We start from the raw sequence: 57,671 nt of genomic DNA, 5'->3' as shown, positions 1-57,671 counted from the left end.
GGTGGTGACAAAATTGGATGGTTCTGCCCGTGGAGGCATTGTGGTGGCGCTGGCTGATCAGTTTGGGCTGCCCGTGCATGCCGTGGGTGTGGGTGAACAGGCAGAAGATCTGCGACCTTTCTCCGCAGTGGATTATGCACGCGGTTTAGTGGGTGTGGCTGACACAGTCTGATTTTTTGTGGAGAATTATGGTGGAAAAGACAGATTTTGATGCTTCTATCCATCATGGTTTCTTGACAGGATATGACAGCCCCGTTAGCAAGCGCCTGCACCCCTCTGAAGGGGCGAAGAATGAGTAAGAACGGTGACGATTCCTTTGATGCTCGGCTAAAGGCGGCAGAACGCCGCTCTGGCCTGGAGGAAAAGGGAGATTCAGCCGAGAAAGAAGATGCTGTAGAGCAATCTCTTCCTGGGCTGGCGCTCAGAGCTGGGGCAGAAATGCTTTCAGCACTGATAGTAGGCGTTGCTATTGGGTGGGAGCTAGATCACTGGCTCAAAACCCGGGCAGTTTTTCTCGTTATCTTCGCGCTGATGGGCGGAGGTGCTGGCGTGCTGAATGTTTGGCGGCTGGTCAAGTCGATAGACGGCAAGTAAGAAGCTGTAATCCGATACGATTCGGATGCGGTAAAGGGTTTTAGGAGAGCGGTTGTGGCGGGCGGTTCCAGCATCAACGTACTTGAACAGTTTGAGCTTCATCCCGTTCTTGGTGGGCTGGGCGAAGCATTGCGTTTCAGCCAATCCCCCTTGTACATGATTGTGGCAGTGTGTCTGGTTCTGGCGTTCCTGTATTTTGGTATGCGCCCAGCGGCAGTTGTTCCCGGTCGTTTGCAGGCAGCGGCAGAAGTTTGTTACGAATTTATTCATAACATGGCGGTTGATACGATTGGGCCAGAAGGCACGGCGTTCTTTCCGTTCATCTTTACGCTGTTCTTCTTTATTCTGGCCGGTAACTATATTGGTCTGCTGCCGTTTTCCTTTACGTTCACCAGCCATATTGCCGTAACCTTTGCGCTCGCCATGATGGTGTTTGTGCTTACGGTTATTGTCTCCCTTAAGGTGCAGGGGCTGCGTTTCTTTGCGCACTTCATGCCGGAAGGCGCTAGCCCGTTTCTGGCTCCGCTGCTGATCCCGATTGAAATTCTTTCTTTTCTTTCGCGTCCTGTCAGCCTCTCCATCCGACTGTTCGCCAACATGGTTGCCGGGCATGTCATGTTCGATATTTTCGCAAGCTTTGTTATCATGCTCGCCGGTTTTGGTGTGGTGGGTGACGTGTTTGCGGTTGGGCCGATTGCCATTAACGTGGCACTGATGGCTCTTGAGTTGCTTGTTGGTGTGTTGCAGGCCTATGTGTTTGCCATTCTGACGTGCATCTACCTGCGGGAGGCCGTGGCTCACTGAGGAGCTGCTTTGCCCGTTTCGTTTGAACTGTACTTGAAACAAGGAAGTGACTGATATGGACATCGCTGCAGCCCGGGAAATCGGTGCAGGTATCGCCGTGATCGCCCTTGCCGGCGTTGGTATCGGCCTCGGCAACATCTTCTCCACGCTGGTAAGCAGCATTGCGCGCAACCCGGCTTCCCGCCCGCATGTGTTCGGTCTGGGTATGCTCGGCTTTGCTCTGACAGAAGCTATCGCTCTGTTCGCGCTGCTGATCGCGTTCCTGATCCTGTTCGTCTGAGAAAGCTTTCAGGAAAGAGGAGAACATTCCTGTGGGTGTGATTAAGAAGATGCTTCGTGCCGGCCTGTTCGCAACGGTTTCCGGTGTGTCTCTTCTGGCCGTTTCCGCGCCTGGTGCATATGCCACGGGAATGCCTCAGCTAGATTTTGCCAACCCCCTTGTAACCGGTCAGGTTATGTGGGGTGCGGTAATTTTCTTCGTCTTTTATATGGTGCTCAGCAAAGCCATGCTGCCCGGCGTTGCCCGGGTGCTGGAAGACCGTAGCAAGCGTATTTCTGGGGATCTGGAAATTGCACGCGCGGCTAAGCAGGACGCCGATAAAGCTGTTGCTGAACTTCAGCAGGCCCGTAAAGATGCCATGGCAGAAGCCCAGGCGCATCTTGATCAGGTTCTGGCAGAAGAACATAAAGCTGCCGAACAGCAGATGCAGGAAATTAATGCGCGGGTGACAGCAGAAATTGCTGATGCCGAAAAACGCGTGGCTGAGGAAAAAACGCGTGCATTGAGCGCGCTTAAAGAAATTGCAGGTGATACCACGCAGGCTCTGGTTCAGCGTCTGACGGGTATTGTGCCTGATGCTCAGCTTGTTGCCCAGAAGGTTGAAAGCGCTTCGGCGCACAGCACTATCTGACCAGCTCCGGGGGAATTTTCGTCATGTCTGGCATTTTTCACGAAGCGGGTTTCTGGGTCGCTGTTTCGTTCGTTCTGTTCTTCGTGCTGGTTGGTAAAAAGATTTGGGGGCCAATTGCCACCATTCTGGATAGCCGCGCCAACCGTATCCGTGAAGAACTGGATGAAGCTGCCCGCTTGAGAAGAGAAGCTGAGCAGATGCTAGAAGATGCCACGCGTGATCGTGAGCAGGCACTGGCAGAAGCTAAGTCTTATGTAGAGCAGGCACATCAGCAGGCTGCTGAAATGGCCCAGAAAGCACGTGCAGAGGCAGAAGCCGCTGTGCAGCGCCATGAGCAAATGGCGCGTGATCGTATTGCCGCTGTAGAACGCGCTGCTGTTAAAGAAGTGCGCCAGTTGGCAATTGATGTGGCCGTACAGGCTGCCAACGGTGTTATTCCTCAGACGCTTGATGAGCAAAAAGCCGCAGGGCTTGTTGATCAGGCGCTGGCTGGTTTGCCTGCCGCTCTTGCGCGCAAGGCAGCCTGAAACATTATCAGCTGAATGGTGAATACGTGACAGGTCTGGTTTCAGCCTCACCGTCACAGCATAACGATGCTCAGTGTGAACTGAGCATCGTTATTGCTGTTTTGGATGAACAGGATAATCTGCCACAGGTTTGCCGAGAACTGGCCGAGGCCATGCAGCAATTGCCTGCGGCCGAAGTTGTTTTTGTAGATGATGGTAGCCAAGATCAGACCGTAGAAGTTTTGCAGCGCTTGCGGGATGAATGTTTGCCAAGCTTACGCATTCTTTCCCATGATCGACGTTGCGGTAAGTCTGCTGCATTGCGCACAGGTATTACAGCGGCTCGTGGTACATGGATTGCCACTATTGATGGCGATGGTCAGGATGACCCGCGTGAACTGGGCTCTTTAGTTTCTCTTGCTCAAGCGCAGGCATCCAAGGGCAGAGCACCGCTTGTGGTAGGGGTGCGCACACGCCGTAAAGATGGTTGGTCCCGCCGTTTTGCAACGCGTTTTGCTAACGGGCTGCGGCAGAAACTTTTAAATGATCAGTGCCCGGATACAGGCGCACCTATCAAAATTTTCCAACGAGCAGATTTCCTCCGTTTGCCGCAGTTTGAAGGTTTGCACCGTTTTCTTCCAGCGTTGTTTGGCTCTTACAGTGTACCGTTGGTGTGCCACCCTGTTACGCATCGGCCGCGTTTGCACGGGCAGTCTAAATATACCAACTTCAATCGTGCGGTGGTAGGCGTGCGTGATCTGCTGGGCGTGATGTGGTTGCGGAATCGTACACATCTTCCAAAATCGATTCGTGAATGCTGAATCAGAAAAACGGTCACCAGCCACTTTCTCTTAAAGCCCTGCTGCTTTTAGGCCTTGCTGCTTTTTTGCTGTTTCTGCCAGGGCGAGCTGTTACGCCACCATTTGATCGGGATGAACCCCGATACATGGAAGCCACGGCGCAAATGCTAGAATCGCACAATTTTGTAGATGTGCGCTTTCAGGACAAACCACGTTATTTGCAACCCGCTGGTATTTACTGGCTGGAGGCCGCGGCTGTTTCTCTTACAGGAATGCAGCATCAGCGGGTTGTTTGGCCGTACCGTATCCCCTCACTTCTGGCTATGTCTGGCGCTGTTGTTCTTACGGCGCTTATTGGCTCCATGCTGTTTGGGGCTTCGGCCGGCTTGGGTGCGGGCTTGTTGTTTATGGCTTCTGTGCTGGTTGCAGCAGAAAGCCGTATGGCCACAATCGATTCCTGCCTGCTGCTTACAGTTTTGCTCGCGCAGTTGGCGCTAACAGGCGCTTTGCGAGATCGCCAGCAAGGTGTGGCCACACCAATAAAACGTGCTTTGCTGTATTGGGGCGCCATTGGCTGCGGCCTCATGTTGAAAGGGCCGGTTATTCTTATCCCATCTCTTGCAACACCGTTGGTGTTGGGAATGCTGGATCGAGATTTTGGTCTGTGGCGCAGAATGCGTCCGGCATGGGGCTGGCTTTTGTCCGCTGCTATTTTGGTGCCGTGGTGCGTTGCTATTGGGGTTGTGAGCCACGGTGAGTTTTTTCGGAATGCTGTTGGCACTAATTTCTTAGGAAAGGTTGCGTCTGGGCAGCAAGCACATGGGCTGCCGCCGGGCTACCACCTGTTGGTTTTTTTGCTGGCGTTTTGGCCTGGCTCATTTTTTGCAGCCTGTGTCGCACCTCTAGTCTGGCGCGCGCGCAAGCAAGAAACGGTGCGCTATCTGCTGTGCTGGATTGTTCCACATTGGGTGGTGTTTGAAGCGATTGCTACCAAGCTCCCGCATTACGTGCTGCCTACTTATCCCGCTATAGCCATTCTTATAGCTACCTTTTTGGTTCAGGGCGGGGATGTATGGCGTCATTGGCCTGCCCGTGTTTGGGGTAAGGTGCTGCTAAGCATTTATGCTGTTGCGTGGGCTCTGGTGGGCATTGCCTTGGCCGTTGCGGGCCCAACTTTAGTGTGGGTATTGGAGCACAAAATATCCGCAGCAGCTATTGTTCTGGCCTTGGGTGTGTTGCCGTTGGTTGGTCTTGCAACGTGGTATATTTCACGCGCACGCTTGCAACAGGCTGCTTTAGCCAGTGTGGCTGCGGCCGTACTGCTCTATGTGGGTTTATTTACGGTTGTGGTGCCGCAGTTGCAGAGCATCTGGTTGGCCCCGCGTCTGACAGCATTGGTGCAAGCACATCAACCGTGTGCAGAGTCGCATGTGGTGTCAGTATCATTTTCTGAGCCAAGTCTGGTCTTTCTGCTGGGCGGCAAGGTGTTGCTAATAGGTGCAGAAAATGCGGCAGCAGCCATAAAGGCAGATGCAAAGTGCACTGTGGCGCTTGTTGATCAGCGAGATACCCCCGCATTTATGGCAGCTTTGGGTCACAAAGCAGCAGATGCCGTTAGCCTTGGCACAGTCGGTGGGCTGAATTACTCGAACGGCCATCATTTGCTTATAAGTTTGTACAAGCTGAATACGCCGCCAAAGCAGTAAAACTGTTTGAATGGACGGATATAAAACGCATTTCTACAGCGGAATGTAAAAATGCGTTCAGTATTTTGGGAAGTGCAAAAGGAAATGCCCGCTGGCGGATTCGAACCACCGGCCCCATCATTACGAATGACGTGCTCTACCAACTGAGCTAAGCGGGCACATTTTGTTTGCGGGGCGGTGACTATCATGATCCCTGTGCCTACGCAAGGGAAAACTGCAATTCACCCAGAGGTTTGGACGACAACAAAACGTTATTTCTGGCTTTAAGCAGGGGTGCCATTCTGTTTTGAGTGTGACGGAACAGTTTTTTCGTTTTAAGAACTATCCGTATGAACATGTCGCAGTTATTTGGCTTGGTGCGGGAGGCCCTTAATCCCGGGCAGAATGTTCCGGTTGATCAAAAACGGCATGTTCGGCTTGTGAAGGGAATTGTGGAATGCCCTTGCTGTGGTCATTACCAGCACCTGTCAGAACTTAAACCCGGAACACAGGCCCGTTGCTGCCGATGTGGGCAATTGCTGGATCGGCGCAATCGCACTTCTCCCATAGCAACACCCTTAGCTTTTTGTATCAGCTCGGCGTCTCTCTATCTGGCCATGCTACTTTCCACATTGATGATGCTGGATCTGTATGGGCGAGAGAGAACCGTAGATATTCTTACCGGCCCGATAGAATTGCTGCATGAAGGCTGGGGCGAAATTGGCGTGTTGGTGGCCATAGCCACCATTATTGTGCCTGGGCTTGTAATCAGCATGATGATGCTGGTGCTGGTTGGCGCGCTTCAGCCCAAGTTGCCATTCTGGGTGCCGCACCTTCTTAAATGGTATGAACGCTTGCGCCCGTGGTCGATGGTGGAGGTGTATATTCTGGGCGTTTTTGTGGCCTACACCAAGCTGTCAGACATGGCTTATGTGCAGGTAGGGGCTGCGGTCTTTCTGGTCGCCTCACTTATGGTTACCATGTCTGCCACAGATGCCACGTTGGATACGGAGCTCATTTGGCGGCGCCGGCAAACAGATACCAGCTTGCGGCGTATGGATAACCAGCGTGTACGCCTATCCTGCGAGGAAATAGGCCCAAGTGACCAAATGCCACCAGCCAGCCATATGGTATCCTGCCTATCTTGCTCTGCCGTGCTGCTGTTTGATGAAAAGCTGGATCAAACAGCCCCGTTAGGGTTCTGTCCTCGCTGCGGCCATGTGCTGCGCCAACGCAAGCCAGATAGCATTGCCCGCACTGTGGCACTGCTTGTTTCCGCTGTGGTGTTCTATCTGCCCGCCAATATCTACCCAGTTATGACCGTTATTCGGCTGGGTGCAGGTACGGGGCACACCATTGTTGAAGGGGCCATAGAGCTGTGGGAAAGCAACATGATACCGCTTTCCCTGCTGGTGCTGTTTGCCAGTGTGCTGGTGCCCGTTCTTAAAATTATCGGGCTGATGTTTATGGTGATCAGTACCAAATACCATTCTGCACGAAATCTGGCTGCCAGATCCAGACTTTACAGGCTGGTAGATGTTATCGGGCGCTGGTCTATGATTGACGTATTCATGGTTTCCATTCTGGTGGCCATGGTGCGCTTTAGCAGTATGGCCAGCATTAGCGCCAATGGCGGTGTGGTATGTTTTGCCGCTGTTGTGGTGCTGACAATTTTTGCAGTGCATGCATTTGACCCTCGGCTGATGTGGGATGCAGCGGGCAAAAACGGTGATTCGGCCCCAGCCGATGCCGGGCAAAATTGTCCGGCAAAAATTGAGGCCGCTGCACATTGGGACAACATGGAGCCGGACAGGGCGTGAACGGACACAGTCATAATCATTTCTCTCCTCCAGAAGGGGAAAGTGCTCAGGATGCTCTGGTAAGGCGCATTCGGTTTTCCATTATCTGGATTATTCCCATTGTTTCCGTGCTGATTGCGGGCTTTTTGGTCTGGCGCAGTTTTATGGACAATGGACCAGAAATTACCGTTGTATTTGATACAGCCGATGGCCTGACCAGCGGCCAGACACAGGTCAAAAATAAATCTGTGGTTCTGGGCACGGTGGAAGGTGTTTCGCTGACTGATGACCTGCGGCATGTCAAAGTGCGTATCCGTATGAACAAGGGTACGAATGATATGCTCACGGATAGCGGCCGTTTCTGGGTTGTGCGTCCACGTATCAATGGTGCCAGCATTACTGGTTTGGAAACCCTGATGTCTGGCGCGTATATTGCGTTTGACCCGGGGCTGAACAAGGATGGTCACCCCGCAGGCAAACGCACCACAACCTTTGAGGGGCTGGAAGCTCCTCCAGGTGTGCGTTCAGATCAACCCGGCCGTATTTATACGCTGGTAGCAGGCAATATTGGGTCTATCGGGCAAGGGGCACCTGTTTTCTTCCGTGATGTGGATGTGGGGGAAGTGCTGGGTTACACCATGCCACCTGGTGGGCGCGGTCCTGTGCTGATCCAGATTTTTGTGCGCGAACCTTACGATCATTATCTGAACACCAATTCCCGTTTCTGGAACGTTTCTGGTGTTAAGGTTGGGTTTGGTGCAGGTGGTCTTAAGGTGCAGCTGCAATCCTTGCAGGCGTTGTTTTCTGGTGGCGTGGCTTTTGGTCTGCCGCCTGTTGCAGAAAGTCGTTTACATCCAGCATCAGAAGCTCCGGCCAACACAGTTTTCAAGCTGTATGACACCCATGAAGATGCAGATAACGCAGGCTACCGTGAGCGCGTGCCACTTGCCACTTATGTGATGTCTTCTGTCAAAGGTTTGGATGTTGGCAGCCAGGTGACGATGTTCGGGATCCAGGTGGGGAATGTGACCAGCGTGAAGCTGGATCTAAGCTCCAACCCGGGGCACCCGCGTGTGCGTATTGGTATGGAAGTTCAGCCTGAACGCGTGCTGTCTCCGGCTGAACTGCGGAATAATAATCTGACAGATATGTTCCGCACTCTGGTGGCGAATGGCCTGCGTGCCTCAACAGACAGTGTCAGCTTCCTGACGGGTGAGGGGATGATTTCCCTGAACTTCATCAAGAACCCCGCACCGGCCACAACCAGTATGGAAGGTCCTACGCTGGTTATTCCAAGCCAAGCCGGTGGTATGGGCGGAATTATGGATTCGCTGTCCACGATTACGTCTCGTCTGGCGGCTATGCCGTTTGAACAGATTGGCACAAACGCCAATAATCTGCTGGCCCATGCGGATCAGACGTTGGTTAGCCCGGAAGTTAAGCAATCTCTGGTTGGGTTGCGCAATTCCATGCAGAACCTGCAGGCCCTTACGCATGATCTACGCAATGGTATGGCACCATTGAGCAAGCGTCTGCCAGAAATGGCACAGCAACTTGATCAAACCCTGCAGAATGCCAACCGCCTGCTGGCCAGTTATGGCGGTAACAGTGATTTCCATCGGAATCTGCAATCCATGGTGGTGCAGTTGGGGCAGACAGCGCGCTCCCTGCGGTTCCTGTCAGATTTCCTGACCAACCATCCTTCTGCGCTGCTTTCAGGACGATAAGATCATGACGCAAACTGTTTCTTGCAAGCCCATGAACACCCGTCTTGACCGGCGTATGTTGCTCCGCCTGAGCGGGGTGGCCGGACTGGGTGTTATGGCTTTTACGCTCACGGCCTGTTCTGGCGGGAGCCCATCACTTTACACATTGGCGGTTACGCCCGGCCAACCGCAGCCAGGTGGGCCACGCTTTGTAGAAGTGCGCCTGCCTACGGTGGCATCTGGATTGGATAGAGACCGGATTGTTACGGCAGATAGCGGCTATAAGCTTACAGTCTCTTCTGCTGATGCATGGAGCGATTCCCTGCCAGCCCAGATCAGCCGCGTTATGGCGGGTGATCTGGCACAGCGCCTGCCGGGCACAGGCGTGTTTGTAGAGAATGATACCGTGGCGACTGAGCCGGAAGCCTATGTGGATATGTCCATTAGTCGCTTCTCAACCGGTCCGTCTGGCAATGTGGAGCTGGATGCCACGCTTTCCATCCAGCCCGCATCAGCTGGTGCTCCTGGCAAGGATGAGCAGTATTATATGCAGAACTTTACACTGCAGGGCACACAGGCCAGTGCCACCATGCCAATGGTGCAGGTGTTAAGCCAGTTGCTGGGCCAGTTGGCGGATGTTGCTGCCCAGCAGCTACGTCAGCTTCCTTCTGGTCAATCCACCGGGCGGCACACCATTGTGCGCAAGAAAGCACAGCACGGATGATATCGCTCTAAACTGTGGTGCGTGAAGGTTACAAAAAAAGCGGCCAATTTGGCCGCTTTTTTATTTGGTCATAAGCTGGCCTCAGGCGGTGCCTGGGCCAAACTCAGCATCATGGTCGATCAGGGGAATAGGGTAGTCCCCCGTAAAGCAGGCATCGCAATAGCGGGCATCGCTTGCCTGACGGTCTTTGTAACCCATGGCGCGATACAAACCGTCCAGCGAAATAAAGGCAAGGCTATCCACGCCAATCAGTTCTGCCATGGCTTTCAGATCGTTCTGGGCTGCCAGCAATTTGCTGCGTTCTGGCGTATCAATGCCATAGAAGCAGGAATGCCGAGTGGGTGGGGAAGAAATGCGCATATGCACTTCTGTTGCCCCTGCAGCCCGTACCATATCCACAATCTTGCGGGATGTGGTGCCGCGCACAATGGAATCATCCACCAAAATAACGCGCTTACCGCTCAGAATTGGGCGATTGGGGGAGTGTTTCATCTTCACACCCAAATGCCGGATCTGATCTGTGGGTTCGATAAAGGTGCGTCCCACGTAATGGTTGCGGATAATGCCAAGTTCGAACGGAATACCGCTGGCTTCAGCGTAACCGATAGCTGAAGGCACGCCGGAATCAGGCACCGGCACCACCACATCGGCTTCTACGTGGCTTTCACGCGCCAGTTCGTGGCCAATCTGCTTACGCACTTCGTAAACAGGCAGCCCTTCCAGAACAGAGTCAGGGCGTGCGAAATAGATGTATTCAAACACGCAAAAACGCGGGTGTGTATCACCAAACGGGCGCAGGGAGCGGATACCGTTTTCATCAATCACAACCAGTTCGCCCGGTTCCACATCACGCACAAATTCTGCGCCGATAATGTCCAGACCACAGGTTTCGGATGCCAGAACCCAAGAGGGTTCTTTACCATCTTCGGAAGGCAGCTTGCCAAGCACCAGCGGGCGCACACCCATGGGGTCACGCACACCGATGAGGGCATCTTCAGACAGCACAACCAATGAATACGCGCCGGTTACCCGTTTTAGCGCATCAATCAGCCGGTCTTCCACTGTTGCGTAAAGAGAAATGGCAATCAGATGGATGAAAACTTCCGAATCCGTGGTGGACTGGAACAGGCAACCGCGGCGGATAAGTTCGCTCCGCAGGGTGTCGGCATTTGTCAGGTTGCCGTTATGGGCCACAGCCAAGCCGCCAAACGCAAATTCAGCAAACAGCGGCTGTACGTTACGGAGCAGCGTAGCGCCTGTTGTGGCGTAACGGTTATGGCCAATGGCGCGTGTGCCTTTAAGCGTAGCCATAACGCGGGAATCTGCAAACACATCACTGACAAGGCCTAGGCCTCGGTGAGAGTGAAAGCGACGTTCCTGCGGGTCAAAACAGACAATACCGGCGGCTTCTTGCCCGCGGTGTTGTAGGGCGTGCAAACCCAGAGTGGTAAGGGGAGCAGCATCCTTAGCGTTCCAGATACCAAAGACAGCACATTCTTCGTGTGGATGATCATCATCCAGTGTCAGTGGATCAGGCAAGGAAGCAGACGGCGTGGGATGGGCGAGCATAAGCGTGCAGGGCCTCCGCAGAAGGTCAGAAACTGGCCGTATGGGATCACAAGGTGGCGTCATGACCTGTAGAAGGATTCCGCGCAACCCCTTTTGCGCTTAAATCCGGTAGATATGGCTGGATATGGGATGCGCCGAGCCGGATGTAAGGGGTAAGCCGGCTATCTTCTGTCAGGGCGGCCATGTCTTGGGGTTGTAGTAACCATTGTGCGGCCATGAACAGCACGACCACCAAAAATATCCCCCGCACAATTCCAAAAAGCAGGCCCAGTAACCGATCCAGCGCATCCAGGGGTGTAGCTTTAACGATTCGGACAATGGCAGCAGAAAGCACATAACCCGCGCACAATACCCCAAGCAGTAGCAGAGCAAAGGAGCCTATCTGTGCGCCGGTTGGGGAAGTGATGAAGCGCTGCACAAAAGGCAGAAAAGCTGCATGAAAACGCAGCGCCAGCACAATGGCAATGCCCCAGCTTACAAAGCCGAGCGCATGCCGGGTGAACCCTCGCCAAGCACCATGCAGGGCAGACAGGCCAATAATCAGCAGGGAAAGGGCATCTATGGCAGCCATGAGGCAGGCTTTATGCCAATGAATGAGCGACCTGTCATGCGCTTCTGTATTTTATGGCAGCTTGCTGGTGGTAACGCGCCAAGGGCGCATAACCTTGCCATTTCTTTTTTTCCGATGCGGCGGTTGATTCAACTTCATCAACAGCTCTGCCACTTCCAGCCTACGCAGCAGTTCTGTCCATACTTCGGCCGGATCAACATCCTGGCTTTCCCACAATTTGTGCAGGGTTTGCAGAAACAACGCGCTTTCATGCACAATATCCTGCTCCCGGTTATCTATAAACGCGGCAGTGCAGTTTGTGGCATGGAGCCCGACCTGCCGGCAGAGCCGCTTGAGCGCGGCGCTGGCTGGAGGAGAGGCAGGTGGGGGTGAAGTAACCATAAGGTGAATGATGCGCTGCATCTTCACCCTTGGTCAATGGTATTAGATTGTGAAGTATTTTGCGTGCTTGTTGAGAATAACAAGTGCGGAGGTAGACTGTTCTGGATGGAGTTGATCTCCATCTGTTAAGGAAACCCCAATACGCTCGGCGTCTAGCAGGGCTAGAATGGGGTGTTGATCTTCCAGTCGTGGGCAGGCCGGATACCCGAAGGAATAGCGAGAGCCGCGATATCCCTGCTGAAGCAGTTTTTCCATATCCCGCGCATCTTCCCCAGCAAAGCCGAGTTCTGCCCGGATACGCTTATGGGTGTATTCGGCCATGGCTTCGGCCATTTCAACAGAAAGACCGTGCAGATACAGATAATCCTGGTACCGGTTTTCTTCAAACCAATCACGGGCGATGTCGGATGCTTTCTGGCCGACAGTGACAACCTGCAGGCCGATAACATCACGTTCTGGCTCTGAGATATCGCGCACAAAGTCAGCAATACATTCACCATCGGCCTTTGGCTGGCGTGGGAGCGTAAAGCGGCAGGCTTCGGTTGTGCCGTCTTCTTCAAACAGCACCAGATCATTGCCATCCCCGGCAGCTTTCCAGTAGCCGTAAATAGCCTGCGGTTTGAGAATGTTTTCTTTGGCCGTCAGATCCAGCATCCGGCGCAGGATTGGGCGGAGTTCCTGCCGTGCCCATACCAGGAAATCATCCAGGGAGCGGCCTTGTTTACGGAAGCCCCACTGGAACTGATACAGCGCGCGTTCGTTCAGGAACGGCAGAACGGCTTCTGGCGTAGCTTCCAGAGCGCGAGAACCCCAGAATGGCGGAACCATGGGCGGTTCATCTGCTGTCAGGCGTTCACGCCGTGCGCGGGCCGCAGCAACATCAACGGGGCCAAAGCCGCGTGTTTCTGCTGTTTCTGGCGTGCGGGCGTTGGTGCGCGTGGCTTTGCCTTCGCGCCGTTTCTGGATGGCGGCCAGATAATCATCAAACTTATTCTGGCTGATCTGATCCATAAGTGTCAGACCATCAAAGGCATCACGCGCATAGGCTACACGGCCTGTAGGCGCATAGGCGGCAACGCAATCTTCTTCCACATAGTTACGGGTAAGAGCCGCACCGCCTAGCAAGACAGGTGTATCCAGCCCAGCGCGGGAAATTTCTTCCAGATTTTCGCGCATGATAACAGTGGATTTCACCAACAGGCCAGACATGCCAATGGCATCGGCCTTTTCCTTGCGTGCAGATTCAATCATGTCCTGCACAGGCACTTTGATGCCCAAATTGACAACGCGGTACCCATTGTTAGTGAGGATGATATCCACAAGGTTTTTGCCGATATCGTGCACATCCCCTTTAACCGTAGCCAGCACGATTGTGCCGCGCTGCTGGCCATCTATCCGCTCCATATGCGGTTCCAGATAGGCAACAGCGGCTTTCATGGTTTCGGCAGATTGCAGCACGAAAGGCAGTTGCATTTTGCCTGCACCAAACAGTTCTCCAACCACCTTCATGCCATCCAGCAGAACGGTGTTGATGATGTCCAGCGGGGCCATGTTTTGCATAGCTTCGTCAAGGTCTGCTTCCAGCCCTTTCCGATCCCCATCAACAATACGGTCTTTCAGGCGTTCTTCTGCTGTTTCTGCTCGTTTCCGCTGTACCGCATCTGCCGCCTTACGATCTGCAAACATGGCCAGAAGCGTTTGCAGTGGGTCGTAATCTTCTGTGCGGCGGTCGAAAATCAGGTCTTCCGCAACTTTTACCTCTTCGGGGGCGATCAGGTGCAGCGGGCGGATTTTGGAAACATGCACAATGGCGGCTGTCATGCCCGCCTTAACGGCATGGTCCAAATAGACTGAGTTCAACACCGCACGTGCAGCCGGATTTAGCCCGAACGAGATATTGGAAAGGCCGAGCACAATTTGAATATCCGGGAAGGCATCCCGAATCATTTTAATGCCCTCAAGTGTCCACTGCCCCAATTTGCGGTCATCTTCCGCACCGGTAGCGATGGTAAAGGTGAGGGGGTCAATCATCAGGTCAGACTGTGGCAGACCGTATTTTTCGCAGGCAAACTCTACAAGACGGCTGGCAATGCGCAGCTTGTCTTCCGGCTTGCGGGCCATGCCTTCTTCATCAATCGTCAGGGCAACAACAGCGGCACCAAACTTGCGGGCCAGCTCCATGCGGTCTGATGCAGGGCCTTCGCCATCTTCAAAGTTGATGGAGTTGATGATGGGTTTGCCGCCGTGCAGCTTGAGGGCAGCCTCAATAACCGGCGTTTCGGTGGAATCAATTACCAGAGGTGCGTTTACGGATGAGGTGAAGCGTTTGATCACTTCATCCATTTCTGCACGTTCGTTACGGCCTACAAAAGCTGTGCAGATATCCAGTGCGTTGGAGCCTTCACGAATCTGTTCACGCCCTACGGTTACACACCCATCCCAGTCATGTGCTTCCTGCAGTTCACGCCATTTTTTGGAGCCGTTGGCATTACAACGTTCCCCAATGGAGAAGTAGGCGTTTTCCTGCCGGAGGGGCACTTGAGAATAAAGGCTGGCAACAGAAGGCACCCATACAGATGTGCGCGGCACAGGGGCAGGGCGTAGGCGGCCTGTTCCTTCTGCGCGGCGGCGCAACATGGCATCTAGAGCTTCTGTATGCGGGGTGGAGGTCCCACAGCAGCCGCCAATCAGGTTCAGGCCATCTTCTGTAATAAAGCGCTCAACCCATGTGGCCATTTCTGCGGGTGTAAGGGGGTAATGGGTCTGGCCATTTACCAGTTCTGGCAAGCCCGCATTGGGCTGCACGGAAATTAGCCGTGGCCAGTTTTCAGACAGCCATTTCACATGCTCGGCCATTTCCTGCGGACCGGTGGCGCAGTTCAGGCCCATCAGATCCACATCAAGGCTATGAATAACGGTGGCTGCCGCAGCAATGTCCGGCCCTACCAGCAGGGTACCTGTGGTTTCTACGGTAACCTGCACAAAAATCGGGGTTTTGGTGCCCAGTTCTTTCCGTGCAATCTTTACGCCGTTTACAGCTGCCTTGATTTGAAGGGTATCTTGGCAGGTTTCAATCAGGATTGCGTCTACACCGCCTTCAATCAGGCCGCGGGCCTGCTCTGCCAGAGCTGCTTCAAGGCTATCGTAATCAATATTGCCCAGAGAGGGCAGTTTTGTGCCGGGGCCCATGGAGCCCAGAACATAGCGGGTGCGGCCATCGGCAAAGCTTTCTGCAGCTTCACGCGCCAATATGGCGGAGTTTTTGTTGATCTCACGCGTTCTGTCTGTCAGCCCAAATTCGCCCAGTGTGATGGGGGAGCCGCCAAACGTATTGGTTTCCACCATGTCTGCGCCAGCTTCAAAATAACCGCGGTGGATTTCACGGATAAGTTCCGGGCGTGAGAGCGTAAGAATTTCGGTGCAGTTTTCCTGCCCCCAGTAATCACGCTGGACATCTAGGTCCAGCATCTGGATACGTGAGCCCATGCCTCCATCACAAAGCAGAACCTGATCACGGAGGGCATCAAGAAGGGGCAGACGAGAAGACATGGCGACCATAAAATATAAAAGGAAAGGGAAGGGTGCTTTCCCAACACCGCAAAGCACAAGGCTTCACGTTATTCCAGAGAGCAGCTCATATGTCCACTAGCCTTATGGAACAGAGCGTAAAGCCGAGAGACGGGCGGATTACACTTCATATTTGTACATCAGTGCCGGATACGAAGCCTGATCAGCAAGAAGATGCACTTTTATTTGTTAATACAGAAATAACGCAAGAACAGAATGCAGAGTGGTGTCATGTTTGGCACTGGAATGGACAAGTAGGGCATCATGCTGCGCATTGTGTATGCTGTACCGGGCAAGGCAGCTTATCGGCATTTTTGCTGGCGCGCGCTCAGGAAAGCGTTTTAGGCCGCTGTGCACCTTATCAATCTGTGTGGATTATATGTTGCAAAAATGAAGCAGAACGCGTGCAGAACCGGTTGAAGAAAGAAGGATTTTTAAATTCTTTTTATAAATTTGCCGGTTAAAGTTAATTTTCTGCCTTTATTACTACTCAGTTTTCTTTACATATTTTGCAATAACCTACACAGAAAAACTTGGAGACTGTGTCTTCTCCTGTCATAACGGCGCATGTGCCGGGCAGGAACGTATCTGCTGTATTTGTGCGTTACGCTGTATTGTTAAGTTGGTTTAACCAAAAGGGTTGTGCGTGGACCAGACTGATCATGTGCCGGAACAGGCCGGTTCTCCTTCAGATACAGATCGCGGTCAGGGAGCTCCTGTTTCTGCGCCTGTCATCCGGTTAAAAGCTGTTGTCGCGGCTGCTAAATATCATGGTCTGGAACTGGACATCCGTGATTTTGCAGCGGAGCCAGGAGAGGATACGCCATCCCCTGCAACATTAGTGCGCTGGTTAGAAGATCAGGGTGCTGTCGCAAAGGCCGTGCGGATTAAGTGGCGTTATCTTGTCAAGATGACCAACTCTCCGCCGATTGTTCTGATGTTCCGGGACGGTTCCGCGGCGCTGATGGTGAATGCGACACCAGATCGTGGGGTCGTATGGTTGCAGGATCCGCTTAAAGGTGCAGCTGTAGCAGCTGTGCCGGTAGATGAACTGCGCCTCTCCCAGATATGGACTGGTGATATTCTTCTTATCAAGCGGCGTAAGGGGGAATCGGAAGCGGATGCTCCGGTCAGTCTCGGATGGCTGGCCCAAATGGTGCTGCGTGAAAAGCGCTCTTTGCGCGATATTGGTATCGCATCCATGACGCTGAGTGTGCTGCAGATTTTTCCACCACTTGTTGTTATGCAGGTGGTTGATAAAGTGGTGGGTTACCACTCCATATCAACGCTGATTTCAATTTCTGGGTTGTTATTTATATTTTCACTATACGAGGTACTTATCAGTTATGGGCGGCGTGAGCTGTCTATGGTGCTGACAACACGTATTGATTCTCGCATTTCGTTACATCTTTTTAGCCGCCTTGTGTCTTTACCGTTGGAATATTTTGAACGCCAGCAGGCAGGGAATGTGCTTGGGCGCGTGACAGCCATCTATAAAGTGCGAGATTTTCTGACCGGGCGGTTGATGAGCACTGCTCTGGATATGTTTACGCTCGTTGTTATTCTGCCTTTCCTTTTTATGCTCAGCTCAACGCTCGCTTGGATGACAGTTGCTTGTGCCGGTCTTATTGGGTTGGTCGTTGTGGTTGCCATGAACCCACTTGCCAAGCTCATGACACAACAACTTGCTGCAGATCGGAACAGAAGCGCTATCCTGTATGAAAGCGTGGCTGGTATCCGTACTCTGAAAACGCTTGCTTTGGAGCCTATTCGTAAACAGGCATGGGATGATGCCACAGCAGAGGTTATTCGCTGGAAACTTGCTGTAGGGCGTTTTTCAAACTGGGTCCAAACAATAGTCATGCCGCTTGATCTGTTTATCAGTCGCGGCATTATTTTGGTGGGTGCATATCTGGCGCTTGTGAGCCCTTCTTCCGTGGGAATGGGGGGGCTTGTTGCGTTCATGATGCTTGGGGCACGCGTTGCTTCTCCGTTGGTTGGTTTGGCAAGGCTCATGGATGACTTTAACGAAGTTATGGCATCACTAGGGGAAGCTTCATCGGTTCTAAATCAACCAACAGAAACGAAGGCACTTACGACTGGGATGCGCCCGCGTATTAAAGGGGCACTATCTTTCGAGGGCGTTAATTTTTCCTATCCTGGATCTACTCAGTTGGCTTTGAAAAACGTCAACTTCTCGGTGCCAGCGGGCACTATGCTGGGGCTTGTTGGGCGAAGCGGATCTGGTAAATCTACCATTACCCGTCTGTTGCAAGGGGTTAGCCGGTCCTACACAGGTTATCTTAAGCTGGATGGTGTTGATTTACGTGAAATCAATCTGACCCACTTGCGCCGGTCTTTTGGTGTGGTGTTGCAGGATAACTTCCTGTTCCGCGGTACCATTCGCGAAAATATTACGGCTGGCCGCCCCGGGCTTACGATTGATGATGTTGTGCATGCAGCCAGAATGGCCGGAGCCGAAGAATTTATTGAACGGATGCCTGCAGGTTATGAAACCTTCATTGAAGAAGGTTCAACCAACATTTCTGGTGGCCAGCGTCAGCGGCTTGCTATTGCACGTGCCGTCATTACTGATCCTAAACTGATGATTTTGGATGAAGCAACGTCTGCGCTGGATCCAGAAAGTGAGGCGTTGGTAAACGCCAATCTGGAGCGGATTGGTCAAGGCCGTACTATGGTCATTGTTTCGCACCGTCTCTCTTCTCTCGTGAACTGTGATCAGATTTGTGTGATGGATCAAGGGGAAGTGGCAGATATTGCACCCCATAATATTCTGCTTGAACGATGTGATATTTATCGGACACTTTGGATGCAGCAAAACCGGCATACAGAAGGACGCGCTTCTTCTGAAGGTGCATCTTTGATCGCGGAAGGGGAGTAGTTCCATGAGCGAACAGGATACACGGATCGTGCCTAATGGCGGCTCATCTGATGAAAATCAGCAGAACTCTGTAATGCCCGCTACAGATGATTTTCTTAAGCAAGCTGATGATCCTTACGCGCAAGGTGACACGCCCATTGCGCTTTTAGAGTTTCATTCTCCTACAGCGGCACTGGTCAATATGCCACCCACCCCCAGTGCGCAGTATATTGTGTGGGTTATTGGTGGGATGATACTGTTTTCTTTGGTAGGGATGACGGTCTTTCCGCTTGATCGTATTGTTTCCACTTCGGGTCGTTTAATTTCGAGTGAACCCTCGCTTGTGATCCAGCCTTTGGATACATCAATCATACGCTCGATTGATGTGCGGGAAGGAGATTTTGTTCATAAAGGCGATGTTTTAACGCATCTTGATCCTACGCAAACAGGCGCAGATAGTGACAATCTGAAAAGCCAGATGGATCAGTATCAAGCTGAAGTGGATCGCCTTACGGCAGAAGCTAACGGGCAGGATTATAAGCCTGATCTGGGCAATATAGCTGCGTTACCACAGGGTGAGGCCTATTTGCGGCGTATGGCGGAATTTAACGCTAAAGTTGAAAATTATAATAAACAGATTGCCAGTTTGCAGAGCGATTTGCAGGGATATGTTGCAAACGCAGCAATGTATGCTGCGCGCGCCAAAGTGGCCGGTGACGTTCATAAAATGCGCATGGAGCTCCAGAAGGATCAGGTCGGAAGTCGTCTGTCTACTCTAAGTGCTCAGAATGAGTTGATGGAAGTTGAACGTTCACAGATTTCAGCTCAGCAACAGGCAGCTTCTACACGGAATAAGTTGGCAGCTGCGGTTTCTGAAAAAGAAGGTTATATTCAAACTTGGAAGGCCGAAGTTTATAAAGATTTGATAACGGCACAGCATAAGCTGGCAGAAGCAAAGGGTGCTTATCAAAAAGCTATTTTACATAGCAGCATGGTGACACTGAAAGCTGATGAAGATGCAGTTGTCCTGAATATAGCTAAAATTTCCGTTGGGTCTGTTGTTACTCCGGCAGAAAAAATTATGACCCTTGTGCCTGTAGGGAAAGGGTTGGAAATTGAAACCGTTATGTCTGGGCAGGATGTTGGTTTTGTACGGCTTGGAGATAAGGCGCAGATAAAGTTTGCGACTTTTCCTTACCAGCAATATGGCGGTGCCGAAGCAACAGTTAAAACCATTAGTGCAGATTCATTTGTATCAGGTGGCAGTAGTGGGCCTAGTTCGGAAGATGTTACGCCAGACAATACTTCTAAGTCGTTTTATACTGTTCGCTTGCGGGTAGATAAATATACATTGCATGGTGTGCCTAATTTCTTCCATCCGCAGCCTGGTATGCCAGTTACGGCAGATATTCGCGTTGGTAAGCGTACAGTCATGCAATATATGTTGAATAGCTTTGTGCCGTTGATGACAAATGGGATGCGTGAACCCTGATTGGTAAAGGGTGTAATATAATACTCTGTTATATAGAGGGTTAAGAATTTGGTCTGGAAACTGTTTCAGAAAACGTTTGGTAGGTCGGGTAAAAATATTGAAACCCGCCTTGAACAGGCCAAAGCGCAACTCAAAGAACAACCAGCAGATGCCTTTGGCAAGCTGGCTGTTCTTGCGCGAGACGGAAGCGCAGAAGCCCAATTTTTAGTTGGGCAATGTTATCTTACGGCACAGGGGGCGCCACCAGACTTGGTGGAAGGAGCGCGCTGGGTACGTCGTGCGGGGCAGAATGGATGGGCTGAGGCTTCTTTTGTTCTGGCAACGCTATATTTGCACGGTTTGCCGCAAGAGATAGATGCAAATACTCCGAAATCTATTTTTGACGATCCAACAGAGCAAAGAAAGCGGGAACCAGATTTTGTTAAAGCAGCAGAGTGGGCCCGTCGTGCGGCAGAGGCGGGGTATGCTGATGGGCAGGCTCTGTATGGATATGTTTTAACGGCTGGCCCGGAAAGTATTCGCAATCCAGAACAGGCTTTGGAATGGTATCAGGCTGCCGCGTCTCAGGGGTGCGTACAAGGCCATTTAGGGCTTGGTCTTGCAGCGCTCGCAAAGGCGAAAACACAGGAAGATTATACCGCGGCTGCTGTAGAGCTCAAAAAAGCAGCTGATGGTGGTATGGGCACAGGCCTGTATCTTATGGGCGTTATGGCGGAGCGTGGTATAGGCGTTCCGCAAAATATTCCTGAATCTACATCCTATTTTGCAAAAGCGGCAGAAAAGAAAGTGCGTGGAGCACAAGCAAAATATGGCTTGGCCCTGCTTTCTGGCAAAGGTGTTGCGCGTGATGTGGTGCGAGGTGAAACGTGGTTAAGACGTGCAGCTTTGGCAGGGGATGCTGAAGCTGCAGCCATTCTGGGAGATATGCACGGGCGAGGTGGGGAGCTGCCGCCCAACTATGCAGAAGCGATTTCCTGGTATCGTTTTGCTTCGGATCAAGGGCACGCGGCATCTAGCCGCACTTTGGGCAATATTTATCTTAGTGGTGTGGGGGTTCCGAAAGATCCGCAGGCCGCAGCGCAGTGGTTTAAGATTGCTGCAGAGCAGGGAGATAAAGAAGCTACGGCTGAATTGGGCAATCTGGCCTTGGCTGGTATTGTACCCACAGTAGAGGCAGCGGAAGTTCTGGAATGTTATCGGAACGCTGCGGCACAGAATGATTTTCTGGCTGCCTTTAATGTTGGGGTTGCGCTTGCTCAAGGGATCGGTGCTCAAAAGGATGAGGAAGCAGCCCTTAAGTGGATACGTAAAGCAGCAGATAAAGTTGTGAATGCCCAGTATTGGTATGGGCGTATGCTGCTGGAAGGCCGGGGTGCAGAACGTAATCCGCAAGAAGGGCGGGAGTGGGTGGCAAAGGCCGCTGAATCCGGCATGACCGAAGCGCAGCTAGTCTATGGCCATTTGCTTATTACCGGAACAGGTGGTGCAAAAGATCATCCTCAAGCACTGCAATGGTACAAAAAAGCGGCTGAATCTGGCAATATAGATGCCATGTTTTCTATGGGTGCCATGTATGGTGGTGGCCATGATGTTCCGGCAGATTTGGTTTTGGCCCGCTCATGGTTTCAACAGGCGGCGGAGGGCGGTCATAGCCTCGCACAGTTGATGATGGGGCGTTATCTGGCCAATGGAATTGGCGGAGATAAGGATATTGAGGCCGCTCGGTCTTGGTATCGTAAAGCAGAAAAACAGAATGTTCTGCAGGCCAGTATCGAACTTTCCAAGATCGGAAATCAGGAAGTTACTCAAGCATCTTCCTAGAAAGGATCGTGCACTTTCCAAGATTCTGACATTGTATTTTGACGACATACTTAAAAGAGTAGGTGCACATCTATGGCAACCCTGAAGCAGTCTGAAAGTCAGCAGGCGGGGTTTGTCACAGAGGCAGATCGAACAGTATATGAACAATATGCAAGTGCTGCGGCACAAGAATCTTTCAGGCAGGGAAATGCTGCTTGGCAGGCTGGTTCTTATGCTCTTGCATGGAATTGGTTAGAAAGAGCCAATAGGCAGGCGCGTGATAACCCGCATGTTATGTTTGCACTGGTTTTGGCGCGTCAGGCGGTAGGGCATCATGACGCTGCTATTGAGCTTTTAGAACAGCTTTTAGAAAAATTTGATTTTCGTGAGGGCTGGAGCCTGCTGGCAACGTTACAGCAGGCGCATGGCGTGGGGTATCAGGCCTTACGTGCTCTTCGGTATTTGCTCACAGATTATGCTTGCACCCCAGATGTAGAAAAGCAGGCGACAATTATTGCGCGTTTAAATGGTGTTGCTGGCTGGTATGGAGTGCAGGGGAATGGCCAAATTGTAGGGGTGGGCCTGCCAGAAAAAGGTTTGCAACTGGTTGTCGATGGTCAGTTAAAGAAAGCAGTGCGTAAGAAGGGAGCATGGTTTTGCCCTTCAGGTTGGCAAAAGGCCCATACGCTTTGCATAGTATCTGCACAGAACAATATTTTTCCAAATGAAGGTGTGTGTCCACAAAAGATTATTCAGTGTGAAGGGTTAGTAGATGTGGGAGAGGAAGGGCTAACGGGCTGGGCCTGGTTACCCCGTGATTCCGATAATGCACCTGTTTTGAATGTTTTGGCTGCGCAGACAGGAAAGAAAATTCTAACACTTTGCGCAGAAAATTTTTGTGATTCTGTTAGTTCAAAACAACCATTAGCGCGATATAGAGCGTTCACTGTTCCATTTTCTGCATTACCAGAAGGTCCGGTGAGAGTAATCGGGCCAGATGGGAAAGATCTGCCAGGTAGCCCAATAGATGCAGATATGCTGTGTTTGGCAGCTAATCAGATTGCACACTACGTGGCAGATCAGAGTAAAGGCAAAGAACGATCTCGCATACGCGTATCTATTCCAAAAATTATGCCTCTTCCTGTTGTAGAAGAAGGAAGAGCACAGCCAAAAGTTTCAGATCATAAAGTTGAAGTTGCGGTTGTTATTCCGGTTTTTAAAAATGCTGCGCGTACTTTGGCCTGTTTGCGTAGTGTGCAAGCAAGTTTGAAACCCAAGGCAGGTGCGCACGTTTTGGTGGTGAATGATGCATCCCCGGAGCCAGATTTGATAACTTCTGTTGTGAGTTTTTGTCAGCAGGCGGGTTTCCATTATCTAGAAAGAGCACAGAATGGTGGGTTCCCATGTGCAGTGAATGAGGCGCTACGCCATCTTACAGCGCATGACGTTGTGTTGCTGAATAGCGATACGTTGGTACCAGAAGGGTGGCTGGAAGCGTTGCGGAAGGTTGCCTATCTAGAACCGGATACAGGTACAGTTACCCCTTTTTCCAATGATGCCAGTATTTTTTCCTATCCAGATAAAAATGGTGCAAACCCGGTACCAGATCTGGAAGAAACAATTATGTTTATGCAAATGGCACAGGCCGCCAATGTAGGCCGTACCGTAGAAGTGCCTACTGCTCACGGCTTTTGTATGTATATCCGGCATGATTGTTTGCAGCAAACAGGGTTGTTGCGTGAAGATGTATTTGCGCAAGGTTATGGTGAAGAAAACGATTTTTGTATGCGTGCCCGTGCCCTTGGGTGGAAACACGTAGCTGCCCCTGGTGTTTTTGTGGCGCATGTGGGGAGCGGATCGTTTGGGGAAAGTGGCAACCCCTTAATGCAACGAAACCAAAAACTTTTGGAACGACTGCATCCTGGCTACCACGATTACGTTGCACAATGGATTAAAGCAGACCCTCTTTTTTTGGAACGCAGGCGTCTTGATCTGGTTCGGTTCAGAAGTGATAGGGCAGAAGATTTTTCAGATCAGGCCGTTTTATTGGTGACACATGCCGTTGGCGGAGGCGTAGAAAAGGTTGTGCAGGAGCGTGTTGCCTTTTGGCGTAAGCATAAAATACGCCCGCTGATCTTACGTCCATCTGAGCAAGGATGTGTGCTGGAAGATGGAACGGGTGAGGAAAAATATCCTTCCCTATGTTTTACATTTTCTAAAGATATGGTGCTTCTTCTGCGTCTTTTGCGTGCAGAAGGCGTTGGGCGGATTGAGTTCCATCAAATTACAGGACATGATCAGCGTGTGATGGATCTGCCGGCACGTTTGAAATGTGACTATGATGTATTTGTGCATGATTACATCTGGTTTTGTCCTCGCATTTCATTGATGGGGTTGAAAAATCGTTATTGCGGTGAACCTGATGAGGCAACGTGCGAAGTTTGCGTTACTGTAATGGGACGCCGCGTGGATAACACGCTTAGCGTTGCCGCCTATCGTAAAGCGGCACATATCTTTTTAAAGAAGGCAAAGCAGGTTTTTGTGCCATCGCACGATACTGAGCGGAGAATGCAAAAATATTTTTCTGATGTTCAGTTTTCGGTAAAAAAATTAGAAAACGATCGTTTTTTTAAAAAAACATTTCAGTTCCCAGAACCAAAGAACCGCAAAACGGCACAAGCAAGTGCATTTTTGGCGCAGGGTTCTAGGCGCGATGTTTCTCGTATTCGGGTATGTGTTGTTGGTGGAATAGGGTTTGAAAAAGGTTATGATATTTTGTTTGAGGCAGCAGTAGATGCTGTTTTGCGCAATTTACCGTTAGAGTTTGTGCTTGTAGGCCATACACGCGATGATGCGAAATTGTTAAAAATAGGACGCATTTTTGTAACCGGTCAGTTTCAAAAACAGGAAGCTGTTTCCTTAATTCATTCAGTAGATGCGGATATTGCTTTCCTGCCATCTGTATGGCCGGAAACATGGTGTTTTGCTTTGGGAGATATCTGGAAGGCCGGATTACATGCTGTTGCGTTTGATCTGGGGGCTCCGGCAGAGCGCATCCGTTCCACAGGTTTGGGGAGTGTGGTGCCGTTTGGTATTTCCATACAGGAGTTGAATGAAAAATTATTGGAAAAGGGTAAGGAAATGGCAAAAAAAAGAAAGCTTTCCCTTACTTAACTCTTTCTTTACTTGCCGGTGTTTTTTTGTTTTACAGTTTAGCTGAAAATTTAGGACGGAAGAGGTTTTATGTCTCAGGCAAACCAGCAGCGGATTACTGATCTGAAAGTCACAGGTCATCTGATGACACTCCAGACCGGTCTGTTCTGTATCAGCCATGCAGCAGGGCAGCAGCCACCAACTGCTGCCGGGTTGCCCGGAGTGCGCATTTCTCTTCCTCCTGTTTCTGCTCCGGGCAATGTTCAGATTGTAACGTTTGAGCAAGACGGTTGGTTGGGTGGCAGAAACAATGCTGCTTTAGTGCGTGTGCGCCGTGGCCCAGCGCAGGTGATGATCACCATTTATCAGGAAATGAACACGCGGCATGATGCGCCACGTTTGCAGGTGATTCAGCTGAGTGCAGAATCTGATCCGCTGCCGGTTCCTGTACCTGCTGCGGTGCCTGTGACATCTGAGGCTGCTACTCCTAAAGAAGCTCCGCCGACAGAAGCTCCTGTGGTCCAGAAGCCTGAAATTGGTGCCCATATTCAGCGGCGTGGTGATGTTACCGGTATGCTGGGTGAGTGGATGGGTGTGCCCGGTAGTCAGGCATGGATTGAAGGTTTTGGTATCGCACCAGCGCATCTTATTCAGTCGGATGATATTGAGTATCAGGCTGTTCTGGGTAAGGGATGGCTTTCTCCGTGGGTAGAAGGTGGCCAGTATTGCGGTAGCCGTGGCATGGCTCTGCCTATTTTGGGTTTGTGTGTGCGTCTGAAAGGTGCAGCCGCTAAAAAATTCATTTGCCGTGTTACAGCCAGCTTTACCGATGGCACCAAAATCGGGCCGGTTGAGAATGGTGAACCTGTAGAAGCTGATAGTCTTGCACCGTTGGAAGCGTTCCTTGTTGAAATCCTTCCGCGAGATGCAGACAGTAAAGCCAAGCGTGGTGGACGCAAACGGAAGCAGAATGCTGCAGAGGATCTGGCGGCCCTGCTAGAAGAAGAGATAGACGAGCTGGAAGCAGAAGTTCTGGAAGAGGCCGCAGAGCTTCTTGAAGAAACAGAGCTTGAAGACGAAATAGAAGAAGTTATCGAAGAGGAAATTCCGGTTAAACCGGTAAGGCGCACAGCTAAATCTCAGCCTCGTCGTGCTTCTTCTTCTGCCCAGCAGGCTATAAAAAGCCAAAAACGACAGGGCGCGGCGGAGCGCGCGGGCGTAAGCCTGCCCGCCGTTAAGATATTCAGGGACAGGTCTGGTTGAAATACCGGGCCTGTTTTTATTTGTGATCTGAGCAGCACGCAGGTGCAGGTTTGAAATACCTTTTTATCCATCAAAATTTTCCCGGCCAGTACCTGCACATTGTGCGCCATCTGGTGCAAAACGATGAAAACGAAGTTGTTTTCATTAGTGAAGATAACCAGAATGCCATTAAAGGTGTGCGCCGTGTAAGGTATCGTATGCCCCGAGGTGCTGCCGCGCAGGCCCATTTGGCCGTGCGTGAGCTAGATATGGGCATGGTACGGGCTAATGAGGTTGAAAAGGCCGCGCGTACCTTAAAAAATCTGGGATTCCAGCCTGATATTATTATCGGCCATCATGGGTGGGGAGAGCTTCTGAATATTCAGGATGTTTATCCCGATGTGCCTGTATTGGGGTATTTCGAGTTCTATTATCATACAGAACCCGGGTTTGATGTAGGCTTCGATCCAGAATTCCCGCTTCAGCCCCAAATGTTGCCAATTGTGCGGGCTAAGAACGCCATTAACTTGCTGGCTCTTACAGGCCCTGGCTATGGCCAGACGCCTACGGATTTCCAGAAAAGCGCTTATCCTGCATGGGCCGCAGACAAAATTACCGTGCTGCGCGAAGGCGTAGACTTGGAAATCTGCAAGCCAGATCCGAAACTTGCAAAGAAGATTTTCAAACTGGGTGACATCAAAATCTCACCTAAAAACAAACTGATTACCTATGTCTCGCGCGATTTAGAGCCCTATCGCGGCTTCCATGTGTTTATGCGTGCGCTTCCTCGGATTTTGGAAGAGGAACCCAACGCACACGTTATTATGGTTGGGGGGGATGGAGTCAGCTACGGGGCACCATTGGCATCTGGTTGCTGGCGGGAGAAAATGCTTCAGGAACTGGAAGGTCAACTGGATCTGAGCCGTGTGCACTTTGCCGGTAAAGTTGATTATCAGGATTTTCTACGTCTTCTGCAGCGTTCAGATGCTCATGTTTATCTCACTTATCCTTTTGTAGCTTCGTGGTCTTTGCGTGAGGCAATGGCAATGGGGTGCGCTATTGTTGGAAGCGCCACAGCCCCCGTGCAGGAATTTCTGACAGATCAGGAAACGGCTGTGCTGGTACCGTTTACGGAGCCAGACAAAATTGCCGATGGTGTGTTGGAAGTACTTTATAATAAACCGCTGGCAACCCGTTTGCGCCGCACAGTAAGAGAAAAAGCTGAGCAGACTCTTTGTATCAAGTCATATCTGGCAGAGTATGAAGCGCTGATTGCCCGTTTGGTTGCGAAGCACAAACCGGAAGCGGAATTGTCTTCTCAGGAAAACGCGGAAGAAGTTAAACAACTGGCAAAATCTGTGAAAAAGCCAGCGTCACGCCGTGTTGCCAGTAAAACAGTTGCTGCGCGTACCCCGCGCACCGCTAAAAAAGCGGTATCCACTACTGCAACCACAAAATCCCGTCCTACGGCACAGAAAGTGGCTGCAAAGCCGCGTAAAACTGCATCCGTTAAGAGGCGAAGTTAAAAGCTTTGCCCGATATAATTACCCGGAAAGTGCGGGAATGGTTATATCGGGTCGCTTTTTACTGTGTGGGTGGAATGGAAAGATTAACTTGATCTGCCAGCTGAATAACCAGCTTACGCATTAAAGATGCTGTATCCGCATCTGTAGAAACAGATCCTGTGGCCGTGAGGTGCGCACGGTTGCGAATGAGCGGTTTTTTAGGATCCCGCGGGATAACGGCCCAGTTTGCGTCCAAAACTGCCTGACCATCTACATTCACATCAAAGCGTGAAACGTTAATCTGAACGCGCATATTGGCTGCATCTGCCAATGGCTGGTCTGTAATCAGTTCATTGGGGTGGGATGATGCAATTTCGTTGGTCACTAAATCTGTAATGCCGAGAGAAAGCCGTGTTGCCCAGCGCGAACGCGGGCTACGAATGACCTCTTCTCCCTGCCGGGTGATCATGTCCTGACTATCCAGATAATCAGGCAATACCGTGCGGCTGATTTCTATTGTAGTCAAACGGGCGGAAAGATGCGGCTGTTGAACATCCCGGTCGCCCGGCATCCCAAGTGTGTACAGCCGAAGAGGGGGGGAGGCACAACCTGCAAGCAGGGTACATGCCCCCAGAAAAGCCAGAGCAATACGGCGTGGAGGAAACATCATGGACGGCGTCCCATCAGCAGAAGTTGCGGGTTACGTTCCACATCGCTGGCGAAGCCACGTAGCGAGGCTGCTGCTGCAGCAATATCTCGCAGGGAGGCATCCAGATTTGCTCGGTCGATAGAACGTGGTGAAAGGATATCCTGCAAGGAATCCAGAGTTTTTGTAGCAGAGGCCAATGTTGCGTGCAGATCCTTGCCACGGGCATCAAGCTGCGTATTGCCGGTATCCATCAGCTTGTCCATTTTCAACAGTGTCACATCCAGCTTGGCCTGTAGATCCTTAATGGCATCTGTTGCGGCCTGTACTGTCTCATGGGAACGATCAGCCGTTTCCTTCACGCTGGAAATCAGCGGCGGCAGGTCCTCACGCAAATGATCGCTCAAGGAGGTAATGGAAAGCAGGGCCAGATCAGCATGATGGCTGATATCCTTGATGGGAATCTGGCCAATGGTGTCTTTCAGCTTTTCCATAGTGGAAAGACGGACAGGAATTTCCGGCAGGTTGGTAATGCGTGGATGCAGAACAGGCGTAACGGATTTATCAAAATCCAGCTCGATGTTGGACTGCCCTGTTACAAAGCTTTGCAGGTTCAGTTCGGCACGCAAACCATTGCTGATCATTTCCTGAATGCTGACTTTGGTGCCTCCCGGCACGTCTTTCACCACATGGATCTGGTCTGGCTCTAGCGTGAGCACAACAGGAATGTAAGCTTTACGGTCCTGCGGATCAAAGCGCAGGGTAATGCTTTTAACCGTTCCCACCTTAACGCCGCGGAAATTTACGGGGGCACCCACAGACAGGCCGGTGATGGAGTTTTGGAACACAACGGCAGCTTCACGCGAGGGGGTGAAGAAGCGCATGTGCCCAAAAGCCATGATAATGAACAGGCCCAGCAAGCCGCCAAGGATCACAAACGCGCCGATCAGAGTTTTCCGGTTTGTGCTTTGAGACATGCCGTTCAGCCTTCTGTCTTGTCTGCGGAGGGAATAGAGGCAGATCGGTTCATAAACGCCGTTACCTCAGGAATCTTGCAGGTGTCGTGCAATGCGCGCGGTGAACCATGCGCAATAGGTGTGTGTGTTTTGGCATCTAAAAAGATGCCATCGTCTGCAATGGCGAACAGGCTGGGCAGTTCGTGGCTGACAATCATAATGGTTGCCCCCAGCCCATCCCGTAATGTCAGAATCAGATCATCCAACCGGGCAGATGTAATGGGGTCTAGCCCTGCGGAGGGTTCATCAAAAAACAGAATATCGGGTTCCAGGGCTATGGCACGCGCCAGGCCTGCACGTTTGCACATGCCACCGGATATTTCGGAGGGGAACAGATCAATCGCCTGTTCCATACCCACAAACCCGAGCTTGAGTTCCACCAGACGCCGAATGGTGTCGGGTTTAAGCGAAGTGAACATTTCCAAAGGTAGGGCGACGTTTTCTCCTACCGTCATGGAGCTCCACAAGGCACCGCTCTGAAACAGCACACCGTATCGGTGATTGATATCCGTGCGGCGGGCATCAGATTGCGCCCAGTAATCTTCTCCATCTACCAAAATTTGCCCAGCGGTGGGGCGCAGCAGCCCGATCATGCTTTTAAGCAGCGTGCTTTTGCCGCAGCCTGAACCGCCCATAATGGCAAAGATAGAACCGCGCTTTAGATCAAAGGAAACATTTTTCTGAATGATCTTGGGGCCGAACGATAACTGCAAATCGCGGACGGAAATAAGGGTTTCAGCGTCAGACATCATCAGATTCCAAGCGCGTTGGCTATCACGGCAAAAATGGCATCCATGGCAATAATGCCTACAATACCAATCACCACGGCGCGTGTGGCGGCAACACCAACATCAGCGGCACTGCGGCCGGCTTTCAGGCCCACACGGCAGGCAGCCAGAGCAATGAAGCTGGCAAAAAAGAAGGATTTGATAAACCCGAAGATAAATTCCTTCAGCTCAACGCCATCAAAAGTGGAAATCCAGTAGCCGATGGGGGAAACGTCCATCATGCTCATGGATACGGCAAAGCCGCCAAAGATCGCAATAATGGTGCCGTACAGATAAAGTAGCGGCATCATCAGCGCCAGAGACACAATGGATGGCAGCAGAATGTAGCTGGAGATAGGGATGCCAAATACCTGTAGGGCATCAATTTCTTCGTTGCCCAGCATGGTGGAAATGCGGGCTGCATAAGCGCCACCGGTCCGGCCCGCCATGATAATGGCTGTCATGATGGCAGAAATTTCACGCGCACAGGCAATGCCAACCAAATCTGTAACGTAAATTTCTGCAGCAAATTTCCGCAGTTCAACCAAGCCGACAAAAGCCAGAATGGCACCGACAAGAAAGTTGACGATGCCAACAATCAGCAAGGCATCAGGGCCAGCATTCCAGATATCCAGCAACAGGTCTTTCATGCGCATGGCACTTTTGCCACGTACAGCCTGTGCGGCACCTTTAGCTGTCTCTAATGCCAGCTCACTTACTGTGCCGGTTTCAGCCAATCCATTAAGAGTTGCGTCACCTACCTGTGCAAAAATGCCTCCGTTGTTGCGTGGTGGTTGTGCGGGCTCAGCAGGTGCATCGGGTAAAAGGGCCAAAAGCCTTTGCGCGGGCGCAGGAAGGTTTTGCGCGTCAAAGTGAAGCTGTGCCTTGCTGGCTGCTTGTTTGACATCCCACAGGAAAGCAACAAAGGCTGAATCCCAGTTTTTTAAACCGGTTGTATCGATGTGGAGAATATGGCCAGGTTCAACAGGTAGTTTATCTTGTGGAAAAGGTGTTGTTCCGCCAGCCTGAACTGTCCAAGCCCCTTCAATACTCAAGCATACGCCATCTGCCGTGTTCTGAAGAGACCACGAAGGTGTATCGGCAGCCTTGTTAAGACCGGAAGGGGGAGATTGATCAGCCATAATTTGGTGGCGACATTACGGCACAGGCAAGCCTATGACCAGCCCCTTTGGCACACACATGCTAGAAGTGGTAAACCTTGGGTTTACCTTGGTTTAAGAGCAATAACTTGGCTGACAGTCCTTTTTGACAGGCCAGCATTGCGCCTGATGGCAACATTGCATGGCATGGTGGCCTTCGGCTACATGCTGCGCCAGATGGAGTATGCGCTCCATAATTATTAGGTCTTGATACAAACGCAAAAACCTTCTGGCTGAGCCGTTCATGGCTGCTGCATGGTATTTGATGAATCGCATACGGGAGTTTTCATGCGACGCAGACGTGGGCGGCCCCTTAACGGCTGGCTGATAGTAGACAAGCCTTCCGGCATGACATCAACGCAGGTGGTGGGGCGTGCCAAGAGGCTGTTTGATGCGCAAAAGGTAGGGCACGGCGGCACATTGGATCCGTTGGCAACAGGGTTGCTGCCTTTGGCTTTTGGTGCGGCCACCAAAACTGTGCCTTATGTTATGGATGGCACCAAGGTGTACCGCTTTACCCTTAAGATGGGTGAGGCGCGTGATAGCGATGATGCCGATGGCAATGTTATTGGTACATCTGATGTGCGCCCTTCAGATGAAGAACTGCGTGCCGCCTTGCCGGCGCTTACAGGCGATATCATGCAGGTGCCGCCCGTTTTTTCTGCCTTGAAAGTGGGGGGAGAGCGTTCTTACGATATGGCGCGAGAAGGCCGTCCGCCAGAATTGCCGCCACGGCCTGCACGGGTGGATCGGTTTGAGCTGATTGAACGGCCAGATCGGGATACCGCGGTGTTTGAGGTCGAATCCGGCAAAGGTGTTTACATGCGTGCGCTGGCGCGTGATGTGGCTCTGGCATGCGGAACTGTGGGCCATATTACCGTGCTGCGCCGCCTGCGCGTGGGGCCTTTTACAGAAGCCGATGCAATTGTGCTGGACAAAATCACCCCAAACGACGACAACGCCCATGCTTCACCGGAACTTCTGTGTCCGGTCTCGACCGCGCTGGCCGACATCCCGGCGCTGGCCTTGACACAGGATGAAGCAGTTCTGCTACGGCACGGGCAAGCTCTCGGCCTTGTTGATCTGATGGGGCGTATCCCACAGACCGCCGAGGATGGGGGCGTTGTGCGTGTTATGGACGGTGAGCACGTGCTGGGTATTGGCCGTCTGGAAGACGGATGGCTGAAGCCGGTACGGATTCTCTAAAACCTGATATGTTTTTTGATGGAGACATGTGATGTCGATTACTGCTGAACGTCGCACGCAAGTTATTGCTGAATACCAGACTGCACCGGGTGATACGGGCTCCCCGGAAGTGCAGGTGGCGATCCTGACCGAACGGATTAACAACCTGACCGAACATCTGAAGACCCACGCGAAGGACTTCCATTCCCGCCGTGGTCTGCTGATTCTCGTTGGTCGTCGCCGCAGCATGCTGGACTACCTGAAGGGCAAGAGCCAGACGCGTTATGAAACGCTGATTGGCCGCCTGGGCCTGCGCCGCTAAAACCGGCTTAACGGGCGGGAAGAGGGATTGTGCATACATGATCTCTCTTCCCGTTCGGGATTTTCGCTGGCACTTGTTTGTTGGCGTTACCATATTGGATACAGCCACAGGTTTTACATCAGGGCGTTTCGTGCCCGGTAAGCCACGGCGTTTCCGACCACATGGCGCCTGGGAGGTTTGTTCCGCCAGTCACCATGCCGTCCGAGGCGCTGTCCGCCCAGCCGGTCTGTCCTGTTGTTCTGTGGCTCTGAAGTGAAATAAAAACAGAGGCTTACAGAATGTTTAACTACTTTCGTAAAGAGATTGAATGGGGCGGCCGCCCACTGATTCTGGAAACCGGTAAGGTTGCCCGTCAGGCTGATGGCGCCGTTATGGTTACCTACGGTGAAACCGTTGTATTGTGCACCGCTGTTGGCGCAAAAGACGTCAAGCCGGGTCAGGATTTCTTCCCGCTGACGGTTAACTATCAGGAAAAAGCTTACGCCGCTGGTAAGATTCCGGGTGGTTTCTTCAAGCGCGAAGGTCGTCCTTCTGAAAACGAAACCCTGGTTTCCCGCCTGATTGATCGCCCGCTGCGTCCGCTGTTCCCCGAAGGGTTCCGCAACGAAGTGCAGGTGATTGCCACCGTGCTGACGCACGATATGGAAAATGATCCTTCCATTCCTGCGCTGATCGGTTGCTCCGCAGCTCTGACCCTGTCTGGTATTCCGTTCTTTGGCCCCGTTGGCGCTGCCCGCGTTGGCTTTAAGGATGGCGCATTCATCCTGAACCCCACACAGGAACAGATCAAAGAATCAGATCTGGAACTGGTTGTGGCTGGCACGGCTGAAGGCGTGCTGATGGTGGAATCCGAAGCTTCCGAACTGTCTGAAGAAGTGATGCTGGATGCCGTAACATTCGGCCATACAGCATTCCAGCCGGTTCTGGATGCCATTATCTCCTTGGCAGAACATGCAGCCAAGGAACCTTGGGCACTGGCAGAGCCAACCAAGGAAGAAATTCAGCTGCGCAAGCAGGTTGAAAAAGCTGGCCGCAAGCTGATTGCTGATGCTTACAAAGAAAAGCAGAAGCAGGTCCGCTACGAAAAGCTGAAAGCTGCGCGTGAAGCGATTGTTGAAAAGCTGACGGCTGATGAACTGGATGTTGCTGCTGCCAAGCCGATGATCAAGGATCTGGAAGCTGACGTGGTGCGGTCTTCCGTTCTGAAAACCGGCAAGCGTATTGATGGCCGTGATCTGGTAACTGTTCGCCCAATCGTGCCGGAAGTGGGTATTCTGCCGCGCGTGCATGGTTCTTCCCTGTTCACTCGTGGTGAAACACAGGCGCTGGTTGTGACCACGCTGGGCACCGGGCAGGACGAACAGGTTATTGATGCGCTGGAAGGTGAATACCGCACCAACTTCATGCTGCATTATAACTTCCCACCCTTCTCTGTGGGTGAATGTGGGCGTATCGGTTCTCCGGGGCGTCGTGAAATCGGGCATGGCAAGCTGGCATGGCGCGCTATTCACCCGCTGATGCCTTCCCGTAAGGAATTCCCGTACACAGTGCGTGTGGTTTCCGAAATTACGGAAAGCAATGGCTCTTCCTCCATGGCAACCGTATGCGGTGGCTCTCTGGCTCTGATGGATGCTGGTGTGCCGTTGAAGCGCCCGGTTGCTGGTATCGCCATGGGCCTGATCAAGGAAGGCGATGATTTCGCTGTTCTATCCGATATCCTTGGTGATGAAGATCACCTTGGGGATATGGACTTCAAGGTAGCCGGCACCGAACAGGGTGTGACAGCCCTGCAGATGGATATTAAGATTACCTCCATCACGCCGGAAATCATGAAGATTGCTCTGGGTCAGGCACGTGATGGCCGGATGCACATTCTGGGTGAAATGAGCAAGGCGCTGACAGAAACACGCACCAACGTGTCTTCTACAGCACCGAAGATCACCACCATGAAGGTGCCCCGGGAAAAGATCCGTGATGTGATCGGTTCTGGCGGTAAAGTGATCCGTGAAATCGTGGAATATTCTGGCGCCAAGGTTGATATTGGGGATGACGGCACAATCACCATTGCCGCAGCTTCTGATGATCAAGCACAGAAGGCCATTGATCGGATCAACGGCATTGTAGCGGAACCAGAACTGGGCCGCATTTACGATGGTAAGGTTGTTAAAACCGCCGACTTTGGTGCGTTTGTAAACTTCCTTGGTGCGCGTGATGGCCTGGTGCACATTTCCGAACTGGCGCAGGGTCGTGTTGGTAAAACCACGGATGTGGTGAAGGAAGGCGATACCGTGAAAGTCAAGGTCATCGGCTTTGATGATCGCGGTAAGGTTAAGCTGTCCATGCGTGTTGTTGATCAGAACACGGGTGCGGATATCACGGAAACTGTGGGTGAAAAGCCCTCACGTGGTCCCCGTCGGGATGCTGAATAAGCATCCCTTTTCGGGTCAGTTTCAACCATACGGATAGTTGCAGGAACGATAGGACGGTCATGAAGGCGATCAATACGGTTCGCATGGGGGGTGTGGATATCCTACCGCTGGTGGAAGGCGGTAAGGGGGTTTCTGTCTCCACAGGCGTATCGGCCGGGGCGTGGGCTGCAGCAGGTGGCGCAGGCACGGTTTCTATCGTCAATGCAGATAGTTATGATGAAAACGGGCAGCCAGTTCCCCAGATCTATCACGGTCGTACGCGCCGTGAGCGGCATGAGGAACTGGTAGATTACGCCATTCGTGGTGGTATTACCCAAGCGCGTGTGGCGCATGAAATGTCCGGTGGAAAAGGCCGGATTCATGCCAATATTCTGTGGGAAATGGGATCAGCCGAGCGGGTGATTACCGGCGTGCTGGAAGGCGCACCGGGCCTTATCCACGGTCTTACATGCGGCGCGGGTATGCCGTATCGGCTGTCTGAAATTGCAACACGGTTTGGGGTGCATTATTACCCCATCGTGTCATCTGCACGTGCTTTTAATGCGCTGTGGAAGCGGGCTTACCATAAATCTGCCGATTTGCTAGGCGGCGTGGTTTATGAAGATCCTTGGCGTGCAGGGGGGCATAATGGCCTTTCCAATACGGAAAACCCGTTAAAGCCGGAAGATCCTTACCCACGCGTTGCGGCTTTGCGTAAACTTATGCGCGGATTTGGATTGGATACTACGCCTATCATCATGGCGGGTGGTGTGTGGTGGCTGGAAGAATGGGAAGATTGGATTGATAATCCTGAGCTTGGCCCCATTGTGTTCCAGTTTGGCACACGCCCACTATTGACGAAGGAAAGCCCTATTCCAGAGGCATGGAAGCAGCGCTTGCTTACCCTGAAAAAGGGTGACGTATACCTGAACCGCTTCTCTCCCACGGGTTTTTACTCATCTGCAGTCAACAACAGTTTCTTGCAGGAATTGCGTGAACGGTCAGAGCGGCAGGTTCCTTTTGCTATGGCAGCAGAAGAAGATCTGGTCGTGCCCTACGGCATTGGTGCACGTAAGCGCGAAGTGTTTGTAAAGGCTGATGACCTGCCGCGTATCCAGCAGTGGGAACAGCAGGGCTTTACTGAAGCCCTTCGTACCCAAGATTCTACGCTGATTTTTGTAACCCCAGACAGAGCGCGTGAGATTCTGGCAGATCAGGCCGATTGCATGGGCTGTCTGTCTGAATGTCAGTTCTCTAACTGGAGCCAGCGTGGCCCCAATTATTCCACGGGCCATAAGGCAGACCCACGTTCTTTCTGTATTCAGAAAACATTGCAGGCTGTGGCACATGCCAGCGGGCCAGATGCGGCTCAGGTGCTGGATCATAACCTCATGTTCGGTGGTACAAACGCATGGCGCTTTGCGACCGATCCTTTCTATGCCAACGGGTTTGTGCCAACGGTGCAGCAGTTGGTGGATCGGATTATGACCGGGCGTTAAATCCAGCCAAGGTAAATACTGATTATCCAAGAAAAAGGCGGTTCCCATAGGGAACCGCCTTTTTTCATTAACCTATGTATTGGGTTTTTATCGGCTCATCCGGGAAAGTTTTTTATCTGTTTCATATTGGTTGAGCGCATAAACAGACCAGATAGCTGCCGGAATCCAGCCAATAACAGTTATCTGCAATATCAGGCAGATAATGCCCGAAAATGGGCGGCCAATCGTAAAAAACTGAAACCACGGAAACAGTAATGCCAAAAGTAGGCGCATGGCTGGAACTCCTTATAGTGTGCAACATGATGGGCACAGCCTTTTGCCCGAAGCAAGTCTGCTATTTCAGCCGCTAGGTGGTGCGGGTTTTGTGTGCTAGAAAATATTCTGCAAGTGCCGGGTAACCGGTGCAGAAGTGGATTTGGCACATGCTCCATAATCTGGAGCGTGCAGCATGACAGAGCGGATAAACCTTGACCGAGATTTCTGACCAGCCGGGTGTACCGGAACCCTCAGACCTTCTGCCCGTAACCATTGAGGAGGAGATGCGCTCCTCCTACCTCGCGTATGCGATGTCGGTTATTGTCAGCCGTGCGCTGCCGGATGTGCGAGATGGTCTTAAGCCTGTTCATCGTCGCATCCTGTATGCCATGCATGAAAGCGGTTTTACCTACGATAAACCTTATCGCAAATCTGCCCGCGCAGTTGGTGAGGTGATGGGTAAATACCATCCGCATGGTGACTCCTCTATTTACGATGCCATGGTGCGTATGGCTCAGTCTTGGTCCATGCGGGTCAAGCTGATTGACGGGCAGGGTAACTTTGGCTCGGTGGATGGTGATAGCCCCGCCGCCATGCGTTATACCGAAGCTCGGCTGGCCAAAGCTTCCACATTTCTGTTGAATGATATTGACCGCGATACGGTCGATTTTCAGCCGAACTATGATGAAAGTGAAGAAGAACCAACCGTTCTTCCTGCCACTTTCCCAAATCTGCTGATCAATGGTGCCACGGGTATTGCGGTGGGTATGGCCACCAATATCCCTACGCATAATCCATCAGAAGTTATTGATGCCACGCTGGCACTGATTGCCAATCCAGATCTCTCACTTGATGATCTGATGGAATATGTGCCGGGGCCGGATTTCCCCACAGGTGGTATTATTCTTGGGCGGTCTGGTATCCGCAGTGCGTTTGCTACTGGGCGCGGGGCCGTTATTATTCGTGCCAAGGCAGATATTGAAGAAATTCGCAAAGACCGTAAGGCCATTATCGTTACGGAAATTCCGTATCAGGTTAACAAGGCCACTTTGCAGGAACGTATTGCCGATCTGGTACGCAACAAGCAGATCGAAGGCATTGCCGATATCCGTGATGAATCTGATCGCTCCGGTATGCGGGTGGTTATCGAAATCAAGCGTGATGCCACACCAGAAGTGGTGCTGAATCAGCTTTATCGTTTCACCCAGCTTCAGACATCCTTTGGCGTGAACATGCTGGCGCTGGATGGTGGCAAGCCCCGCCTGATGGGGCTGAAGGATGTGCTGGAAGCCTTTATTGCGTTCCGTGAGGAAGTGATTCTCCGCCGTTCGCGGTTTGAGTTGAACAAGGCGCGTGATCGCGGGCACATTCTGGTGGGGCTGGTTATTGCCGTTGCTAATATTGATGCCGTTATTGCTCTGATTCGTGGAGCGCCAGATGCCGCTGCAGCGCGTGAAGCGCTTATGGCTGCGCAATGGAATGCCGCAGATGTAGAACCTTTGCTGGCTCTGATTCATGATGACGGCAACGTGGTTGTAGACGGCAAGGTGCGTCTGACAGAAGCACAGGCACGCGGTATTCTGGAACTGCGTCTGCAACGCCTGACAGGGCTGGAACGCGATAAGATCCAGCAGGAACTCTCGGAAGTTGCTCAGCGCATTAACGAGCTTCTGGAAATTATCGGCAGTCATGTCCGCCGCATGGAAGTGCTGCGTGATGAACTTTCCGTAGCCCGCGCAGAAATTGCCACCCCACGCATGACCGAAATTGCGGATTATGCGGGGGATCAGGATGATGAAAGCCTGATCGAACCTGGCCAGATGGTTGTAACCATTACGCGGGAAGGGTTTATTAAACGCACGCCGCTGGATGTGTTCCGTGCGCAAAACCGTGGTGGCCGCGGTCGCACAGGTGCCAGCACCCGTGGCGATGATATTGTTGTACGGTCCTTTAATGCCCACACCCATCAGTGGGTCATGTTCTTCTCTTCTGGCGGTAAAGTGTATCGTCAAAAGGTCTGGCGTCTGCCAGAAGCCGGGCCAGCCGCCAAAGGCCGTGCCTTGGTGAACCTGTTGCCAGATTTGGGTTCTGATAGCATTACGGCTGTGCTGCCACTGCCGCAGGATGAGGAACTGTGGGAGGCCCTGCATCTGGTCTTTGCAACAGCCAGCGGCAATGTGCGCCGTAACCGTTTGAGTGATTTCCGCAATATCCGCTCGTCCGGCATGATCGCCATGAAGCTGGATGAAGGGGATAGCCTGATAGGCGTTGCCACCTGCCGGGAAGGGCAGGATGTGTTCCTTGCTACACGTGGGGCACGGTGTATCCGCTTCCAGATTACCGATGACACATTGCGTGTGTTTGCTGGTCGTGGGTCTTCTGGTGTGCGGGGTATCCGCCTTGCAGAAGGTGACCGCGTGATCAGCCTTGCTGTGCTGAATCATGTTGAAGCAACGGTAGAAGAACGCTCAGCTTACCTGCGGATGGCAAATGCCAAGCGCCGGGCTGAAAACGCAGCAGAAGCGGCTGAGGAAGATGCAGATACCGTGCAGGCCGATTCGGATGAAGAAGAAGGCAGCAACACCGATGCACTGCTTTCTCCGGAACGCTTTGCGCAGCTCGAAGAAGCTGAAGAAATTCTGCTGATTGTCAGCGATGGTGGCTTCGGGCGTCGCTCTTCCGCGTATGATTACCGTGTAAGCGGGCGTGGCGGGCAAGGCATTACCAACATGACGTTCTCCGCCAACAAGCGCGGAAAAGAAGTGGCTGCCACCTTGCCTGTTCTGGAAGGCACGGATGTGATGCTGGTAACGGATGCTGGTCGTCTTATTCGTGTGCCGGTTGATCAGGTACGTGTCATGGCGCGTCAGGCCAGCGGTGTAACGCTGTTCCGCCTGAATGATGATGAACGCGTCACCAGCGTCTTCCCCGTTATGGATGATGGTGAAGATGAGGCAGGAGAGGCTGAGGGGGAATGAACACCCCTGTAGGCTCCGTGCCCAAGCGGGTAGGCTTTTACGCTGGCACGTTTGATCCGGTAACGGTTGGCCATCTGGATGTGATTGAACGCGCATCCCGTTTGGTGGATCGGCTGGTGATAGGTGTGGCCCACAACCCCGGCAAAAATCCGCTTATGCCATTGGATGAGCGGATTGCCTGTGTGGAAGAAGCCTTACCTGCCATTCGCCAGAATACGGGTGGGGATATTGTGGTGGTGCCATTTAATTCCCTGTTGGTGAAGGCTGTGCGAGAACACGGTGCAACGCTGATTTTCCGCGGTCTTCGGGTGCTTTCGGATTTTGATTACGAAATCCAGATGAGCGGCGTAAACCGCAAACTGGATGCCGGAATTGAAAGCGTGTTCCTTATGGCTTCGGAACACACCCAATTTATTTCTTCGCGTCTGGTGAAAGAAATTGCCAGTTACGGCGGAGATATTTCGGAATTTGTAACACCAGGCACGCAGGCGCGTTTGTTGGCACGTCTAGCTGACAGGAAAAACGTTTCTGTCTGAAGTGGCAAGCATGGGTGTTGCAAACACAAGGAGAGTTTCTGATGTCTTCAGAAGATAAAAACGATATCATTCATATGGATATCCCGCACGGTCGCGTCATTATCAGATTGCGCCCGGATCTGGCCCCCAAGGCTGCGGAACGTATTCGCACGCTGGCGGCAGAAGGTTTTTACGATAACGTACCTTTCCACCGTGTTATTCCCGGCTTTATGGCTCAGGGTGGTGACCCAACGGGCACGGGTATGCATGGCAGCAAACTGCCGGATCTGCCTGCAGAGTTCACCAACAAAGCCAAGTTTGAACGTGGCACCATCGGCATGGCTCGGACGTCTGATCCGAACAGTGCCAACAGCCAGTTCTTCATCATGTTTGAACCTTCTCCGCACCTTGATGGCCAGTACACCATTGTGGGTGAAGTGATTGAAGGCATGGAAAACGTAGATAAAATCAAACATGGTTCTGGCATGTCCGGCATGGTGAAGGATCCGGATCGGATTTCTCGCATGCGTCCGGCAGTCGGCGAAAAATCCTGATTTTTCGAATATCTGCAAAAAAGCGTCACTCCTGTTGGGGGTGGCGCTTTTTTTATGTCTGAAAGCAATCAAAACATCTGATTTTACAGGAATGGCACAAAATTCTTTCTACTGCTTGACAGAGGTAAGGTAATCCGTTTAGGAACACCTCCATCGCGCAGACATCAAGTTTTGCACGGTTAAAGGTGTGAGCCGGTAGCTCAGTTGGTAGAGCATTCGACTTTTAATCGAATGGTCGAGGGTTCGAGTCCCTCCCGGCTCACCATTTTAAAATCTTCCAAAATATAGCAAGATAATTTTGCCCATATATCTCTTGGGCTACGCCGCGTTTTCCCATGGCGGAATTGGGCCATAACACTGAGCAAGATAATCAATCATGGCACGGACTTTTAAGGGAATACTTGTGCCGGGCGCATAAACGGCGTGTAAGTCTGGTCCCGGTGTGGTGGGGTAATCTAGCGATAAAGCAATAAGTTGGCCGCGTTGCAGTTCTTGGCTCACAACAAAAAGCGGCAAATAAGCAATGCCAGCGCCAGCTACTGTGGCCTCCCGCAAGGCATCTCCATTATTGGCGGACAGCAGGCCGGAAACAGAAACGGTTTTTTCTCCGTTTTCTCCAAAATGCCAGCGAGATGCGCTGTTGTTTCCGCTCAGGGTATATCCAAGGCAATTATGATGCTGCAATGCATCGACATGCGTGGGGGTGCCAGCTTTTGCCAAATAAGCAGGTGAGGCACAGATAACCATACGCACAGCAGCCAATTTACGTGCACGCAGCGTGCTGACTGTTAGATTGCGGATACGCAGAGTGAGATCCCAGCCTTCCTCAACCAGATCAACAGGTCTGTCATTCAAGCCAAGTTCTATCTGAACCTGCGGATATCTTCGGCTAAATTCAGGCAGATAAGGTGCAACATACCGTATGGCGAAGGAAACAGGGGCATTCAGGCGCAATTGCCCACGCGGTTCACGATACTGTTCGCTTACGGTTTGTTCCATGTTTTCTACATCGGCCAGAATGCGCTGGCAGCTTTCCAAAAACAGGCGTCCCGCTTCAGTTAAGGAGAGATGCCGTGTGCTGCGTTGAAACAGGGAAACGCCTAACCGTGTTTCCAATGCCGTGACATGTTTGGTCACCATGGTTGGAGAAAGCGCCATAAGGCGCGCGGCACCCGTAAAGCTACCTGCGGCTACAACTTTGACAAAAATCTGCATACTGGTGATGCGATCCAGCATTTATAGCGCCCCAGCATGATGGAAACGGTTAGTTTTTTCTAGCATAGGCTGTGGCTCCTTTGTCATGCAGGCCGTATGCTGCCAAAAGCAGCATTGCAGCATGTTTGAGGTTGGAGGAGATGTGGCAACAGGTAAATCTGTAATGGGCAAATACATGTGCGGAATGCTTTCTGCGTGTTTATTGCTGCCCATGTTGCCAGCTGTAGCCGGTGAAGATGGCCTGCATGCTCTTCCCGTTCCTGCTGTGCAGGAAGAATCTCTGGATGGTCAGCAAGGGGCATCTCTTTTTCTGCCTATAGGGGCAGAGGTTGCTCTTGCCGCTTTTTGGTCTGGGCCTGATCTACTGATAGTGGCGGATCGTCCTGTAGCATCTTTGGCGCACAATTTTGCAGGCCAAGGCATTTTTGCAGATACGGATGTTACGGTTCTGGAAAGTGCCACCGTTTTGCGTGTTCATATGCCATCTCATCCGCATATTGTGTTGCGCAAAAAGCTAGATGGCTGGCTGGTGGTGCAGCTTCAAAAAGACGATTCAGATCGCACAAAGTCTGCACCGCCTGCGGTTATGCTGCCAGAGGCCGTTCTCTTTCCACAAAAACAGTCTGGTCACGTTATCTCGTTTCCAGATCCAGCTACCGGCACACGGTTGCTGATTGTGCCAGCTGTGATGGAAACCGGAAATCGCTCTGCCTATAGGGCCATAGGGTATGGCGTGCGTGCATCTGCCCAAGGTGTTGTGGTGGCAGCAGATTCATCGCAGATCAGATTGGACGTTGTCACAGACAAAGGCGTCTTTCTTTCAGCATTGGGGCTGGATGCTTTGCCAGTAGGGCTGGGAACACCAGAAACAGCACCGCTGGAAGGTGGGCAGGATTGGTTCTGGTTGGGGTTACGTTCGGCGCCAGCTGCTATTTTACAAAAGGACTGGCTTACAGCAAAAACTGATGCTGAAAAGGCTCCACCTTCTTTGCGGTGGCCAGCGCAGGTTGCTGCTGCACGCGCTGCTTTTGCGGCCGGATATCCGGAAGATGCGTGGCATCTTGTTAAGAATATGCCCCAGCGTTCTGCACCAGGCGGCCCACCAGTGGGAGTGCTCTTTCTGCGGGCATGCGCAGCGTTGCTAAGCCACGATGTAAATGCTGCAGCGCCCGTTCTGGCGCAGATGGAAGGCGCAGTTCCAGAACTGGAGATATGGCATGCGCTGTATCTGATGTTGAGTGGTGCAAACAGCAAAGATGCATCTGTTCTGCTTGCACGCCATTACGAACAGATCCTGCGCTATCCACAACCGTTGCGTGATCTGCTTCTTCCTCAGGTTATAAATTATATTGCACGTTATGGCACGGATGAAGCAGCATCCATTCTGGAACCTCTGCCCACTGATGGCGTTTATGATCTCGCGCGTGCGCTTATGCAAAACCGTGAAGGAAATGCAGAGGCAGCACGGATTACGCTGGAAAATCTGACAGCTGCAGCAGACTCGGAAAAAGCCGCTTATGCGCGTGCAGATCTGGTGAACTTTCTGTTGCAACATGATCAGATTGATGCCGGCATGGCTGCAGAGAGCTTTCAAAACCTTCTTGATGGGAAAGAAGGCGTTGGAAAGGCTGTGCCTTCTGCGCGCGCATATACCAATTTCTTATTATCTTCAGCACTGGTGCAATGCGGCCGGGCAAAACAGGCTTTAACAGTGCTGAATGGGCTTTCTGCCTCGGCACAAATGCCACAGGATAGGTTGGAGGTTTTGCGGCGGCAGGCCTTGTACGTGCTTGCGTTTAATACTCTGCCATCAGGCAAGGCAGTGGGCGGAGAGGACGGGGCATTATCTGCAGAGCAACGGGTGCATATTTTGCAAACCCAACTGCCTTTACTGGAAGATAATACATACAAGGCAAAATTGTTGAGAGGCTACGGAGCGCTTCTGTTGCAGATAGGGCAGGCTGATGCTGCGGTTATGGCGTTCAAACAAGCCGTTGTGCTGACAGCTGACCCAGTAGCACGAGCAGAAATACAGGAGCAAATTGTTCAGGCCGCTTTCAAGGCAGGTAATGTAAATGCCGCTATGGTGGCATTGGAACAAAGCACTGTGCCCGGCTTGCCGGAGGATATGGCTGCACGCCGCCATTATGATGAAGCGCATCTTGCGCTGGCCAAAGGGGATAGAGCAGGCGCATTGGCCCTACTGGCTGATGATGAATCCGATACGGGTTTGGAACTGCGCGGGCAATTGTATGCGCAAGGCAAGCAATGGGCAGATGCTGTGCAGGTGGTTGGGCGTTTGGCTAGTCATGCCCTGCCAGAAACAGGGGCTTTAACACAGCGTCAGCAAGACCTTGTCATGCAGCTTGCGGCCGATTCTGCCGCAGCACATGATGCAGATACCTTGCAGCGCCTTAAGGCTTGGCTGGGAGGGCGAACGCTGGGAAAAGAGCAAAATCGCCAGTTTGACATTCTTGTGAAACAAACTGTGCATTCTTCTACAGAGCGTTGATTATTCTGTATTTTAGGGTGGCGGGTTTCTGAAAAATTGATGAAACACGTAAATAATGCTTGCAACGTAGGCGCAGGGGTCCTACCAAGCGCGCTCTTGGCCCAAGGGGGCAATTTTTGCCCAACAGGCTGTCTACTGGTTTGGGGGTACGTCAATGAACGCACTTGCTCAACTGGGGATGGTCTCGGAACACCCGAGCAATAACCAGGCATTTTCTGTTCCGGTCTCGTCTGCTGACGAAGAGCGTAAAGATTACTTCGTCGAAAAGAATGGCGAGAAGTTTGCAGGTACTCACCTGCTTGTCGATATGTGGGGCGCCACAAATCTGGATGATCCAGAAAAAATCGACGCAACACTGTGCGAAGCAGCGCGTGCTGCCGGGGCCACAATCCTGCACAGTCATTTCCATCATTTTTCACCCAACGGGGGTGTTTCTGGCGTGGTGGTGCTGGCTGAAAGCCATATTTCCATTCACACATGGCCAGAACGCGACTTTGCTGCGGTGGACATCTTTATGTGTGGTGCGTGTGATCCGCACCTGTCCATCCCTGTTATGCAGCGTCTTTTTCAGGCCAAACGGCTTGAAGTGGATGAAGAACGCCGCGGCCGCGTAGTTGCCTAAAGGCTGTTTTTCTTAAAGTTGTAAACTCTGTTTGACGGTCGTGCTGATACAGTTCTGAAAAAGGGCGGTGTCAGCACGGCCCATCTGCGTATGTGGAAGATAAAGCTGGTATGGCAGAAACATGGATTGAAGAAACCCTGTACGATAACTGGGGGCAGCGTTTCCGTGTGGTAAAGGAACTGGCACGCACGCGTAGCCCGTTTCAGGATATTGTTGTTTTTGAAAGTGACTCCCACGGTCGTGTGCTCATGCTGGATGGCGTGGTGCAGATTACCGAGAAGGATGAATTTGTTTATCAGGAAATGCTCACGCATGTTCCGCTGTTTACACATGCCAACCCAAAAAATGTGCTGATTATTGGCGCAGGGGATGGCGGTGTTCTGCGCCGTGTTCTGGAGCATCCCGGTATCGAAAAAGCCGTGATGGTGGAAATTGACGGTGTTGTTATAGAACTTTCAAAACAGCACCTTCCGTCTATCGCAGGGGATGCATGGAACAACCCACGTGCAGAAGTGATTGTGGGAGACGGCATAGATTACGTTGCCCGCGCGGCGGATGCCTCGTTTGACGTGATTATTGTTGATAGCACAGACCCGATAGGTGTGGGCGAAGTGCTGTTTACAGATTCCTTTTACGAACACTGCGCACGCATTCTGACCTCTGAAGGGCTGATTGTGAACCAGTGCGGCGTGCCCTTTATGCAGGCAGATGAACTGCATGAAACCAGCGTGCGGCGTGCAAAGTTCTTTCCGCATGTGTCTGCCTATGTGGCCGCTGTGCCAACCTATGTGGGTGGGTTCATGACGTTGGGGATCGCCAGTAAAGGCAGCAACCTGCAAGCGCAGGATGTAAAGCAGGTGCGCGCCCGTGCGCAGGAAGCTGGTATTTTAGGAAAAACCCAGTACTGGACGCCTGAAATCCATGTAGGTTCGTTTAATCTGCCGCCTTATATTGCCAAGCATTTGCCCAAAGCTGCTGGCTAATACGTGTAACAGGGGCCGTGATTGACTTGAAAGCGAAATGATGTCACGGTTCCTGAACGCAGAGGGAGAGACTGGCTTGGCCAGCGCCGAAGGAGCAACCGCCCCGGAAACTCTCAGGCAGAAGGACCCTGCGTTTTAAAACTTCTGGAGAGAGGTGCAATCGCACCCGCCGACGGGATAGCGATCTCAGGCAAAAGCACAGAAGGGGCAGCGGATTGTGTAATCCGGAGCCTCGTGTTGTGCTGATGTGTCTGTCAGATTGCAGTGGGTTCCGGCCTTTTTGGCAAGGCGGCGTGCATGGGCACCGATACTCTCCTTCATACTCCCCTCTATTCATTGCATGAAGAATCCGGCGGCAAGATGGTGCCGTTTGCGGGTTATGCCATGCCTTTGCAATATGCAGATGGCATTATGGCCGAGCACCGGCATGTGCGTGAGCATGTTGGGTTGTTTGATGTTTCCCACATGGGGCAGGTGCTACTGCGCCCCCGTTCGGGCGATGTAGATGATGCAGCTTTGGCGCTGGAAAAACTGGTGCCTGCAGATATTGCTGCCCTTAAGCATGGTCGCCAGCGTTATACCCAGTTCACCAATGCCGAAGGTGGCATTCTGGATGATCTGATGGTGGCGCGCCTGGAAGATGGCCTTCTGCTGGTGGTGAATGCTGCATGTAAGGAAGCTGATCTGGAACTCCTGCAATCTGAACTGGTGGCAGAATGTGTTGTGGAGTTGCAGGAAGATCGGGCGCTGCTTGCCTTGCAGGGGCCAGAAGCCGAACAGACTTTGGCTGTGTTTGCCGATGATGTGCGCAAGATGGTGTTCATGGATGTGCGCACGCTGGATGTGGATGGTGCTCGCTGTGTGATTTCCCGTTCCGGCTATACGGGCGAAGATGGGTTTGAAATTTCTGTTTCCGCCAAGGATGCAGATCGGGTTGCCCGTAAACTGCTGGAACAGCCCAACGTAAAACTGATCGGCTTAGGTGCGCGAGACAGCCTGCGGCTTGAAGCAGGCATGTGCCTGTATGGTTCGGATATTGATACCACTACCACGCCGGTTGAAGCTGCACTTGAATGGTCTATCCAGAAGTCTCGCCGTAATGGTGGCGCACGTGCTGGCGGGTTCCCCGGTGCGGATATTATTCTTGGTCAGCTTGAAAACGGCGTAAGCCGCCGCCGCGTTGGGTTACGGCCGGAGGGGCGTGCGCCTGTGCGGCATGATGCGCCTTTATATGCAGATGCAGAATTTGCCACGCATATCGGCAAAGTTACGTCTGGTGCATTTGGCCCCACAGTGGGTGGGCCGGTAGCGATGGGCTACGTGGCTACCAATGACAGCCAGATAGGGCATACCGTTTTTGCAGAATTGCGTGGGCGTTCCGTGCCTTCCGTAATAAGTGCACTGCCTTTTGTGCCAGCGCATTTCAAACGCTAGGCCGTTGAGACATAGATTGACTTTACCCTTGGAGAAATTGAGAAAATGACCCTGTATTTCACAAAAGAACATGAATGGTTGCGCGTGGATGGTGAAACAGCAACCGTAGGCATTACGCGCCATGCAGCCGATGAACTGGGTGAACTGGTGTTTATTGAAGCACGCCCATCCGGCACAGAAGTAAAAGCAGGGGAATCCATTGCAGTTGTGGAATCCGTTAAGGCTGCTTCTGATATTTATGCCCCAGTTGATGGTGAAGTTCTGGAAAACAATGCTGCGCTGGCTGATGATCCGGCACGGGTAAGTTCTGACCCAGAAGGGGAAGGCTGGATTGTTAAATTCCGCATTACCAACCCGGATCAGCTTTCCGGGCTGATGGATGCCGCAGCATATGCAGCTTTTGTAGGCTGATTTCTGCCTGATTGGAAAAAATGGCCCGTTCCAGACGGGCCTTGTTCAGGAAAATTTTCTACATGTTCTCCCTTACTCCCGGTTCGGATGCACGTGCTCAACAGAGTATTGAAGCTCTGCCCGCTTTTGCTGCTTTAAAAGCCGAAGGTGCGGCGTTTGCCACACGTCACATTGGCCCAACTGCGGCAGATCAGGCCGAAATGCTGCGTGTTGTTGGTGCTGCCTCTTTGGATGGTCTGATAGATCAGACACTTCCTGCTTCCATTCGCGCCCAGAAACCCTTGGGACTTGGCGCTGGGTGGACGGAAACGCAGGTGCTTGCGCGCTTGCGTGAACTGGCCGGACAGAATCAGGTTATGACATCCCTGATCGGGCAAGGGTATTACGGTACAGTGCTGCCAGCTGTTATCCAGCGGAATATTCTGGAAAATCCGGCATGGTACACAGCTTACACACCGTATCAGCCAGAAATTAGTCAGGGCCGTCTGGAAGCTCTGCTGAATTTCCAAACCATGATTACAGAGCTAACAGGGCTGGATATCGCCAACTCTTCTCTGTTGGATGAAGCCACGGCAGCGGCAGAAGCCATGGCATTGGCCCGTCGGGTGGCGACCTCCAAATCCACCGTGTTTTTTGTGGATGTGGAATGTCTGCCGCAGACCATTGCTGTATTGAAAACCCGTGCAGAGCCTATGGGTATTACGCTCCAGATTGGTCGGCCCGAAACGGATCTGGATGCCCAAAACGTATTTGGGGCCATTTTCCAGTATCCCGGCACATCTGGCCAGATTACAAACCCGCAAAAACAGATTGAAAGCCTGCATGCTGTAGGCGCTATTGCTGTTATGGCGGCAGATCCGCTGGCTTTAACATTGCTTGCAGCCCCGGGTGAACTGGGGGCAGATATTGCCATTGGTTCTACTCAGCGCTTTGGTATTCCCATGGGGTATGGTGGGCCGCATGCAGCGTATATGGCTGTGCGAGATGCCTATAAACGCAGCATGCCGGGGCGCTTGGTTGGTGTTTCGGTCGATAGCGCTGGGCGTCCGGCATATCGTCTTGCCCTGCAAACCCGTGAACAGCATATTCGGCGCGAAAAGGCCACGTCCAACATCTGCACCGCGCAGGTGTTGCTGGCTGTTATTGCTGGCATGTATGCTGTCTATCATGGGCCAGAAGGTTTAAAGGCGATTGCGCAGCGCATTCATGGTCTTGCGGCTACATTGGCGGCTGGCTTGCGGGCGCTGGGTGTAACCGTTGAAACAACCGCATTTTTTGACACGCTGACGGTAAATGTAAGCGAAGGCGCTGCTGATTTACTGGAACGTGCACGTTCTGCAGGCATGAACCTGCGGGATGCAGGGAACGGACGCATTGGCATCAGTCTGGATGAAACCAGCACGCCAGAAACCGTTTACGCTGTGTGGTCTGTTTTTTGTGCCGAGCACGGACGTGTAGAAAAAATGGCGCAGGCCCTTCCGGCAGCTTCCATAACATTGCCCGAAGATGTGCGCCGCCAGTCTGGCTTTATGGCGCAGCCTGTGTTCCGTTCCTGTAGCTCAGAAACAGATATGCTGCGTTATCTGCGGCGCTTGTCAGACAAGGATCTGGCGCTGGACCGGACGATGATCCCGTTGGGGTCTTGCACCATGAAGCTGAATGCCACGGTGGAAATGTTGCCGATTACGTGGTCTGGCTTTTGTGACATCCATCCGTTTGCACCAGGAGATCAGGCAAAAGGCTATCAGGTTCTTTTGCAGGATCTGGAAAAGTGGCTGTGTGCTATCAGCGGTTATGATGCGGTTTCTTTCCAGCCCAATTCTGGTGCGCAGGGTGAATATGCAGGCTTGCTTGTTATTCGTGCGTATCATCAGGCCCGAGGGGAAGGGCACCGGACAGTTTGCCTGATTCCTGCTTCTGCGCATGGCACCAACCCGGCTTCGGCTCAAATGGCGGGCATGAAAGTTGTGGTCGTAAAGTGCGATGCTGGCGGCAACATCGATCTGGAAGACATGCGTGAGAAAATAAAAGCGCATGCGAATGATCTGGCTGCTGTCATGATTACCTATCCTTCCACTCACGGTGTGTTTGAAGAAAACATGCGTGAAATCTGTGATCTGGTGCATGCAACCGGTGGGCAGGTATATGTGGACGGCGCCAATATGAATGCTCAGGTGGGGCTGGCGCGTCCGGCAGATTATGGTGGGGATGTGAGCCACTTTAACCTGCATAAAACTTTCTGCATTCCGCATGGTGGCGGTGGGCCCGGTATGGGGCCAATTGGTGTGCGAGCGCATCTGGCACCTTATCTGCCCGGAAACCCGGCAGATGCAGGGGTTTCCATGGCTGTAAGTGCGGCTCCTTTTGGGTCAGCCTCTATCCTGCCGATCTCATGGGCCTATATTCGCCTGATGGGGGATGAAGGACTTAAACGGGCTACGCAGGTGGCTATTCTCAACGCCAATTATATTGTGAGCCGCTTGAAAGATGCTTACCCTGTGCTTTATCAGGGCGCACATGGGCGTGTTGCGCATGAATGTATTCTGGATTTGCGTCCGATCAAGAATACAACGGGCGTGACCGTAGATGATATGTCCAAGCGTTTGGTTGACTACGGTTTTCATGCACCAACGGTGAGCTTTCCGGTGGCTGGTACCTTTATGATCGAGCCAACCGAATCTGAAGGAAAAGCAGAGCTGGATCGTTTTTGCGATGCCATGTTGGCTATGCGTGAGGAAGTGCGTGCCATTGAAAATGGCGAGGTGACGGCAGAAGATGCAGTACTGCGTCATGCGCCCCATACAGGCCTTGCGCTGACAGCAACGGAATGGGCGCATCCTTATACACGGCAGGAGGCATGCTTCCCCGGTAATGTGCAGCTAGCAACCAAATATTGGCCACCGGTAGGCCGAATTGATAACGTATATGGTGACAGAAACCTGGTTTGTTCTTGTCCGGATATTGCGGAATGGATGGAATAAACTAGACGTTTCTTCTTGTTATTGGAAAAAGGGGAGCAGCCAATCAGGTTGCTCCCCTTTTTTATATTCTGCCCCGGCGGTTTTGGAGCATGGAAAAGGCAATAAAAAAAACGCCCGACAAAGCCGGGCGTTGAAAAAACTGTTTCGTGCAGAAACTAAATGTAGATTTTAGTTATTATCATCAAAGGCAATATTGGGATCTTCCTGACCAGCGGATATCTGGCGAGGTGTTGCCGGGGCCTGAGCCAACTGTGTTGTCGTGCCTTTCTTGGCCCATGCCGTCATAACTTCCTGCTGCATGTTCCGTTCTGCACCAGGGTGGCGGGCATAAATAAAGCCATAGGTTGGATAGATAGACCCGAAGCCACCAGAATGATTGTTCAGCGCCACACGCACAGCAGACCAATCATTGTTGGGGGAAACGTCAATCACGGCCACGTTGCGGCTGATGCCTGCCTGTGCCCAATGTGACTGATCGATCATAATCGTACGGTTATCTACAACATTGCGCACCACAGCAACGTGGCCCAAGGGCATGCGGCGTGTTGCGCGGAAGTTCAGCACACTGCCTGCTTCTGGGGCATGGCCGCGGTCATAAACGCCGCTTGCATTATGCCACCAGTCACGCGCATTGCCATGTAGCATTACTTCAGATGCAGATTTGGCGTAAGCAACGCACTGGATAACGTGCCCACCATGATACCCGGACCGATAACGCCCCGCAGCAGGGTGCCAACGGCCACCTGCATATCGGCCAGCAGCATGACCGGATGCAGAGAATACGATTTTATGCACACCGGTATGATGAGAAGCCGCATGATAGGTGCGGGCAGATGCAGATGCAGTGAAAGCAGAAACGGACAGAAAAGATAAAACGGCCAGCTTCAGTTTGAGAATTCCGGACCGTCCGTGCCGCATTGTGCTTACCTTTCCTGATCGCATTTGCCGTGAGTTGGGGTACTGCAATGTTCGGGTTCAGGTATTAAACATCCATGCAGATCAGGCAAGCGTTCATTGCGCACCAAAATCGTTAAAGTTACTCTTTGCTGTATTAATGGGTATCAAAAAGAAAAATTAGGATTTTAATCCTAACTGGTGTCACGAATTCGCCTGATTCCGTTTCATTTAGGACTTTGTGTAGGAGAACAGGGAATGCGCGTCAGTTGGTGATGATTCGGGGGAATGTTGCATGAATGCCACGTTCTTTCTCATCACCAACTGGCAGAGATCAGGTCTTATTTTGTGGTGGTGACCATGATTTCCACAAGGATACGTGGGTCGGCCATCACAGCCTGAACGCAAGCACGGGCAGGGGCCATATTTTCTGGCAGCCACGCGCTCCAGATTTTGTTCAGCTTATCGCGGTCATTAATGTCTTTTACCCAGATTTGTGCCTGCAAAATGCGGGTGTTGTCTGTGCCGTGCTGTTCCAGCAGTGTGTCAATCTGTTCCAGCACATCACGTGTCTGGCCTTCAACATCCTGATCCAGATTGCGGGCGACAACACCCTGCGTGAAAATAAAACCGTGGTATTCAACCGCCGCAGAAAGAATGGGGTTGGGGTTGGTGCGTAGGATTTTGCTCATGATGATCCCTTGTTGAAAACAGACAAAACGACCGTTCAGTGAAAACTTGCGGCCTGTTTTGAATTGTCGGAGGGTGTGCCCCGCTGGTCAACTGTCTGGAAAAGACATCTGACGATATATTGCCAGTCGTTCTGGCGTATCAAAATCAACCAGTTCGGCAGAATTGGCCGGAATAAGGCGTATATCAGCGCCCAGATGGCGCAAAACCGCACGCCCTCCCTGATCTCCCGTAATCTGAAGCAACTTGCTGAATTGTGATGGATTCCAGACAACAGGATTGCCAACTTTGCCGTTTCGTAAAGGCGCAGTGGCGGCAGGAGCATAGTGGTTCTGGGTTTCCATCAGGGTATTCAGCAATGTTGTAGAAACCAGCGGCATATCGCCCAGACACATAAGCAGGCTTTGTGCATTTCCTGCTTGAGCAGCCTGAACACCTGCGTGCAAAGAAGCAGAAAGGCCAGAATGTGCATTCAAAACAGTTTGTAACCGTAGTCTTCCTGCTTTGAGGTCATGGTAGAAATATGAGCGGATAACTGCTTCCAGTTCCGGCTGCTCTGGCGGTAAAAGTGCTAGAACAGTTTCAGCTTTGCTGTTGAGAATATTTTTGAGTGTCTGAACCAACATAGGTTGCCCCGCCGCGTCCGGAGCTAACAGTTTGTTAGTGGGGGCAGTACGAGAAGAACGGCCCGCGCATAGCACGCAGGCCCATATTCCCGGCAGAAATGGGGGGGTTACCACCCGCGTATATCTGCCAGGGGAGCATGACGGCGGGTGGCAACAATTTCTGCCATAATGGAAAGGGCAATTTCTTCGGCCCCTACTGCGCCAATAGCCAAGCCAACCGGGCCGCGTATGCGTTTAAGATCTTGTTCGGTAAAGCCAAGAGTTTGCAAGCGTTGTAACCGGCTTGCCTGTGTTTTGCGTGATCCTAAAGCGCCAATATAAAAAGCAGGGCTTTTCAAGGCCGCTTCTAGGGTTGGGTCATCCAGCTTGGCATCATGTGTCAGGGTTACAATGGCGGTCATGGTATCAACCCCCAAGGCTTCCAGGGCTTCGTCCGGCCATTCTGTAATAAGGGTGGTACCACTTTCCAGGCCCGGGAAACGGTCTGGTGTCGCCAATGCTTCTCGCGGGTCTATGACGATGGGAGAAAAGCCGGTTATCTGCGCCATGCGCGCGAGATACTGCGCAATATGTACCGCTCCTACAATAAGCAGGCGCGGAGGTGGAATAATGGGTTGCACAAACCATTTTTGGCCATCTGCTTCTTCTACAGTTGTGCAGCGCCCATCTTGTAGCTGATGGAAGGCCGCTTCCTGCACGGATGGAGGAAGCCCTTCGTGGGTATTTTGTGGGGGAGCTTGTACAAGCACATGCTGCTTACCATCCAAGCTGCGCACGAGTACTGCCGCTTTGCGGGAAGCTTGAAGGTCACATATCTGTTCCAGCAAATGTAGAGGCCATGTGCCTGTTGGGCAGGCAGGGCTTTGAATGGCCTCTACCATAACATCCAGCTTGCCGCCGCAGGCCAACCCAACTTCCCATGCTTTGGCACTGCTCACGCCATAGGAAATGACGGTTGGTGCTTGCCCATCCATAATGTCTTGGGCGTGTAGCATAACATCTGTTTCCACACAGCCGCCGCTTACGGAACCTTCCATAAGGCCACTTTTGCTCATGACCATATTGCTGCCTGCAGGACGGGGAGAACTGCCCCACGTGCCTGTTACGGTTGCGATGGCAACGGCCTGCCCCTGGCGTGCCCAGAGGAGAGCGTGATCAAGAGGCGTAACAAGTTGGGAAAAGGGGGCTGGAACTGTCATGCCTCAATCCTATATCACTCAGCACGCAGACTGCACATCAGCAGCGCAGCAGCGCTGGTGGTTAAATGTCGCATAATACGGCATGCTGGCAGGCTGATAGAGTGATTTGAAAAGGATGTATTCCATGACGGAAGCAAGAGATGGCCTGGTAGTTTACGTTGTTGCAGATGGTGGCAAGGTACGTTTTCTGCATGATGCAGAAGGCGAAATGCGCGATGTGCAGGATTTTGATACGCGTGGCCATGAAGGTGCACCGGGTAAAATGCCTTCCGGCTCTACCCCGGCAGATGATACAAAAGATGCTTTTGCCCGCGTTGTGGCAGACCGTATGAACAGCATGATTGCTCATGGCGGTAAGGTTGATGGTTTTGTGGTGGCTGCTCCGGCCCCCATTATTCATGAAATCAAAACACATCTGAGCAAGCCCGCAACGGCAAAGATTATCAAAACATTCACCAAGGATCTAACCAACGTGCCGGCGCATGAACTGCGTAAGCACTTTGATATTCCAGAAACAGGCTGGGTGCTGCCTCAATAAGCAGAACACTTTGTTGTATAAAAAACTGCCAGACACTGGTTCTGGCAGTTTTTTTTTGTGTAAAACCCATCAAAGCATTGCTCAGGTAATATAGAGAACAGAGGAATTAAGGCATGCAGGTCAATTACCCGGATATGCAGTTGCGTATCATGCCGGTTACGCCATTTCGGCAGAATTGCTCTGTTCTGTGGCATGAAAAAACACGTAAAGCCGTTGTTGTGGATGCTGGTGGGGATGCGGATGTCCTGCTTGATTTCTTAAAAAAAAATATACTGGAAGTAGAAGCCATTCTGCTCACGCACGGTCATCTGGATCATGCCGGAGGGGTGCCGGCTTTGTGCCGAGGGCTTGAAAATACGCAGAAAACCCGGCCAGATGTTATTGGGCCGAATATTCATGATCAGTTTTTGCTCCAATCTATTGTAGAGCAAGCCCGTCATTTCGGGCTTTCGGATTTAGAAAATGCAGATGTTGACCGTTTTACCGAAGACGGTGAAAGTCTGAACTATCTCGGATGTACATTTCGTGTTGTGCATGTTCCGGGGCATACGCCCGGGCATGTTGTATTTGTGGATGAAAAGGCGCGCTTTGCTTTTGTGGGAGATGTTCTTTTTAGAGGAACAATAGGTAGAACAGATTTTGCATACGGTAATAGCCAACAGCTTATTCAAGGCATAAAGGAAAAACTACTTCCTTTAGGGGATGGCATTGTTATCGTGCCAGGGCATGGCGGGCTGACGACACTAGGGGCAGAACGTGCCAGTAATCCATTTCTGCAAAGATGATGGGACCAAGGAGAACAGATAAGGTGCTGACAAAAAAACTGTTGGGGCTGATGGCAGCCTGCATGATCGGCGGTGCCGCGGGTTCTCTCTTACCTGCTTATGCAGAAGAAACCGGAGAGCCAACACAAGCTCAGTCTGAATTGCCGCGGGAAGAATTGGCTATAGTTTCCCCAAGTGGGCGGCATGTTTTTTCAGTTGAGTTGGCAAAAACCCCGCGTGAACAGCAGGTGGGGGAAATGTTTCGCCAGCATCTTCCAGAAAACTCAGGCATGCTTTTTGTGTGGAAAACACCACAGCAAAGTGACATGTGGATGGAAAATACGCTGATTCCGCTGGATATTGTTTTTATAGATGCGGATCATCGTATTCAGGCCATTACAGAAAATGCAGTGCCACGTAGCTTGGCGCGCATCAGCAGTCATGGCCCGGTAGCTGCTACGCTTGAGCTGGCAGGGGGCGTAACTGCCAAGTTTGGCATTACTGTAGGTGATAAGGTGGAAGCACCATCTTTAAGTAAAAAGCTTTAATCAACAGCCGCTCTGGCGGCTAAGATTCTTGCAGTCATCATGGGTAGGGCCAAAAGGTTGCCCTGCGGCGTAGGGCAATAAATTTTGACACTTTTGGTAACTGGAGCCGCCGGTTTTGTAGGCTTCCATGTCACGCAGGCCCTTTTGGCACGTGGCGAACAGGTGATTGGGATTGATAATCTGAATGGTTATTATAATCCCCAACTCAAGCAGGCACGTCTTGCCCTGCTTGAGGCACAGCCGCAGTTTTCTTTTTATCGTTGTGATCTGGGTCAACCAGAAAATTTGCAAGAGCTACAGAAGAACGCCCCCAATATAGAGGGTATCTTCCATTTTGCAGCGCAGGCAGGTGTGCGTTACTCGCTGAAAGACCCGTACGTCTTTGCAGATTCCAATGTGCGTGGGCATGTGGCGATGTTGGAATTTGCGCGTGAACTGCCGAATTTAAAGCACTTTGTGTATGCGTCTTCCTCTTCTGTATATGGGCGTAACCGCAAACTCCCATTTTCAGAAACAGATCCTGTAGATCACCCGGGGTCTTTTTACGCCGTTACAAAACGCGCGGCAGAACTGGCATCATCTGCCTATAGCCATCTGTATAATATTCCCCAGACGGGTTTGCGGTTTTTTACTGTGTATGGCCCATGGGGTAGGCCGGACATGGCTTATTACAGTTTCGCCCGTGCAATTGCGGAGGGGCGGGATGTCACTCTTTATGAAGGGGCATCTTTAGCGCGGGATTTCACATATATTAATGATGTGGTTGCTGCTGTGCTGGCTGTGTACGAACAGGAGCCCCCCGCAACAGAGCCGCGCGTGCTGAATATAGGCAACCATCGCCCGGAACCGGTGAAGTATCTGGTGGAATTGCTAGAGCAAGCTTTGGGCCGTAAAGCCGCAATCCGTTATCTGCCGCGGCCGGAATCTGATGTTGAAAAGACATGGGCCGATATCACGGCCATTCAACAACTCACCGGGTGGGCACCGCAAACCACATTGGAAGAGGGTATTCCTGAGTTCACCCGCTGGTTTCAGTCGTGTGGGCATAATTTCAGTTAGACTGATTCGAAGGTTTAGAATCGGTTTTTTTGGAAATATTGTTATTTTTCAGTGGGTTGAATTTTTTCTGATTTTAGGTGTTGACGTTGTATTGGGGTGGGGTGTAGAAGCTGCTTCACCGAGACGGAGTGGTCTTGGCGGGTTTAGAAAGATCTGCTAGGTTATTCGGCTCTTTTGGCCTTTGACAAGAGAATATGATA

Annotated in this window: 49 protein-coding genes, 2 tRNA genes and 1 riboswitch (1 of these 52 running past the window's edge); of the genes, 36 read left to right on the top strand and 15 right to left on the bottom strand. The window is 51.9% G+C overall.

Annotated elements, in window-relative coordinates:
* The 8 genes from ftsY to ABNV41_RS09970 form a co-directional block, all read left to right on the top strand.
* Positions 1-172, top strand: partial view of a signal recognition particle-docking protein FtsY gene (gene ftsY, locus ABNV41_RS10005; protein ID WP_050818627.1) — the 3' end only. The gene continues 758 nt to the left of window position 1, outside the view; 172 of the gene's 930 nt are visible here — the last part of the coding sequence; the start codon falls outside the window, past its left edge; it ends in the stop codon at positions 170-172.
* Between the two features lie 119 nt (positions 173-291).
* Positions 292-594, top strand: a complete 303-nt coding sequence (locus tag ABNV41_RS10000) for an AtpZ/AtpI family protein (RefSeq protein WP_050818626.1) — start codon at positions 292-294, stop codon at positions 592-594.
* 54 nt (positions 595-648) lie between these two features.
* Entirely contained in the window at positions 649-1,398 is a 750-nt protein-coding gene (locus tag ABNV41_RS09995) for a F0F1 ATP synthase subunit A (protein ID WP_003624139.1), read from the top strand.
* Between the two features lie 55 nt (positions 1,399-1,453).
* The gene (locus tag ABNV41_RS09990) at positions 1,454-1,678 is read left to right on the top strand and encodes an ATP synthase subunit C family protein (protein ID WP_003624142.1); all 225 of its coding nucleotides are present in this window, start codon (positions 1,454-1,456) and stop codon (positions 1,676-1,678) included.
* A 49-nt stretch (positions 1,679-1,727) separates the two neighbouring features.
* Positions 1,728-2,309, top strand: a complete 582-nt coding sequence (locus ABNV41_RS09985; protein WP_050820279.1) for an ATP synthase F0 subunit B' — start codon at positions 1,728-1,730, stop codon at positions 2,307-2,309.
* 23 nt (positions 2,310-2,332) lie between these two features.
* Complete coding sequence (atpF, locus tag ABNV41_RS09980) at positions 2,333-2,836, top strand: F0F1 ATP synthase subunit B (RefSeq protein ID WP_019088569.1); 504 nt, start codon at positions 2,333-2,335, stop codon at positions 2,834-2,836.
* 26 nt (positions 2,837-2,862) lie between these two features.
* Positions 2,863-3,636, top strand: coding sequence for a glycosyltransferase family 2 protein (locus tag ABNV41_RS09975; protein WP_050818625.1), 774 nt, complete (start codon positions 2,863-2,865; stop codon positions 3,634-3,636).
* Positions 3,630-5,321 carry a glycosyltransferase family 39 protein gene (locus ABNV41_RS09970; RefSeq protein ID WP_050818624.1) on the top strand — a complete coding sequence of 564 codons (1,692 nt, stop codon included), beginning with the start codon at positions 3,630-3,632 and terminating at the stop codon, positions 5,319-5,321. The genes ABNV41_RS09975 and ABNV41_RS09970 overlap by 7 nt, the downstream gene beginning before the upstream one ends.
* 85 nt (positions 5,322-5,406) lie before the next feature.
* Here ABNV41_RS09970 and ABNV41_RS09965 read toward each other — a convergent pair.
* A tRNA-Thr gene (locus ABNV41_RS09965) sits at positions 5,407-5,479 on the bottom strand.
* A gap of 171 nt (positions 5,480-5,650) precedes the next feature.
* On the opposite strand from ABNV41_RS09965, the gene ABNV41_RS09960 reads away from it, so the two are divergent.
* Genes ABNV41_RS09960 through ABNV41_RS09950 form a run of 3 tightly spaced genes read left to right on the top strand, consistent with a single transcriptional unit; the run spans position 5,651 to position 9,529 of the window.
* Positions 5,651-7,120, top strand: a complete 1,470-nt coding sequence (locus tag ABNV41_RS09960; protein WP_050818623.1) for a paraquat-inducible protein A — start codon at positions 5,651-5,653, stop codon at positions 7,118-7,120.
* A complete protein-coding gene (locus ABNV41_RS09955) occupies positions 7,117-8,826 on the top strand; it encodes an intermembrane transport protein PqiB (protein WP_050818622.1) in 1,710 nt (569 codons plus the stop codon). The genes ABNV41_RS09960 and ABNV41_RS09955 overlap by 4 nt, the downstream gene beginning before the upstream one ends.
* A gap of 4 nt (positions 8,827-8,830) precedes the next feature.
* A complete protein-coding gene (locus tag ABNV41_RS09950) occupies positions 8,831-9,529 on the top strand; it encodes a membrane integrity-associated transporter subunit PqiC (protein WP_050818621.1) in 699 nt (232 codons plus the stop codon).
* An 81-nt stretch (positions 9,530-9,610) separates the two neighbouring features.
* Here ABNV41_RS09950 and purF read toward each other — a convergent pair whose 3' ends face one another.
* The 4 genes from purF to metH are packed head-to-tail and all read right to left on the bottom strand — an operon-like array spanning position 9,611 to position 15,599.
* Positions 9,611-11,098, bottom strand: a complete 1,488-nt coding sequence (gene purF / locus ABNV41_RS09945) for an amidophosphoribosyltransferase (protein WP_087651594.1) — start codon at positions 11,096-11,098, stop codon at positions 9,611-9,613.
* 46 nt (positions 11,099-11,144) lie between these two features.
* Positions 11,145-11,669 (bottom strand): CvpA family protein, encoded by a 525-nt coding sequence (locus ABNV41_RS09940; RefSeq protein WP_050818619.1) that lies wholly within the window; start codon positions 11,667-11,669, stop codon positions 11,145-11,147.
* 51 nt (positions 11,670-11,720) lie between these two features.
* Entirely contained in the window at positions 11,721-12,071 is a 351-nt protein-coding gene (locus ABNV41_RS09935) for a hypothetical protein (RefSeq protein WP_050820278.1), read from the bottom strand.
* 21 nt (positions 12,072-12,092) lie between these two features.
* Positions 12,093-15,599, bottom strand: coding sequence for a methionine synthase (gene metH, locus ABNV41_RS09930; protein ID WP_050818618.1), 3,507 nt, complete (start codon positions 15,597-15,599; stop codon positions 12,093-12,095).
* Positions 15,600-15,631: 32 nt separating this feature from the next.
* On the opposite strand from metH, the gene ABNV41_RS09925 reads away from it, so the two are divergent.
* The 7 genes from ABNV41_RS09925 (at position 15,632) to ABNV41_RS09895 (ending at position 27,711) form a co-directional block, all read left to right on the top strand.
* The gene (locus ABNV41_RS09925; protein ID WP_349934642.1) at positions 15,632-16,081 is read left to right on the top strand and encodes a hypothetical protein; all 450 of its coding nucleotides are present in this window, start codon (positions 15,632-15,634) and stop codon (positions 16,079-16,081) included.
* 182 nt (positions 16,082-16,263) lie between these two features.
* Positions 16,264-18,519: a peptidase domain-containing ABC transporter gene (locus ABNV41_RS09920; protein ID WP_050818617.1), complete on the top strand. Its 2,256-nt coding sequence runs from the start codon at positions 16,264-16,266 to the stop codon at positions 18,517-18,519.
* 4 nt (positions 18,520-18,523) lie between these two features.
* On the top strand, positions 18,524-19,990 hold the full coding sequence (locus tag ABNV41_RS09915; protein WP_050818616.1) for an HlyD family type I secretion periplasmic adaptor subunit: 1,467 nt from the start codon (positions 18,524-18,526) through the stop codon (positions 19,988-19,990).
* 48 nt (positions 19,991-20,038) lie between these two features.
* A complete protein-coding gene (locus ABNV41_RS09910; protein WP_050818615.1) occupies positions 20,039-21,811 on the top strand; it encodes an SEL1-like repeat protein in 1,773 nt (590 codons plus the stop codon).
* A gap of 72 nt (positions 21,812-21,883) precedes the next feature.
* Positions 21,884-24,964: a glycosyltransferase gene (locus tag ABNV41_RS09905; RefSeq protein WP_050818614.1), complete on the top strand. Its 3,081-nt coding sequence runs from the start codon at positions 21,884-21,886 to the stop codon at positions 24,962-24,964.
* Between the two features lie 69 nt (positions 24,965-25,033).
* Positions 25,034-26,206 carry a hypothetical protein gene (locus tag ABNV41_RS09900; protein WP_408871348.1) on the top strand — a complete coding sequence of 391 codons (1,173 nt, stop codon included), beginning with the start codon at positions 25,034-25,036 and terminating at the stop codon, positions 26,204-26,206.
* Positions 26,207-26,256: 50 nt separating this feature from the next.
* Positions 26,257-27,711, top strand: coding sequence for a glycosyltransferase (locus ABNV41_RS09895; RefSeq protein ID WP_349934641.1), 1,455 nt, complete (start codon positions 26,257-26,259; stop codon positions 27,709-27,711).
* 58 nt (positions 27,712-27,769) lie between these two features.
* On the opposite strand, the gene ABNV41_RS09890 is transcribed toward ABNV41_RS09895, so the two are convergent.
* Genes ABNV41_RS09890 through ABNV41_RS09875 form a run of 4 tightly spaced genes read right to left on the bottom strand, consistent with a single transcriptional unit; the run spans position 27,770 to position 31,261 of the window.
* Positions 27,770-28,357 carry a membrane integrity-associated transporter subunit PqiC gene (locus ABNV41_RS09890; RefSeq protein WP_196332624.1) on the bottom strand — a complete coding sequence of 196 codons (588 nt, stop codon included), beginning with the start codon at positions 28,355-28,357 and terminating at the stop codon, positions 27,770-27,772.
* Positions 28,357-29,313 (bottom strand): MlaD family protein, encoded by a 957-nt coding sequence (locus tag ABNV41_RS09885; RefSeq protein WP_003630154.1) that lies wholly within the window; start codon positions 29,311-29,313, stop codon positions 28,357-28,359. Before ABNV41_RS09885 ends, ABNV41_RS09890 begins: the two co-directional genes overlap by 1 nt.
* 5 nt (positions 29,314-29,318) lie before the next feature.
* Positions 29,319-30,104, bottom strand: a complete 786-nt coding sequence (locus ABNV41_RS09880; protein WP_050818610.1) for an ABC transporter ATP-binding protein — start codon at positions 30,102-30,104, stop codon at positions 29,319-29,321.
* Entirely contained in the window at positions 30,104-31,261 is a 1,158-nt protein-coding gene (locus tag ABNV41_RS09875; protein ID WP_050818609.1) for an ABC transporter permease, read from the bottom strand. Before ABNV41_RS09875 ends, ABNV41_RS09880 begins: the two co-directional genes overlap by 1 nt.
* 306 nt (positions 31,262-31,567) lie before the next feature.
* Between ABNV41_RS09875 and truB the strand changes: the two genes are divergently transcribed.
* The 4 genes from truB (at position 31,568) to ABNV41_RS09855 (ending at position 36,693) form a co-directional block, all read left to right on the top strand.
* Entirely contained in the window at positions 31,568-32,485 is a 918-nt protein-coding gene (truB, locus tag ABNV41_RS09870; protein WP_349934638.1) for a tRNA pseudouridine(55) synthase TruB, read from the top strand.
* A 31-nt stretch (positions 32,486-32,516) separates the two neighbouring features.
* Complete coding sequence (gene rpsO, locus ABNV41_RS09865; protein ID WP_014457520.1) at positions 32,517-32,786, top strand: 30S ribosomal protein S15; 270 nt, start codon at positions 32,517-32,519, stop codon at positions 32,784-32,786.
* A gap of 278 nt (positions 32,787-33,064) precedes the next feature.
* Positions 33,065-35,215 carry a polyribonucleotide nucleotidyltransferase gene (gene pnp, locus ABNV41_RS09860; RefSeq protein ID WP_050818608.1) on the top strand — a complete coding sequence of 717 codons (2,151 nt, stop codon included), beginning with the start codon at positions 33,065-33,067 and terminating at the stop codon, positions 35,213-35,215.
* A 59-nt stretch (positions 35,216-35,274) separates the two neighbouring features.
* The gene (locus ABNV41_RS09855) at positions 35,275-36,693 is read left to right on the top strand and encodes a nitronate monooxygenase family protein (protein ID WP_050818607.1); all 1,419 of its coding nucleotides are present in this window, start codon (positions 35,275-35,277) and stop codon (positions 36,691-36,693) included.
* 87 nt (positions 36,694-36,780) lie between these two features.
* Here ABNV41_RS09855 and ABNV41_RS09850 read toward each other — a convergent pair whose 3' ends face one another.
* A complete protein-coding gene (locus ABNV41_RS09850) occupies positions 36,781-36,966 on the bottom strand; it encodes a YqaE/Pmp3 family membrane protein (protein WP_050818606.1) in 186 nt (61 codons plus the stop codon).
* A 194-nt stretch (positions 36,967-37,160) separates the two neighbouring features.
* Here ABNV41_RS09850 and gyrA point away from each other — a divergent pair, with 194 nt between their 5' ends.
* The 4 genes from gyrA (at position 37,161) to ABNV41_RS09830 (ending at position 41,260) form a co-directional block, all read left to right on the top strand.
* Positions 37,161-39,926, top strand: coding sequence for a DNA gyrase subunit A (gyrA, locus tag ABNV41_RS09845; RefSeq protein ID WP_050818605.1), 2,766 nt, complete (start codon positions 37,161-37,163; stop codon positions 39,924-39,926).
* A complete protein-coding gene (gene coaD / locus ABNV41_RS09840; RefSeq protein ID WP_050818604.1) occupies positions 39,923-40,462 on the top strand; it encodes a pantetheine-phosphate adenylyltransferase in 540 nt (179 codons plus the stop codon). The genes gyrA and coaD overlap by 4 nt, the downstream gene beginning before the upstream one ends.
* 41 nt (positions 40,463-40,503) lie before the next feature.
* Positions 40,504-40,995 carry a peptidylprolyl isomerase gene (locus tag ABNV41_RS09835; protein WP_050818603.1) on the top strand — a complete coding sequence of 164 codons (492 nt, stop codon included), beginning with the start codon at positions 40,504-40,506 and terminating at the stop codon, positions 40,993-40,995.
* A 189-nt stretch (positions 40,996-41,184) separates the two neighbouring features.
* Positions 41,185-41,260, top strand: a tRNA-Lys gene (locus tag ABNV41_RS09830).
* Positions 41,261-41,313: 53 nt separating this feature from the next.
* Here ABNV41_RS09830 and ABNV41_RS09825 read toward each other — a convergent pair.
* Positions 41,314-42,231, bottom strand: a complete 918-nt coding sequence (locus tag ABNV41_RS09825) for a LysR family transcriptional regulator (RefSeq protein WP_050818602.1) — start codon at positions 42,229-42,231, stop codon at positions 41,314-41,316.
* A 64-nt stretch (positions 42,232-42,295) separates the two neighbouring features.
* Here ABNV41_RS09825 and ABNV41_RS09820 point away from each other — a divergent pair, with 64 nt between their 5' ends.
* The 6 genes from ABNV41_RS09820 to gcvP all read left to right on the top strand — a co-directional run bounded on the left by ABNV41_RS09820 (position 42,296) and on the right by gcvP (position 51,153).
* Positions 42,296-44,722, top strand: a complete 2,427-nt coding sequence (locus ABNV41_RS09820; RefSeq protein WP_050818601.1) for a lipopolysaccharide assembly protein LapB — start codon at positions 42,296-42,298, stop codon at positions 44,720-44,722.
* 154 nt (positions 44,723-44,876) lie between these two features.
* Positions 44,877-45,344: an adenosylmethionine decarboxylase gene (gene speD, locus ABNV41_RS09815; protein ID WP_014457515.1), complete on the top strand. Its 468-nt coding sequence runs from the start codon at positions 44,877-44,879 to the stop codon at positions 45,342-45,344.
* 110 nt (positions 45,345-45,454) lie between these two features.
* Positions 45,455-46,327 carry a polyamine aminopropyltransferase gene (gene speE / locus ABNV41_RS09810; RefSeq protein WP_050820275.1) on the top strand — a complete coding sequence of 291 codons (873 nt, stop codon included), beginning with the start codon at positions 45,455-45,457 and terminating at the stop codon, positions 46,325-46,327.
* A gap of 52 nt (positions 46,328-46,379) precedes the next feature.
* Positions 46,380-46,465, top strand: a riboswitch (glycine riboswitch).
* Positions 46,466-46,624: 159 nt separating this feature from the next.
* Positions 46,625-47,761, top strand: coding sequence for a glycine cleavage system aminomethyltransferase GcvT (gcvT, locus tag ABNV41_RS09805; protein ID WP_050818600.1), 1,137 nt, complete (start codon positions 46,625-46,627; stop codon positions 47,759-47,761).
* A gap of 45 nt (positions 47,762-47,806) precedes the next feature.
* The gene (gcvH, locus tag ABNV41_RS09800) at positions 47,807-48,172 is read left to right on the top strand and encodes a glycine cleavage system protein GcvH (protein WP_050818599.1); all 366 of its coding nucleotides are present in this window, start codon (positions 47,807-47,809) and stop codon (positions 48,170-48,172) included.
* A 20-nt stretch (positions 48,173-48,192) separates the two neighbouring features.
* On the top strand, positions 48,193-51,153 hold the full coding sequence (gcvP, locus tag ABNV41_RS09795) for an aminomethyl-transferring glycine dehydrogenase (protein WP_349934636.1): 2,961 nt from the start codon (positions 48,193-48,195) through the stop codon (positions 51,151-51,153).
* A gap of 168 nt (positions 51,154-51,321) precedes the next feature.
* Here the strand turns inward: gcvP and ABNV41_RS09790 are convergent, their stop codons facing one another.
* The 4 genes from ABNV41_RS09790 to ABNV41_RS09775 form a co-directional block, all read right to left on the bottom strand.
* On the bottom strand, positions 51,322-52,095 hold the full coding sequence (locus ABNV41_RS09790; protein WP_050818598.1) for a CHAP domain-containing protein: 774 nt from the start codon (positions 52,093-52,095) through the stop codon (positions 51,322-51,324).
* Between the two features lie 293 nt (positions 52,096-52,388).
* The gene (locus ABNV41_RS09785) at positions 52,389-52,739 is read right to left on the bottom strand and encodes a RidA family protein (protein WP_003624223.1); all 351 of its coding nucleotides are present in this window, start codon (positions 52,737-52,739) and stop codon (positions 52,389-52,391) included.
* Positions 52,740-52,826: 87 nt separating this feature from the next.
* On the bottom strand, positions 52,827-53,477 hold the full coding sequence (locus ABNV41_RS09780; RefSeq protein WP_080986710.1) for an NTP transferase domain-containing protein: 651 nt from the start codon (positions 53,475-53,477) through the stop codon (positions 52,827-52,829).
* Positions 53,471-54,562: an XdhC family protein gene (locus ABNV41_RS09775; protein ID WP_050818596.1), complete on the bottom strand. Its 1,092-nt coding sequence runs from the start codon at positions 54,560-54,562 to the stop codon at positions 53,471-53,473. The genes ABNV41_RS09780 and ABNV41_RS09775 overlap by 7 nt, the downstream gene beginning before the upstream one ends.
* Before the next feature lie 115 nt (positions 54,563-54,677).
* Between ABNV41_RS09775 and ABNV41_RS09770 the strand changes: the two genes are divergently transcribed.
* From ABNV41_RS09770 to ABNV41_RS09755, 4 genes are all read left to right on the top strand, one after another.
* Entirely contained in the window at positions 54,678-55,100 is a 423-nt protein-coding gene (locus tag ABNV41_RS09770) for a host attachment protein (protein WP_050818595.1), read from the top strand.
* Between the two features lie 113 nt (positions 55,101-55,213).
* A complete protein-coding gene (locus ABNV41_RS09765; protein ID WP_050818594.1) occupies positions 55,214-55,885 on the top strand; it encodes an MBL fold metallo-hydrolase in 672 nt (223 codons plus the stop codon).
* Positions 55,882-56,412 carry a DUF192 domain-containing protein gene (locus tag ABNV41_RS09760; protein ID WP_050818593.1) on the top strand — a complete coding sequence of 177 codons (531 nt, stop codon included), beginning with the start codon at positions 55,882-55,884 and terminating at the stop codon, positions 56,410-56,412. Before ABNV41_RS09765 ends, ABNV41_RS09760 begins: the two co-directional genes overlap by 4 nt.
* Positions 56,413-56,496: 84 nt before the next feature.
* On the top strand, positions 56,497-57,471 hold the full coding sequence (locus ABNV41_RS09755; protein WP_050818592.1) for an NAD-dependent epimerase/dehydratase family protein: 975 nt from the start codon (positions 56,497-56,499) through the stop codon (positions 57,469-57,471).
* Positions 57,472-57,671: the final 200 nt, after the last annotated feature.

It is taken from the genome of Acetobacter sp. A11-2 (assembly GCF_040208445.1).
GTDB classification, from domain to species: Bacteria; Pseudomonadota; Alphaproteobacteria; order Acetobacterales; family Acetobacteraceae; genus Acetobacter; species Acetobacter oryzoeni.
This window is presented reverse-complemented; position numbering and strand designations above follow the sequence as displayed.

Coding starts and splice junctions, on each gene's coding strand:
- ABNV41_RS10000 (WP_050818626.1), top strand. CDS start 292: ATGAGTAAGAACGGTGACGATTCCTTTGATGCTCGGCTAAAGGCGGCA.
- ABNV41_RS09990 (WP_003624142.1), top strand. CDS start 1,454: ATGGACATCGCTGCAGCCCGGGAAATCGGTGCAGGTATCGCCGTGATC.
- ABNV41_RS09985 (WP_050820279.1), top strand. CDS start 1,728: ATGCTTCGTGCCGGCCTGTTCGCAACGGTTTCCGGTGTGTCTCTTCTG.
- atpF (WP_019088569.1), top strand. CDS start 2,333: ATGTCTGGCATTTTTCACGAAGCGGGTTTCTGGGTCGCTGTTTCGTTC.
- ABNV41_RS09970 (WP_050818624.1), top strand. CDS start 3,630: ATGCTGAATCAGAAAAACGGTCACCAGCCACTTTCTCTTAAAGCCCTG.
- ABNV41_RS09960 (WP_050818623.1), top strand. CDS start 5,651: ATGAACATGTCGCAGTTATTTGGCTTGGTGCGGGAGGCCCTTAATCCC.
- ABNV41_RS09950 (WP_050818621.1), top strand. CDS start 8,831: ATGACGCAAACTGTTTCTTGCAAGCCCATGAACACCCGTCTTGACCGG.
- purF (WP_087651594.1), bottom strand. CDS start 11,098: ATGCTCGCCCATCCCACGCCGTCTGCTTCCTTGCCTGATCCACTGACA.
- ABNV41_RS09940 (WP_050818619.1), bottom strand. CDS start 11,669: ATGGCTGCCATAGATGCCCTTTCCCTGCTGATTATTGGCCTGTCTGCC.
- ABNV41_RS09935 (WP_050820278.1), bottom strand. CDS start 12,071: ATGCAGCGCATCATTCACCTTATGGTTACTTCACCCCCACCTGCCTCT.
- metH (WP_050818618.1), bottom strand. CDS start 15,599: ATGTCTTCTCGTCTGCCCCTTCTTGATGCCCTCCGTGATCAGGTTCTG.
- ABNV41_RS09915 (WP_050818616.1), top strand. CDS start 18,524: ATGAGCGAACAGGATACACGGATCGTGCCTAATGGCGGCTCATCTGAT.
- ABNV41_RS09905 (WP_050818614.1), top strand. CDS start 21,884: ATGGCAACCCTGAAGCAGTCTGAAAGTCAGCAGGCGGGGTTTGTCACA.
- ABNV41_RS09900 (WP_408871348.1), top strand. CDS start 25,034: ATGTCTCAGGCAAACCAGCAGCGGATTACTGATCTGAAAGTCACAGGT.
- ABNV41_RS09890 (WP_196332624.1), bottom strand. CDS start 28,357: ATGTTTCCTCCACGCCGTATTGCTCTGGCTTTTCTGGGGGCATGTACC.
- ABNV41_RS09885 (WP_003630154.1), bottom strand. CDS start 29,313: ATGTCTCAAAGCACAAACCGGAAAACTCTGATCGGCGCGTTTGTGATC.
- ABNV41_RS09880 (WP_050818610.1), bottom strand. CDS start 30,104: ATGATGTCTGACGCTGAAACCCTTATTTCCGTCCGCGATTTGCAGTTA.
- ABNV41_RS09875 (WP_050818609.1), bottom strand. CDS start 31,261: ATGGCTGATCAATCTCCCCCTTCCGGTCTTAACAAGGCTGCCGATACA.
- truB (WP_349934638.1), top strand. CDS start 31,568: ATGCGACGCAGACGTGGGCGGCCCCTTAACGGCTGGCTGATAGTAGAC.
- rpsO (WP_014457520.1), top strand. CDS start 32,517: ATGTCGATTACTGCTGAACGTCGCACGCAAGTTATTGCTGAATACCAG.
- pnp (WP_050818608.1), top strand. CDS start 33,065: ATGTTTAACTACTTTCGTAAAGAGATTGAATGGGGCGGCCGCCCACTG.
- ABNV41_RS09855 (WP_050818607.1), top strand. CDS start 35,275: ATGAAGGCGATCAATACGGTTCGCATGGGGGGTGTGGATATCCTACCG.
- ABNV41_RS09850 (WP_050818606.1), bottom strand. CDS start 36,966: ATGCGCCTACTTTTGGCATTACTGTTTCCGTGGTTTCAGTTTTTTACG.
- coaD (WP_050818604.1), top strand. CDS start 39,923: ATGAACACCCCTGTAGGCTCCGTGCCCAAGCGGGTAGGCTTTTACGCT.
- ABNV41_RS09835 (WP_050818603.1), top strand. CDS start 40,504: ATGTCTTCAGAAGATAAAAACGATATCATTCATATGGATATCCCGCAC.
- ABNV41_RS09825 (WP_050818602.1), bottom strand. CDS start 42,231: ATGCTGGATCGCATCACCAGTATGCAGATTTTTGTCAAAGTTGTAGCC.
- ABNV41_RS09820 (WP_050818601.1), top strand. CDS start 42,296: ATGCAGGCCGTATGCTGCCAAAAGCAGCATTGCAGCATGTTTGAGGTT.
- speD (WP_014457515.1), top strand. CDS start 44,877: ATGAACGCACTTGCTCAACTGGGGATGGTCTCGGAACACCCGAGCAAT.
- speE (WP_050820275.1), top strand. CDS start 45,455: ATGGCAGAAACATGGATTGAAGAAACCCTGTACGATAACTGGGGGCAG.
- gcvT (WP_050818600.1), top strand. CDS start 46,625: ATGGGCACCGATACTCTCCTTCATACTCCCCTCTATTCATTGCATGAA.
- gcvH (WP_050818599.1), top strand. CDS start 47,807: ATGACCCTGTATTTCACAAAAGAACATGAATGGTTGCGCGTGGATGGT.
- gcvP (WP_349934636.1), top strand. CDS start 48,193: ATGGCCCGTTCCAGACGGGCCTTGTTCAGGAAAATTTTCTACATGTTC.
- ABNV41_RS09790 (WP_050818598.1), bottom strand. CDS start 52,095: ATGCGATCAGGAAAGGTAAGCACAATGCGGCACGGACGGTCCGGAATT.
- ABNV41_RS09785 (WP_003624223.1), bottom strand. CDS start 52,739: ATGAGCAAAATCCTACGCACCAACCCCAACCCCATTCTTTCTGCGGCG.
- ABNV41_RS09775 (WP_050818596.1), bottom strand. CDS start 54,562: ATGACAGTTCCAGCCCCCTTTTCCCAACTTGTTACGCCTCTTGATCAC.
- ABNV41_RS09770 (WP_050818595.1), top strand. CDS start 54,678: ATGTATTCCATGACGGAAGCAAGAGATGGCCTGGTAGTTTACGTTGTT.
- ABNV41_RS09765 (WP_050818594.1), top strand. CDS start 55,214: ATGCAGGTCAATTACCCGGATATGCAGTTGCGTATCATGCCGGTTACG.
- ABNV41_RS09760 (WP_050818593.1), top strand. CDS start 55,882: ATGATGGGACCAAGGAGAACAGATAAGGTGCTGACAAAAAAACTGTTG.